A 57671-nucleotide genomic window follows, 5' to 3' on the forward strand; every position below is an offset into this window, starting at 1 on the left:
ACAATTCTTTTTTCAAGAATGGCTGGCATAGGCGCTTGGCAAAAACGCGAGCAAAATGCGCTTGAAGCACTACTTATGGGCGCTAAGAATATACCAAATTACTCATCTTTAAAGAAGTGTGCAAGTGGTAGAATTTCAAAAGAAAAGCTAAATGTTTGCATAAGCATTGCCGAAAAGAATGCTACAAGTGGGCTTACATGGCTTAGTGTAATAGCTTCTACTTCTCCATTTATCGGTCTTTTTGGAACAGTCGTATCTATCTTGGAGACATTTTCGCAGCTAGGAAATGGCACAGGTTCATCACTTGGTATTATCGCTCCAGCTATTTCAGAGGCACTTGTTGCAACTGGTTGCGGAATTTTTGTTGCCATCCCAGCATATACATTTAATTTACTCATAAAAAGAAAAGCTTATGAATTAATGAGTGTTATTGAGCGTCAGGCTGATGTTATGATAGCACTTAAAAAAGATGATGAGATACTATAAATGGCCGTTAAATTTACCGATGAGACACCAGAGCTAAATATAACTCCTCTTGTTGATATTATGCTTGTTTTACTAGCCATTTTAATGGTTACTATGCCAACTATAACATATCAAGAAGATATAACATTGCCAGATGGCTCAAAGGCAAAAACATCTACTTCTAAACAAAAAGATCTTATAGTGTCTATAAATGCACAAGGACAAGTTAGGATAGATCAAAGTACAATGAGCCTTGCTGAACTTCCAGATAACATTGCACTAATGAGTGCAAAATATGACAAAACCTCGCCTATATACATAAAGGCTGATAAAAATTTAAAATACGATGATGTTATGTTTGTATTAAAGACTTTAAAAGGTGCTGGTTTTAATAAAGTAGCTTTAGAGACAAACGGTTAAGATGCCTAATAAAGTTAAATTTCCAACGCTTAGTTCGTTTTTTGTAGCGTTTTGCATTTACATTATCATTGTGCTTGCTTTGTTTATAAAGCTTACTTTTTTTAGCGAACCTCCTAAAAAATATACTGATGATAAAGATGCTATTATGGATGTGGTTATGGTTGATAGAGAAGTTGATCAAACCATTAAAGCTCCAAAACAAGCAGATGAAGTAGTTAAAGAGACAAAGCCTGAACCTAAAAAGGAATCTGAAGAAGATAAGCAAGAGACTACAAATAAACCTGTTGTGCCAGATGAGCCATTACCAACTCCAAGCTTGCCAACTCCTCCAAAAGAAGAGCCAAAATCTGAGCCTAAAAAACCAGAACCAAAACCTGAAATCCCAAAACCTAGCGAAGAGCCTAAAGAGGATGTCAAGCCAGAGCCAAAACCTGAGCCTAAACCTACGCCAAAGCCAGTTGAAAAGCCAAAACCAAAAGAGCCAAACATAAAAGATCTCTTTAGTGATATAGACTCGACTAAACTTAAAAAAGATGATGGCATAAAAAAGGCTGAAAATAAAGTACAAAGCCGTAAAAAAAGCGAGGCTTCTAGCTCAAAAGCTGCAAAAGAGGCTAGCGACATCATCAAGAGCTTAAAGATAGATCAAAACCCAACAGCTCCAAAGTCACAAATGACCGGCACTTATGATCCGTTGATGGGAGCGATAACAAAACAAATCCAAAGAAGATGGCAAAGCTATAAAGCTGACTCTGCAAATATAGCTAAGGTAAAAGTTATGATAGATCAGAGTGGAAATTTTAGCTATGAAATTTTAGAGCTATCATATAATGAAGAGTTTAATGCAAAGGTTAGAGAGTGTCTGGAAAAGCTTACTGCAGAGAAATTTCCATTTAATCCAGACAAAAGTACTACTTTTAATTTAAATTTAGAAGATAAAATAAACTAAAATTTATAAATTTACGGAGTAGAGATGAAGAAAATTTTTCTTTTTTTGTGCGTTGCTCTAGGGCTTTATGCTGCTGATGCGACGATATCTGTTATAAACCAAGGTGTTGCTTTGCCAAAGATAGCTTTGCAAGATGCAACTACAGCTGTTAGTGATGCTGGCTTTAAAGATAAATTCTTTAAGATCATGCTAGGTGACTTGAAAGTTAGCTCTGACTTTGAGGTTATCGAAGATCACGTGCCTTCAACCTATGAGGGAACAGCAGCTACAAATACAATGAGCGACAAAGGTGTTGAGCTTATCTTTAGATATGCTCTTGAAGGTTCTATGGGTTCACCTCTTACTTTAAGAGTAAAACTCATCGATGCAAAGACTGCAACTACAAGGTATGAGAGAGTTTATAACATGCCTGATGGTGCAAAGTATCCGTTTTTGGCACACAAAAGTATAGTTGAGCTAACAAATGAGCTAAATTTACCACCAGTTGGCTGGATGGAGAAATTTATCATCTTAGCAAAATACACTTCAGCTCGCCAAAGCTCTATTATAGTAGCTGATTACACACTTACATATCAAAAGACAATAGTAAGTGGCGGTCTAAATATCTTCCCTAAATGGGCAGGCGCTGATCAGAGTAAATTTTACTATACATCTTATGTAAATAACAGACCAACTTTGTTTAGATATGATCTAAATTCTGGCACAAAAACAAAGATAATAGACAGCATGGGTATGCTTATAGCATCTGATGTTAGCAAAGATGGAAGTAAAATTCTATTAACCATGGCTCCAAAAGATCAACCAGATATTTTCATCTATAATACAGGTAGCAAAAAATTAACTCAGATAACAAACTATCCAGGCATTGATGTAAATGGAAATTTCGTAGATAATGACAGCAGAATAGTTTTTGTTTCAGATAGACTTGGATATCCAAATATCTTCGCAACACCTGCAACTTCAGGCGGAAGTGTTGAGCAAATGGTATTTCATGGCAAAAACAATAACTCAGTAAGCACTTTTGAAAACTATGTAGTTTATTCAAGTAGAGAGGCTAGTGGTGGCTTTAATATCTATCTAATCTCAACTCAAACAGATTTTATCCGTCAGCTTACAGCAAATGGTAAAAACAACTATCCAAGATTTTCAAGTGATGGTCAAAGTGTCGTATTTATCAAAGAACTTGGCGGTCAAAGCTCGCTTGGCGTTGTTAGATTAAATGAGAACAGAAGTTTCCAATTTCCACTAAAAGTAGGTAAAATTCAATCTATTGATTGGTAATATTCTGGTAATATTTAAAAAAAATATGTTATAATTCGACCAAATTTTTCAAAAAGGATATGGAATGAAAAAAGTAGTTCTAGCAAGTGTTGCAGTTGCAACTTTATTGTTGAGCGGTTGTAGCTCTAAAAACCCTGAAGTTGATATGAATGCAAATTCAAATCAATCTGCAGATAACTCAGGTAGCATGAGTGATGCTGATAGATTAGCAGCTCTTATCGCTAACATCGAGAGCCAAGTTAAAAGTGTATACTTTGACTTTGATAAATTTAATATCAAAGCTGACCAACAAGGTGTTGTTAGCTCAAATGCATCAGTATTTAACCAAGCTGACGCTCAAGCTCTTTCTATAAAAGTAGAAGGTAACTGCGACGAGTGGGGTACAGATGAGTATAACTATGCTCTTGGTCTAAAACGTGCTAAAAGTGCTAAAGACGCTCTTGTAAGAAATGGCGTTAGCGCTGATAGAATCGCTGTAGTAAGCTTTGGCGAAAGCAACCCAGTTTGTACAGACAAAACAAAAGCTTGCGACGCTCAAAACAGACGTGCAGATTTCAAAGTACTTCCTTAATCTGTAAGTAATAATGAATAAAAAAATAATCATTGCGGCTCTTCTTGGAGCCGCTTTCTCTATAAGTTCAGCTCAAGAAGTTTCAGCATTTGACGCAGGCAATATGGATAGCGCAAATCCATATGGACTAACAGATGATGAAAAGGCAACTCTAAGCAACAAAAGAAGCGTTCAAAATATCGAAGAAAACATGGATAATGTTTCAGAACAACTTCAAGGTTTGCAAAGCTTGATCGAGAGCATGAGTGCTAGGATGAACAAGCTTGAGCAAAGAATGAACGATATCGAAACCAAAGTCAATGGCGGTATAAGCGATTCTGGTGTAAGTTTGACATCATTAAAAGCTTATGTTGATGAGACTAGGGATATACAAGATAAAAACTATAAAAATATTACTGCTGCCTTAAATAAATTAGGCGCGATAATGGATAAAAATGCTGCTCAACCAAAGCAAAGTGCAAATCCAAAACAACAAAATAAGCCAACTTCAAATTTTAGTGGCAAAAGCGACAAGGATATTTTAGCTGATGGCATTAAGCTTTTAAATTCTGGCAATAGCACAGAAGCAGCTGAATATTTTGAATACTTAAATAAAAAAGGCTACAAAACTGGTGCTTCAAATTATTATCTAGGTGAAGTTGCTTATAGTCAAAAATCATACAGTACGGCCATACAATACTATAAAAAAAGTATACAAAGTGAAGATAAGGCTGATTACACTCCAAAACTTTTGTATCACACAGCTATAAGCTTTGATAAGATCGGTGATACTCAAAGTGCCAACAGGTTTTATAAGGCTTTAAAAGTAGGCTATCCAGATAGCAAAGAAGCCAAAGCCGCTCCCAACAGAAACTAAAATTTACTCTTTTTTAGATATAATCTCACATTAATCAAAACTAAATTCCAAGGAGATTATTGTGAGTAAAGATCAAGTTATAACAATGTTTTATGAGCTAAAAGACGCTAATACTGGCGAAATTTTAGAGTCAAATATGCAAGAAGGTGGTCAAATTTCTTTTATTACAGGGCATGGCCATATTATAGAAAAGCTTGAAGAAGAAGTAAGCAAATTAAAATCAGGCGAAAGAGCAACTATAAGTGTAAAGGCAGCAGAGGGTTGTGGTGAATATAATAAAGAAGCCATTCAGTCGTTACCAAAAGAACAATTTGCTGGTATAGATTTGCATGAAGGAATGGAACTTTTTGGTCAAAATGAGGATGGCTCAAGCGTTCGTGTTATTGTTAAAGAGATCAAAGATGACGAAGTAACAGTTGATTTTAATCACCCATATGCTGGTAAAGATTTGCTATTTAATGTTGAAGTTTTAGAAGTTAGAGATGCGACAGAAGATGAAAAAGCAACAGGCATGGTAGCTGGGGCTCATACTTGCGGTTGCGGTGGTCACGATCATGAGCATGAACATGAGTGCTGCGGTGGTCATGGACACGGTCATGGACACGGACACGAGGATGGCGGTTGCGGTTGCGGTGGACACGGACATCACCATCACTAAGAAGCTAAAATGAAAAAATTTGCTTTTGTTTTTGCGGGCCAAGGCTCGCAAAGTATTGGTATGGGAAAAGACTTTTACGAAAATTTTTCTACTGCTAAATTACTTTTAAATGATGCTTGTAATGATACTGGCATTGATTACAAAGAGCTTTTATTTACACAAAACGATAAGTTGGATAAAACAGAATTTACTCAGCCAGCTATCGTTTTAAACTCACTAATGACTTATTTGGCTTTTTCAAATTTTATTAAAGAAAAACCAGAATTTAGTCTCGGGCACTCACTTGGAGAATTTACTGCTCTTGCAGTTAGTGGAGCATTTAATTTTATTGATGCGATTAGGCTTGTAAACTTACGTGGTAAATTTATGCAAGAAGCCTGCGTTGGTAAAGATGCCGGCATGATGGTAGTTCTTGGACTTAGCGATGAAGTGGTTGAAGAAATTTGTAAAAAAGCAAGAGAAGAAGGTTTGCAAATTTATGCTGCAAACTACAACTGCGATGGACAAATTGTTGTCGCTGGTGTAAGAGCTGATCTTGCTAGCTATGAATCAAAATTTAAAGAAGCTGGCGCAAAAAGAGCAATGCTTTTAAATATGTCAGTAGCAAGCCATTGTCCGATACTTGAGCCAGCTAGTGTTAGGCTGGCAAGTGAGCTTGAGAGTACTTTGGCTACTAAATTTTCTCCAGTTGTCTCAAATGTAAATGCTAAAATTTATACTGATAAAAGCGAAGCACTAGTCCTGCTAAAAGAGCAGCTAATAAAACCAGTTTGCTATAAACAAAGCATTAAAAACTATGAAAATAATGTTGATTGTTTTATCGAGCTTGGCGCTGCGACGTTAAAGGGCATCAATAAAAAAATTACTGAAAAGCCAACTTATAGTATTACTGATATGGCAAGTCTTGAAGAAGTTGTGAAAATTTTGGAGGAGAGATGATAGCGATACTTGGAGCTATGCAAGAGGAGATAACACCGATCCTTGAAATGGTTGGTGAATATAAAACTGTTCAATATGCAAATAATAAATTTTACTTAGCAAACTATAAAGGAAAAGAGCTAGTCATTGCCTATTCAAAGATAGGCAAAGTAAATGCAGCTATAACAGCAACTTTGATAATAGAAAAATTTAAGGCCTCAAAATTGCTCTTTACTGGCGTAGCTGGCTCACTTGATGAGAGTCTAAAAATAGGCGATATGCTTTATGCTACTAGCTTAGTGCAACATGATCTTGATATCACGGCCTTTGGCCATCCTTATGGCTATGTGCCAGGCACAAGTATCTTTGTCAAAAGTGATGAAGGACTAAATGAACTGGCAAAAAAGGTAGCTGATAAAAAAGATATGAGCTTAAGTGCTGGTATTATTGCGACTGGAGATCAGTTTATCTGCGATAATGAAAAGAAAAATTGGATAAAAAAGATATTTAATGCGAGCGCTACCGAGATGGAAGGTGCTAGCGTTGCGCTAGTTTGCGAAACACTTGATGTGCCATTTTTTATACTAAGAGCTATCAGCGATGGAGCTGGTGATGCAGCAGAGTTTGACTTTGATAAATTCTTACAAGATTCAGCAAATGTTAGTGCAAAATTTATACTTGAAATGGTAGAAAATTTATGATAGAGCTTAGTAAAAGGCTTCTTAGGCAAGTTGGTCAGACAAATGCCAGATACAAGATGATAGAGGGCGGAGATAAGATCTTGCTTGGTCTTAGCGGTGGTAAGGATAGCCTCGCACTAGCTCACGTACTAAAGCATATCCAAAACGTTACACCTGAGAAATTTGAGTTTAAAGCAGTAACGTTAAGCTACGGCATGGGTGAGGACTACGCTTATCTTACGAAGCATTGCAATGAGCACGGAATAGAGCACGAAGTAATAGATAGCTCAATCTTTGAAATTTCAAAAGAGAAAATCCGTAAAAATTCTAGCTTTTGTAGTTTCTTTTCTCGTATGAGAAGAGGTTATCTTTATACTTACGCCTTAAAGCATGGTTTTAATAAACTCGCGATTGCTCATCATTTAGACGATGCAGCGGAGAGCTTTTTTATGAACTTTACATATAATGGTGCACTAAGGACGCTTGCTCCAAAATATACTGCAAAAAATGGAATCACGGTTATTAGACCGTTTATCTTCATTCGCGAGAGACAGCTTCGCGAAAATGCTATCAAAAATGAATTAAGAGTCATTGGCGATGAAGCATGCCCTGCAATGAGATTTGACGTAAAGATGCCGCATGCTAGATATGAAACCAAACAGCTTCTAGCAACATTAGAAAAAGAAAATCCAAAACTTTTTACTTCGCTAAAAGCAGCATTTGAAAATATCCATACTGATACTTTTTTTGCTCTCAATAGCAGTAGTGAAGAGTAAAATTTTACTTACTTTTTGGGACTAATCCCAAGAAGCAAGCTATAAATATTTCTATTTTAATTGGCTTTTGTCAAAATAAATACAAAATGTATGAATTGATAAAATTTTTGCACTTGTATATAAATCAAAACTGTCATATACAACAAATACAAAAGCATTTAGTGCAAAAAGCTACTGGTTAGAATTTTTATAACTTAGAAAATTGAAGCTTAAAAAATAGCCATGTGCTTTAAGCATTAAGAAATAGCTATTTAAAATAGCAAGCTATAGCCTAAAGCCCGTCAAGTAAAATTTTATAAAGTCGGTTTATCTCATCGTCATTTAGCTCGATCGTGCTTTTTGTATCAAACAAATTTTTGATCTTGCTAGCGTCAAATTCGCTCCTATCAAGGCAGTGCTTGTGAGAGGGTAAAAAACCACGAGTTAAGCAAAGCTCGCTCTCTATCTCCTCGTCGCAGATGAAGCACTCAAGCTCGCTGTGAAGCCTACCTTCATACTCTAAAATTTTAACGTAGCTTTCGATGATAAGGCGTTTTGGATTTTGTAGCTGCATCTGTTTGGCGCAGCGATCAAGCTCATTAAAATAAATTTCATCGAGCTGCTCGACCTCTTTTAGATGATCATAAAGTAGGCGCATGAACTGCTGCCAAATGATGAGCTTATCGCGCTCTAGCAGCCATTTAAAGCCAAGATGAAGTATGCTTCTAAGCTTTGGTAGAAATTTTGCCTCTTGCTCTAGCTCAAAGTCGATCTTGTAGCCAGTCATGATGTTTGAGTGGCGAGCGCCAAAAAATCTATACGACTTTACGAGCAAATTTGGCGTTAGCACAAAGACTAAAAGGTCCTCGTCTCTGACCTTTTGCACGCGCAGGATGTAGCCTTGCATCTAGGCAAAAAACTCCCTTATACACTCTCTCATCACATGGGCGTCTTTGATGAAATTTATATCGTTTCTAAAGGTTGTTGCACCGTCGATGCCTTTGCTGTATTGGTGCAAGTGTTTTCTAAATATGCAAAGTCCGTGCTCACCGTAGTGCTCGATCATCGCATCAAAGTGAGCTAGGATGATCTTTTGTTTTAGCGCCTTATCTACACTAGTTTTAGTCTTTATCTCGTGAAATATCCAAGGATTACCGATGCTTGCCCTGCCGATCATTAGGGCGTCGCATTTTGTAAGGTTTAAAATTTCATCTGCATTTTGTGCGTTGATATCACCATTTGCAACGACTGGGATTTTTACGCTCGCCTTTACTCTAGCGATCGCTTCGTAATCAACTTTTGCACTATAACCGCCAGCTCTTGTGCGACCATGCACTGCGATGTAGTTTGCGCCGGCTTCTTCGCATGCTTTTGCTATTTTTTCTTCATTTTTGTCGTTAAAACCAAGTCTAAATTTAACACTCAGGCTCTCTTTGTTTGAGACGCTTTTTATAGCTGAGATTATGCTTTGAAGTTTGTCAAGATCGTTTAACAAAGCCGATCCCGCACCTTGTCTAACGACCTTTGGCACAGGGCAGCCGCAGTTTAGATCGAGCCCATAAATCCCATCAAATTTATTGATGATTTGCACAGCTTTTTTTATATTTTCTGTGTCATTGCCAGCTATTTGAACGACATAAGGCTCTTCGTTTGGGGATTTTTTAATCATTTCAAGCGTTTTGTCACTGCTCTCATAGACCAAGGCATTTGCGCTGATCATTTCGCTAACAGTGACATCACAGCCAAATTTCTTAACTACGCTTCTTAGTGGCAAGTCAGAAAAGCCAGCAAGTGGTGCTAAGAAAAGTGGCTTTTTGCTAAAGTCTATCATTTAAAAAATAACGAGCTAGGCACCATTTTGCCGTTATCTCGTAAAAACAGCAAGACCTTTATCTCTTTAAACTCATCTGGGTCGCTACCTTCGATAGCCTCTCTTACTTTATCAAGCATCTGAAGCTCAAATAGCGCATATACGTAAGCCTCATCAGCATCAGCATGGATGCTTTTTAGCTTCTCAAAGATACCGATAAATGCATCTGGTTTTAGCTTATTTTTAAGCATTATGGCTACTTTGTCGTATTGTGCTTTTGTCACTTTTGCGTTGTTTAAAAGATCAAAAATTTCATCACTGCTTAGATCGATCTCATCATTTACAAATCGGGTAATAATAAGCATTATATCTTCACTCGCTAGTTCAAAATTTAATCTTTTGATCTCGCTAAAAGAAGCTACTTTTATGAGTTTATCAAATGCAGCTTTTTTAAGGCTCTCATTTTGATCCTGATTTTTAAGTATGTCAAGATAGTAAGTAGGTAGTTGCTCGATTTTGTTTATCTCATTTAGGATATTTAACTTGCTATCTTTTGCTAATCTAAATTTTTTTAGATCGACGATCTCTTTATTTTTTATACTTTTTATGGTTTGTAAGATATTGTTTATCTCGGCATCATCTACACCGACATCTTTAAGCTCGCCTACTGGTGAGATAGAGCGAGTGAGCTGCGAGGCGATCTTGTAAGTATCGGTTTTGAAGTCTTTATTGCTCTCAAAGCCAAGAAGTGTCTCTTTGGCTAAGTCTTTATAAAGTTGGCTATCTTTTTTGATCCATTTTTTATATCTATAAAAAGCATATCCATGATAAGCGATATGAAGTAGAGCTAGAAGTGCTAAAACAGCTACTGGAAGAGCGACCCAAATAGCAATTGGCAAAGTTATAGTTTGGCCTAAAAGCTCAAATGTGTAATCAGAACTATTAAGAGAATAAGCAAGTCCTGCAACAACTACTATGTAGATTATGCAATAGACGAGAAATTTTCTAGTTTTCATGTTTTCTCCTTAGTTTTTTGCTGTTTTTTCGATTATTTCACGGCAAGTTATGCAGTATTTTGCATGTGGTTTTACTTTTAGTCGCGGTATGCTGATCTCCTCTTCACACATATCACAAATTCCATAAGTTTTATTTGCTATCTTCTCTAGTGCTTCATCTATCTCTGATAGCTCCGCTCTTTGTTGTGTCGAGATCGAATGCTCGATTAGCTGGTCTGTATTTACTGAGGCTATATCAAACTCATCGCTTACACCACTATCTCTTAAGCCATTTACTTCAACAGATGAATCATAGATATTTTTTTTGATCTGTAATTTTCTTTCTTCAAGTAATTTTTTAAAAAAATTTAGCTCAGTTTGTGTCATTTATATTCCTTTATTTGTGGTATGGGTGGTTTGCATTTATGCAAAGCGCTCTAAAAATTTGCTCAAAAAGTACAAGCTTGGCAACCTTATGAGCCATCGTCATCTTGCTTAAGCTTACAATTTTTTGTGCTTTATTCTTTAAATTTTGGCTAAGGCCATAAGCTCCACCTATGAAAAAATTAATTTGTGAATTTGAGTTTAAAATTTGTGCAAATTCTTGACTGTCAAGTTGTAAGCCATTTTCATCAAGCATTACGCAAAAGCCTTTTAAATTTGGCTCATAAATTTCATCATAAGCTCTTAAAGCTTCGCTTTTTCCGGCACTTTGAGCTTTTGCTATTTTTTCATTGAAAAAGACTTTATCGTTTATCTTGGCAAATTTTGCACTCATTTTTATATATTCTTGTATTTCGTTTTCAAAGTTGTCACGTGATGATTTTTGAATACTAAAAACTGAAATTTCCAAATTTAGCCTTTGGTTTTTAGCTTTAGTTCAAAGTTATTTCCGCTCTCATCTTGGTAATCTTTTTGATGCATTGTCTTATTGTTTGTGAGAAATTTAACCATATCGCTTATATATTTTTTATGTTCGCTTCTTGGCACAATAGCATCGATTAAGCCATGTTCTAATAAAAACTCGGCTCTTTGAAATCCCTCTGGAAGGTCAGCACCAATGGTTTGTTTGATGACCCTTTGACCGGCAAAGCCTATTAAAGCGCCAGGTTCAGCGATTATTAGATCTCCAAGCCAAGCAAAAGAGGCGCTAACACCACCCATTGTCGGATCAGTAAGTATTGAGATATAAGGTAGTTTCGCTTCATCAAGTAGTTTTAAAGCAGCTGATGTCTTTGACATTTGCATCAAAGAAAATGTACTCTCTTGCATTCTAGCTCCACCTGAAGCGCTCACTATGACTAAAGCTTGGCGTTTTTCTATTGCCCGTTTTATCGCCCTTACGATCTTTTCACCCTCAACTGAAGCTAGCGAACCACCCATGAAGCCAAAGTCAAAAACAACTAGCTGGATCTCTTGTCCGTCGCATTTACCTTCGCCACATATCACTGAGCTTGTGCGTCCTGTTTTTTCTTTATTTTCTGTGATTCTTTTTTTGTATGATTTTTTATCAACAAAATTTAATGGATCTACCGGTTTTAAATTTGCATCAAATTCAATAAAGCTACCTTCGTCGCAGATCAAATTTATGCGGTCATCAGCTTTTAACCTCATGTGATAGCCACATTTTGGGCATACATTAAAACAAGCTTCAACTTCTTTGTAGTACATCAGTGAGTGACAATTATCGCATTTCACCCAGTGTGTAGGTGCTTCTTCTGGACGAGGTTGAGCTTTTCTTATCTTTGAAAAAATATCTGAGAAATTCATATTTTTACCCACTTATATTAAAAATTGTGGGATTATATCTAATGTTTGCCTTGCTTTTTCTTATATGACTTAAAGTTTGTTTATTTGTAGAGGTTAAAGGGGCAAGTTGGCCCCTTAAAAGTATCTTATTAGAAGCGTCTTCCGATAGTAAATTCAAATGTATTTGTATCATCGCCCTCTTTAGGTTTAAGAGCTTTTGCAAAGATTAGTTGAAGTGGTCCAATAGGAGTTATCCACTCGATGCCAGTACCAACTGATGATCTTTTTATCTCATTTAGACTATTTTCGCCGATCATACCGTAGTCATAAAATACAACACCACGCATTTTGACACGATCTATTATAGGGAAGCTTATTTCAGCTGAATTATTAAACGAAGTTTCGCCGCCATATTCGTAGTAGTCGCCATTATATTTTACCTTTGGAGATACAGTTCTGCTTTCGTAACCACGTAAGCTTCTTATACCGCCAAGGTAAAGTCTTTCGTTGATCGGGGTATATCCTCTTTCCCAAATTTTGCCAAAGCTTGCTTTGTATCTTAAGATAAGATCGTAGTCGATGTACTCTCTAAGGCCTAGGTAGTAGTTAAAATTTGTACGATTTTTGATAAAGTCTATATCGCCACCAAGCCCAGCTATCTCAAATGATGTGCTAGCTATGATGCCACGTCTTGGCAAGTAATAATCGTCGGTGCTATTATATGTTAAAGCTGGAGTTATAGCGCTTTTTATGGCTTTACCTTCTCTATAAATTTCTTTTTTGGTTTTTGTGTTGATATCTCTTAGTTCATCATCTTTTAAAGTAATTTTGCTTTGCTCAATGTTGTAAGTAAGTGATGCACTTAAATTTCTAGTTAGTTTTCTACCTAGTGTTGTGCTAAAACCATAGCTTCTCTCTTTATATGTTCTCCAGTCATAGTCATTTGCGTAAAGTGTTCCGCCAAGGCTATACTCTGAGTCAAAAATTCTTGGGTTTGTAAGACTTATCTGACCTGAAAGCTCTCTGTCACTTTTATCTACGCTTATTTGTCCTTGAAGACCAGAGCCAAAGATATTTGTGTCAGAAAGTGCAGCGTTTAGTAGTAGTCCGTCGCTGCTGCCGTATCCGATACCGCCGCTTATTGAGCCAGTTGAAGCCTCTTTTACTTTTACTTTTAAATCAACTGTATTTTTATCAACCGGATCTTCTTCTATCTCAACGTCATCAAAGTAGCTTGTTCTTTTTAGTGCATCTTTTGAGTCTTGAAGGTCGGTTCTGCTATATAAATTTCCTTCAGTTAGATAAAGTTCACGTCTTACAACGCGGTCAACAGTTCTATCATTGCCTGAAATTTGAACATTTCTTATATATACTTTTTCGCCAGGATCTACTTCATAATCAATATCGACAGTTTTATTTTCATCAAATTTATCAGTCTTTGGATAGACTTTTACAAATGCATAACCTTTGTCAGCAACCATATCATCGAGCTTTTTCATATCTTGGCGAAGTCTTGCTGAGTTCATCGTATCGCCAGCCTCAAGCCTAAAGTCATCTATAATCTTTTTGGTATCAAGCTCTAGCTCTTCAGGTGCTGTAATACTTACATTTGAAACCTTATAAGGCTCACCCTCATGAACATAATAAGTAAGATCAGCTGTGTAGTTATCAAACGATGAATTTAAATAAGGTGACGAAATAGTCGCGTCTAAATAGCCTTTTTGGAAATATTTGTCTTGTATTCTTGCTGGGTCATTTTCAAGCTCAAAAAGTTTAACTTTACCATCATTTCTGCCCCAAAGCCAGCCCATAAATTCTCTACTTTTGTTTGCAACTACTGGCTCAATGTCGTCATAATCAAACTCTTTTGCACCGACTAAATTTACATTTTTGATTATCATATTTTCGCCGCGGTTTATGTTGAGCGTTATAAAAAGTGAGCTGTCGTTGTCTGCAACTGGTTGTTTTTCTACGTCTACAACGGTATCAAAATAACCCTTTGACTCATAATATTGGCGAATTCTCTCTTTAGTTTTTTCTATTGTAAGCTCATCGTACATATTACCTGGTTTGATGTTGATTAGCGACTCGATCGCAGTTTTATCATTTGTTACAACACCTTTTAGATCGACCCTAGCAACACTTGGCTTCTCTTTTACGGCTACTAAAAGATTGCCATTACCTGTATCTTCTATGTAGATATCGTCGAAATAGTTTTGTTTGTATAAATTTGTGATCGCCTTATCGCTAAGCTTTGGAGTCAGATCCTGACCGACTTTTAAGCCCATTATTTGGCTTGCTACTTCAGGCGAAAGGTGAATTAGGCCTTTAAAATTTATTGACTGGATTGTTTGTGCGCTTAGGCCACTGAAAGCTAATGCTAATAAAAATAATTTCTTTTTCATTAAATTTAACCTAGAGTTTTAGTATAAGTGCGTATAATATCATATTTTATTTTTAATAAATTTAAATTTTATAATTTTGAAGGTTTTTTATGAAAATAGGTATCATCGGACTTGGTCTTATGGGTGGCTCACTTGGGCTAGCATTAAAAGATGAAAAATTAATTTCTTGTGTTAGCGGATATGATAAAGATGAAAATCACAGCAAAAAAGCGCTTGAACTTGGCTTGGTGCATGAAATTTTAAGCATTGACGAGATGAAAAAGAAGTGTGACATCATCTTTTTAGCTGTGCCAGTAGAAGCTATCGTAAGCATCGTGCAAAATTTAACCGATATTAGCGAAGATACGACGATCATCGACTTTGGCTCGACTAAACAAAAGATAATAGAAGCCGTGCCAGAAAAAATTCGTAAAAATTTCATCCCAGCTCACCCGATGGCAGGTACTGAGTACTCTGGCCCAGAAGCTGCATTTAAGTCACTTTACACTGGCGCAACTGTTATCGTTTGCGACTTTGCTGAGAGTGCAGAAAAACATGTAAAAAGAAGCGTGGAGTTATTTTCTTGCCTTGGCATGAAGATTATTTTTATGAGTGCGAAAGAACATGATCATCACGTGGGTCTTATTTCGCATTTGCCTCATGCGATTGCATTTTCGCTTGCTAGCGGGATATTAAAAGAAGAGGATAAAAGGCACATCGTAGCACTTGGAGGACCGACATTTAAAGGCATGATACGTGTCGCAAAGAGTTCGCCTTTTATGTGGAGCGATATCTTTAAGCAAAATAAAAATAATGTTGTTGAAGCTATAAATATGTTTGAAAAAGAGCTAAATTTGTGCAAAGATCTCATAAAAGATGAACGCTGGGATGAACTTTTTGCTTGGATGAGCGACGCTAGAGCCGTAAGAGAAATTTTGTAATTAACTAAAAATTTATTGATTTACGTGTAAAATTTTGCAAATTAAATTTAAGGTAAAAATATATGTATAGACGTGGAGTTGGCGGATTTGGTATTGTTGTGCTTTTGCTAATTTTAATTTTAGCCGGTGGTTTTGGCTATGCTTTGATGTCAAAAGATTTTGAGCGAAATGAGCCGATAATCGGTGTTGCTGATAAGGTTTATTGGAATCTTAAAACCCCAATGAATATCAAATTTAAAGATGATAGTGGTATAAAATTTGTACGAATTAGTATGAATGATGGGAAAAATGATCTAAATTTATTAAATCAAATCATACAAAATCCAAGTACCGAGCTTGATGTAAATTTAACCTTTCCAAAGACTGGCTTTTTTGCTCAAAAAGATACCTATGAGATGAATATCGAAGCTGTAGATACTAGCAAATGGAGTTTTTTTACTGGCAATAAAGCTAGTAAAAAGGTTGAAGTAGTGCTTGATACTTCAAAACCTGACCTTTCCATATACTCGCAGTCTTATTCTATCTCAAAAGGTGGTAGCGCGGTTGTGGTCTTTAGGGCGACTGATAATCAACTAAAAGAGGTTTATGTCCAGACAAATTTTGGTAAGAAATTTAAAGCAGTACCATTTTATAGAGATGGCTTTTATGCAGCACTCGTTGCTTGGCCAGTTCAGGTTGAAAATTTTAGTGCAGAAGTTATTGCTAGGGACTTTGCAGGCAACGAGAGCAAATCTCACGTGAGATATTTTTATGAAAATGTAAAGTATAAAACTTCAACTATTGCATTAAATGATAGATTTTTAGATGGTAAGATAGTTGATCTAACTGATCAATATGCAAAAGATCCAAGCGCACTTTCAAGACTTGAGAAAATGAGATTTGTCAATGAAACGCTTAGAAATTCAAACGAAGAAAAAATAACAGCACTTACTACAAATCCTGGTGATGAGATGTTAACTGGCTTTAGTGTGACACCATTTTACCCACTAAGAAATGGTAAAAAAGTGGCTGACTTCGCCGATCACCGATACTATACATATAATAACGAGCAAGTAAGCGAATCTTGGCATATGGGAATAGACTTTGCAAGTGTGGCAGCGGCTCCTATAATAGCTAGTAATGCCGGCCGTGTCGTACTTGCATCTGAAAATGGAATTTATGGATTAAATATTGTGATAGATCATGGATTTGGGCTTTATTCGCTTTATGGACACTGCTCAAGCACTAGAGTAAAAGAGGGCGATATGGTGGCAGCTGGCGATCAGATAGGTACTACTGGAACTAGTGGTCTTGCGCTTGGAGATCACCTTCACTTTGGAATTTTAGTCCAAGGTGAAGAGGTAAGACCTCAACAATGGATGGATAAAAAGTGGATAAAAGACAATATCACAAGTGTCTTAGATGCTGCAAAAGCAATGATAGACAAGAACTAAAAATTTGCAAAATTGATTTTTTAGTGCTATCATAAGCGGATTAAAAATATAAGGAAAATTCTTGAAACAAACTACTATCGCAAGACGCGTTGAGACCGTTGGTATAGGGCTTCATAAAGGTGAGCCGATAAGACTTATACTAGAACCTCTTGATGCAAATTCTGGTATTATTTTGCACCGCGAAGATCTTGGTATTAGTTTTAAAGCTGAACCTAAAAATGTTATAAATACGCAGATGGCAACCGTTGTTGGCAACGAAAAGGGCTTTATTAGTACGATCGAACACCTGATGTCAGCCATAAATGGTTATGGTATTGATAATATTAGAATTTCTGTTGATGCAAATGAAATTCCTGTCATGGATGGCAGTGCGATAAGCTTTTGTATGCTACTTGATGAAGCTGGCATAAGATATCTTGATGCTGGCAAAAAAGTAATTCTTGTTAGGCGCGAAGTTGAAGTCGTTGAGGGTTCTAAATTTGTACGAACTTCACCTTCAAGAAGTCCAAAATTTGACTATACGATAAAATTTGATCATCCAGTTATTGGTGAACAAAGATATGTTTTTGATTTTAGTAAAAGTTCGTTTATAAAAAATATAGCTCGTGCTAGAACTTTTGGCTTTTTGAAAGATTTACAACGTTTACAAGCTCAAAATTTAGCTCTTGGTGCATCGCTTGATAATGCCGTGGCAATCGATGATACGCATATCCTAAATCCAGAAGGTTTGAGATTTGAAAATGAGTTTGTAAGGCACAAAATTTTAGATGCGATTGGCGATTTAAGCTTGCTTGGGGCGCCTTTGTTGGGCGATTATACAGCATTTGCTGGAAGTCACGATCTAAATCACAAATTAACTCTTGCTTTGATGGCCGATGAGAAAAACTACGAGATCTCAACTCTAAATGGTGAACTTCTAAAAGAGTATCAAAAGGTATTTGCATAGAAAATATTGAAATTTTAGTTGTCTCTTTATCGACTCCGCTCTTGGTTGGAGTCTATAAAGACGGCGTAAAATTTGATGAAATTACAACTGATGAACATGTCAGTGAAGCTTTGATAAAAATCTTAGAAAATTTATCCTCTAAATTTAATATCACAAAAATTATCTATGCAAATACGCCAGGCAGTTTTATGGGGCTAAAGGTGGCCTATGTCATCTTAAAGACTTTCTCTTTAGCAAAGGGTTGCGAATTTTATGCGGTTAGCGGCTTTAGCTTAAATGGCAGCCAAGCTATAAGGGCAAATAAAAATTTGAGCTTCGTTTTAAAGGATGGCGAAATTTCACTTGAAAAAGTGGAGCCAGTAGGATTTAGGTTGCCTTTAAATTTAGATGAATTAAAACTAAATTCAGATACACTTCCAGATTATATCATCCAAGCAGTTTAGGAGAAATTTTGAATATCTTAGTCCCTGCAACAAGTGCGAATTTGGGCCCTGGTTTTGATGCTTTGGGGCTTAGTTTGAAGCTTTTTAATAGCGTAAAAATCGAGCCAGCAAAATTTAGCTCAGTGTCGATAAACGGCGAAGGCAGTGGAAGTGTAAATTTAAAGAGAAATAATATATTCTTAAGTATTTTTAATGAAATTTTTTTTGAGCTAACTGGTAAAAATGAAAATTTTAGAGTCGTTTTTGAAAATAATATCCCATTTTCAAGGGGACTTGGTAGTAGCTCCGCTGTGATCGTTGGAGCCATTGCTTCAGCGTACGAAATGGCTGGCTTTAAGGCAAGCAAAGAGACAGTTTTAAATAAAGCTATCATCTATGAAACCCATCCTGATAATATCTCGCCAGCAGTTCACGGTGGATTTGTCAGCGCGATCGTAAAAAATGGCAATGTTTACGCAAATAAAATAAATTTAAGCGATGAGATAAAGGCAGTAGTTGTTATCCCAAATAAACCAATGAGTACATCCTCGTCAAGACAAATTTTACCAAATAACTATACGATGAAAGAGTGTGTGAATAACTTATCTCATGCCGCTTTTTTAACGTCTTGTTTTTATGAAAAAAAGTATGATCTCTTAAAAATAGCAAGCAAAGATTTGATGCACGAAGAGCGTAGAATGCACGCTTTAGAAGAGCTTTTTGAAGTTAGAAAAGTAGCTTATAAAAATGGCGCTTTAATGAGCACGCTTTCAGGCTCAGGCTCAAGCTTTTTAAATATCGCTTACAAAGATGACGCTAAAAATTTACAAGATATTTTAAAGAGTAAATTTAGTGATTTTAGGGTTGAGGTTTTTTCATTTGATAACGATGGATACGAAATTACGCAAAGCTAAAAACAAGTTTAAAAAGATATAATGAACAAAAATAATCCTGTAAGGACATGTGTCGCTTGTAAAATTAAAATTTCTCAGAGCTTGCTAAAAAGATACCGCTTGGTAGGTAAAAATTTAGAGCATGGCAAAGGAAATGGTCGTAGCTTTTATCTGTGCGACAAATGTATACAAAAAGATATAAAAATTTTAAAAAAAATAATTGATAAACAAACTAAAGGTGCTTTTATTTGTGATGCACCGAAGTTAAAGGAGATACTCTTAAATGAGCAATGTTAGGATTTCAGAGATCGCAAACGAGCTTGGCTATCCAAGTAAAGAGATAGTAGAAAAAGCTCAAGAGCTAGGATTAAAAGTCAAAACTCACTCAAATGCAGTTAGCCTTGAAGAGGCCGAAGCTATATATGAATATGTTCAAACTGGCGTGATACCAGATAAATTTAAAAAGAAAAAGAGTGAACCTAAACCAAAAAAAGAGTCTAAAAAAGAAGTAGAAAAAGAGTCAGTAAAAAAAGAAGAAAAGCAAAAGAGTGAACCTAAAAAAGCTACTACTAAAACTGAGTCAAAGTCGGTAAAAGCTGAGCCTAAGAAAGAGGCACAAATTTTAGAAGAAAAACAAAAAATTGAGCCTAAAAAAGAAGAAATCAAAGTAGAGCAAAAACAAGTCGAAGCTCCAAGACCAAAAGAGAGCTTGGCCGATGTGACTCAAAAAAGACGTGGCCTTGTGATAGTAAAAAAGAAAAAAGACTATGAAGCGCCAATTGCTACAAAAGAAGAGAAAAAGCCTGAACCAAGCATAGCTAATATAAGCGATTTTAAAAGTATGTTTTCAGCAAATGATGAAAATTTAGCTAAGAAAAAGAAAAAAGATAAAAAAGTAGTTGTTGCAAGTAAAAAGGATAGCGCTCAGAAGATGGATCTGCTTGGCGGAAGTGATTTTGGTGACATTGTACTAGAAGATGAAGATGTAGTCGTTCTTCCTGATTTTAGTTTTAAAACCCCAGCACCAGCACCTGCTCAAAAGACAAAACAGCCAAATGTTATGAGAACTACGGTCAACAATACGATAAATTCATTTGGCGAAGGCGGCATTCAAAGAAGAGCTAGAAAAAAACACAAAAAGCCTGAAAATAAACAAAACAGTGAAGCTGTGACATCTATAAATATTCCAAAAGAAATTCGTGTTTATGAATTTGCTGAAAAGCTAAACAAACAGCCAAGCGAGATCATAGGTAAGTTATTTATGCTTGGTATGATGACAACTAAAAATGACTTTTTGGATGAAGATGCGATAGAAATTTTAGCCGATGAGTTTAATGTAGAGGTTAATATCATCGACGATCAAAAAGAATTTGACTACGTAGCAGCCTATGAAGAAGAGATAAAAGACGATGAAAATCTCCAGCCAAGAGCACCAGTCATAACCATCATGGGTCACGTTGATCATGGTAAAACTTCATTGCTTGATTACATAAGAAAATCACGTGTAGCAGCAGGAGAGGCCGGTGGTATCACTCAGCATGTTGGTGCTTATATGGTAAATAAAAACGGCAAAAACATCACATTTATCGACACTCCAGGTCACGAAGCGTTTACTGCTATGCGTGCAAGGGGTGCTGGTGTAACTGATATAGTTATCATCGTTGTTGCAGCAGATGACGGCGTAAAACCACAAACAAAAGAGGCAGTTAGTCACGCAAAAGCTGCTGGTGTACCAATAATCATCGCGATAAACAAAATGGATAAAGAGTCAGCAAATCCTGACCTGGTAAAGACTGGTCTTGCTGAGCTTGATATCATGCCAACAGAGTGGGGCGGAAAGTATGAATTTGTGCCAATCTCTGCAAAAACAGGCATGGGTATAGATGATCTACTTGAGATCGTACTTTTACAAGCTGACCTTTTGGAGCTAAAAGCAAATCCAAAGGCAAACGCAAAAGCAACTGTCATCGAGAGCTCACTTCAAAAAGGCCGTGGCCCAGTAGCTACTATTATCGTTGAAAATGGCACGCTTCATGTTGGAGATACTGTCGTAGCTGGAGTTGCGTATGGAAAGATAAGAAGCTTACTTGATGACCAAGGTAAGCCTTTGCAAGATATAAAACCAGGCGAATGCGGTGTGATAGTAGGTCTTAGCGAGATAGCAGAGGCAGGCGAGACATTAATAGGCGTAAAAACTGATAAAGAGGCTCGTGAATACGCGCAGAAAAAGGCTGAATATATCCGCCAAAAAGAGCTTAGTAAGAGTACAAAAGTTAGTATTGACGAGCTTAGCGCTAAGATTGCTGAGGGTGAGTTAAAGACGCTTCCAGTCATCATCAAAGCTGACGTTGGTGGTTCACTTGAGGCACTAAAAGCAAGCCTAGAAAAACTAGCAAATGATGAGATCAGAGTAAATGTCATCCACTCAGGTGTTGGCGGCATCACGCAAAGCGATGTAGCACTTGCTAGTGCGAGCGAAGACTGTATAATCCTTGGTTTTAACATAAGACCAACTGGCGAGATAAAAGAAAAGGCAAAAGAGAGCGGCGTTGAGATTAAAACTTACAACGTTATTTATAATCTAATCGACGACGTGAAGGCGATTTTAGGCGGACTAATGTCACCTATCATCAGAGAAGAGCAGCTTGGTCAAGCTCAGGTTCGCCAAGTTATCCATGTGCCAAAAGTCGGTACTATCGCTGGATGTATCGTCACTGAAGGCACGATAAACAGAGGCGCAAAAATTCGCCTTATTAGAGAAGGTGTGGTCGTTTATGAGGGCTTGGTAAGCTCATTAAAACGCTTCAAAGATGACGTCAAAGAGGTTGCTAGAGGTTATGAATGTGGCGTTGGTATCGAAAATTTCAATGACATCAGAGAAAATGACTATATCGAAAGCTTCAAAGAAGTCAAGGAGAAAGCTACTCTATGAACGCTAACGAGATAAAGCGTATGAGAACAGAGAGTGTGCTAAAAGAGCTCATCCCAGAGGCTTTAGCTACTCTTGAAGATAGCATTTTAAAGGGGCTTTGTGTCACTGATGTCGAGTGTAAAAAGGGCAGATACGACGCCTTTGTTTATCTTGATAAGATGGCTTTTGATGAGCGTGAACAAGAGTATATTTTGGGACATTTAAAGCGAGTTTGCAGACACTTGCAAAACCACTGCATGGCAGCTGAGGGCTGGTACAGATGCCCAAATTTTCACTTTAAATTTGATGATAGGTTAGAGTATCAAAACCATATGGATAAGTTGTTTGATAAAATTTCAAAGGATTTAAACAAAAATGGATAATTTAGACAAACTAGTACGCGAATGCGGTGTCGAGCTTTACGATAGCGAGATCGCAAATGAAAATGGTAGGGCTATTTTTAGAGTTTATATTACAAAAAATGGCGGAGTGAGCCTTGACGACTGTGAAAAAGTAAGCCGTCTACTCTCGCCTATCTTTGATGTGACACCGCCAGTTAGTGGGGATTATAACCTCGAAGTTAGCTCGCCTGGCCTTGAGAGAAAGCTTAGTAAGCCATCTCATTTTAAAGCGAGTGTTGGTGAGCTTGTAAAAGTTCAAACCGAGGCTGAGAAATTTGCAGGAAGGCTCGTAAAAGCGAATGAAGAGAGCATCGCAGTAGAAAACGAAGAGGGAATTTTTGAGATCAATATCAGTGAGATAAAAAAAGCAAAAACATATTTGGAGTGGTAAATGCTAAGCGACATCGAGATAACTCACCAAACGAAACTAGAACACATCAGTAAAGTTGCTGCAAGACTAGGCTTAAACGAAGACGAGCTTGAGCTTTACGGTAAATTTAAGGCCAAAATTTCCCCTAGACTTGAGCCATCAAACTCAAAGCTCATCTTAGTCACCGCGACTAATCCAACCCCATACGGCGAGGGCAAAACGACTATGTCGATCGGTCTAGCTGACGCACTAAATTCACTTAATAAAAAGGTCTGCCTAGCACTTCGCGAGCCATCTTTGGGACCGGTTTTTGGCATAAAGGGTGGAGCAGCAGGTGGTGGCTACTCGCAGCTTGCGCCGATGGAGGATCTAAATTTACACTTCACTGGCGATTTTCATGCTATAACATCAGCAAATAACCTTATTTCAGCGATGATAGATAATAGCCTCTATCAAGAAAACCCACTAAAAATAGAGAAAATTTTATGGAAGCGCTGTATGGATATGAACGACCGCGCGCTTAGATTTATCACTGTGGGTCAAGGTGGCAGAACGGATGGCGTGCCAAGAGAAGATGGCTTTAACATCACTGCAGCAAGCGAGATCATGGCTGTACTTTGTCTAGCCACAAGCTTATCAGATCTAAAAGAACGCGTGGCAAATATTATGGTCGCCTATGATAGCGACAAAAAGCCTATCTATGTACGCGATCTTGGCTGCCAGGACGCTGTTTGTATACTTTTAAAAGATGCGATCAAGCCAAATTTATTTCAAACGCTTGAACACACACCTACGCTCGTGCATGGTGGCCCATTTGCAAATATCGCGCATGGCTGCAACTCCGTTATCGCAACAAAAACAGCTCTAAATTTAGCTGACTACGTCATCACTGAAGCTGGCTTTGGCTCTGAACTTGGTGCGGAGAAATTTTTAGATATAAAATGCAGGGTTGCTGATATCAGGCCAAGCGCTGTGGTGCTTGTAAGTACGATCAGATCACTAAAATATAACGGCGAAGCAAATAAAGATGAGATCACAAAACCTGATATGAACGCCCTTAAAAAAGGCATCGAAAACCTTGGCGGACACATCGAAAATTTAAAAGGTAAATTTGGTCAAAACGTAGTTGTGGCGCTTAATAAATTTGGCTTTGACACAGATGAAGAGATAAATTTTGTAAAAGGGTATTGCCGTGAGCTTGGTGTAGAAGTGGCAGTTTGTGAGAATTTCTTAAAAGGTGGTAAAGGTGCGCTTGAGCTTGCTGAGCTAGTTTTAAAAGAGTGTGATAAGCCAAGCAAGATAAATTTCACCTACGAGATGAGCGACGATACGAGAACTAAAATAGAAAAGGTCGCTAAGGAAATTTATGGAGCAGGTGAGGTAGTCTTTGAAGAGGCTGCTCTTAAAAAGCTTGAGATGATAAAAGAGCTAAATTTGAGCCACTTACCGGTTTGTATCGCAAAAACACAGTACTCATTTAGCGACGATGCGAAGCTTTTGGGTAGAGCAAAAGGCTTTACATTTAGTGTAAAAGACCTTGATATTAGAACCGGGGCTGGCTTTATCGTCGCAGTCTGCGGTAAGATCATGCTAATGCCAGGACTTCCAAAAGTACCAGCCGCTGTCAATATGAGGATAGACGCAGACGGCAAGATCGACGGCTTGTCTTAAATTTGGAGAAATATGAAATTTGTAAAAATACTCTTTTTAATATTTTTAAGTGTTTTCTTCGTTGGATGCTCGGGAAGATATAAATATAATGTTGAGCCAACGCCGATACAAAAAGGCGTGGCTAAATATATTGTTAGTGATTTTAACCTAACATTGACGAATCAACCAACTAGATACGAGCACAACACTAACTATAAAAATGAAAGCGAGCTTCGTGATGAGTTTGTGGAATTTATAAACAAACATCTAAAAGAGCAGGGTATTTTAGGGGACGAAAATAGTTTCAAGATAAAAATACAAATGGACTATGAAAGATGGTTTAACTGGGGTGGCAAGGCGTTAAACAAACCACACTTTCGCTATAGCGTGAAAATTTATGATAACGATGATAGGCTTTTGGTCTCTTACTCTATACCAGTTTCTACAACGAAATATAGCTATTTTAAAGAGATCGCGGTTTTGGCAGAGATCGCTGCTTTTAGGTGGGACGCAGAGGATGAGCCGACCGATATCGACTTGATCTCAAAAACTCTTGTTGATGAAATAAAAGATATAGGAAAATAAAAATAGTCTGTTAAGATGAACGACGAATTTTACATGGATCTTGCTTTAAGCGAGGCTTGGAAATTTCAAATATTAACCTATCCAAATCCAGCCGTTGGATGCCTTATCCTTGATGAAAATGGGCAAATTTTATCTTGCAAGGCTCATGAAAAGGCTGGATATTTACACGCTGAACCGACAGCGATATTCTTTGCGCTTTGCAAAAAAAGTGAAAAATTTAAAGATGATTTTATAAAAGCGTATAACGATAAATTTAGCTCTAATATAAAAGAGGGCGAATTTGGCCTTTTGGAGCCAAAATTTACCTATGAATTTATACTAAAAAATCACTCAAATTTACTAAAAAATGCAAAAGCTTACGTCACTCTTGAGCCTTGCTTACATCATGGTAAAACGCCACCTTGTGCAATTTTGCTAAAAGAGCTTGGTTTTAGAGAGGTGATAATAGGTAGCCACGATGAAAATAAAATAGCAAGTGGTGGTGGAAATTTACTTCAAAGCGCTGGCATAAAAGTTAAATTTGGCGTTTTAAAAGAGAGCTGTGATAAGCTACTTGAGCCATTTTTGGCCTATCAAAATGGTGGCTTTAGCTTTTTAAAAATCGCAATTAGTAAAAATGGAGTAGCAAGTGGTGGTATCATCACAAATGAGCTTAGCCGCACGCATGTGCATAAACTTAGAAGCGTCATAGATACGCTAGTGATCGGTGGCAATACTGTGCGAGTTGATCGCCCAAAGCTTGATAGCAGGCTAGTAAGTGGCGGCAAAAATCCAGATGTCTTAATCTACTCAAGAAGTGATAAATTTGATAAGACGATACCGCTTTTTAGCGTGCCAGATAGAAAAGTAAGCATTCAAAAAAAGCTTAGCTTAAAAGGGCTTAGCATGTTTGAAGGTGCTGGTGAGTTTTTAAAACTTACAAAAGATGGCAAGCTAGCAAACGTAAAATGGCTACTTATCTATCAAAGCTCAAATTTTAGGGATGGTAAAAACTTGAGCCTCGATCTAAATTTAAAGCCACTATTTAGTGGGAATTTTGGAGATGATAGCTACACTTGGTATGAAATTTTGGATTAAATATCTAGGCCAAAATAGTGCTTAACTAAAAAGCCAATGCCAAATGAAATGATTGCAACACCAAAAGTTATTGCACACATCTCAATCACTCTTGGTAAAAATTTAAGCTCTTTTGCCACGCTTATGTAAAAGTTGTAAGTGATAATGGCAACAAAGGCAAAGAAAAACATCGACAAGACAGCGTAAAGACCACTTGAAAAGATGAAAAATGGAAGTATCAAAAACGCCGTTGTTATGATGTACGAACCACCTGTGTAGAGCGAATAGGTAAGCGGTTTGATCTCGTCGCTTGGATTTTCTTTTGACTCAAGATAGGCTGATCCTGCCATAGAAAGAGCAGCTGCAATGCCCATGATAAGGCCTGTTGCACCAACTGATTTTGTATTTGAAAATGCAAGTGCGATACCACTTAGTGTGCCTGTTAGCTCAACTAATGCGTCATTCATACCAAGAACAATGCCGCCGGCATTTATGAGCTTTGTGTCTTTTAGCATAGAGATTAAATTGTTTTCATGATTTACTTCTTCTTCATAAATATCTCTAGCTTCAGGATACTCATCAACAATACCAAGATAAAATTGCTCTGCGTCTTCTTCACGTGACTCCATAAATTTTAAAGTAAAAGATGTACCAAAAATTTTAACAAGTATCGTATAGAAGATGACTTTGAATAAATTTGCAGTTCTACTCTCACCTGTTATCTTTTGGCAAAAAGCATAGTGTCGTTTTTCTTCAGTGATTAATTTACGAAGTATTTTTTTATTTTCTTCGTTTTTTTCACTAGCTTCGAGTAATGTATAGATAGCGGTATCATCTGCTTCATTTTGTAGCTGTTTTAAAGCACGCTTTTTATCTAGCATAAATTCCCCTTTTTTTAATTTTGTAAGATTTTGGATTTTGAAGTGTAAGATTGGATGGTGCGATCAGCGAGACTCGAACTCGCACACCTAGCGGCACTACCCCCTCAAGATAGCGTGTCTACCAATTCCACCATGATCGCAAAAAGAGTAAAAGCCCCAAAGGGGCTAAATTTAAGCTTTACGCTTAGCCAAGCATTGGGTTTGCGTAAAGAACGATAAGTGTAATAACAAGTGCGTAGATAACTTGTGCTTCGATCATCGCAAGAGCGATAAACATTGTAGTCATAAGTTTACTACCAACGCCTGGGTTTCTAGCTGTTCCACTAATTGTTGCAGCAGCCGTATTGCCCATACCAATAGCGCCACCAAGAGCTGCAAGGCCAAGGCCAATACCACCAGCGATAACTGAATATGATCTAATCATCTCGCCGTCAGCACCAAATGCAAATGCAGCAAGACCAAGAATTAAAAACACGATCTTTTTCATCGTTGCTCCTTTAAAATTTTAAAGCTCTTTCGGATCTGTCCCCTACTTAAACTTTATGAGCCGTAATATTACAAAAACAAAACTTTGTTTCAAATAAAAACACTAAAAATTTAAATTGCCCATAAAAAATTCCTGGCTTAGAAAAATAAAAGTTTTTTTATGTTATCTTTGAAAAAATTAATTTATTCTTAATCTCAGGTAATCAATGATAAATGAAAAATTTTCGAAAATAGGCTTTGTTCTTGCGATGGCAGGATCGGCTGTTGGACTTGGTAATGCATGGAAATTTCCAACAATGGTAGGAAACAATGGCGGTTCAGCGTTTATAGTTTTATATTTACTTCTCACGTTTGCTATCGCTTTTGTAGCGTTTTTAGCGGAGCTTAGCATTGGTAAGCTTGGTGAGAGTGACGTTGTAAGCTCCATTTATAAACTTGCTCCAAAACACAAAAAAATATGGTCTTTCTCAGGCTTTTTTATGATAGGAGCGATACTTATTGCTTCATTTTATATGGTTGTCATTGGCTGGATATTAAAGTATATTTATCTTAGTTTTTCGCCACTTTTGGCTGATACTAAAGAAGCAGCAGCGCAGTTTAATACACTTTTGGCAAATGATCTAACCAGTGCCGTGCTTTGCTTTAGTCTAGTCTTTTTGATGGTATTTTTTGCTGTTTCAAAAGGTGTGAAAAGTGGCATTGAAAAGCTAAATATCTGGATGATGCCGGGTCTTTTTATACTGCTTGTTTGTATACTTTTTTATGCAATTAGCATGGGTGATGGCTTTGTTAAGGCGGCTAAATTTTTATTTGTACCAAATTTTAGCGCGATCACGCCAGATGTTGTTTTGCAAGCTCTTGGACTTGCGTTTTTCTCGCTATCTATGGGTGTTGGCGTCATACCGACATACGCTGCAAATTTACCAGAGCAGACAAATCTTATAAAATCAACGCTTTCTATCATCTTTATAAATATATTAATAGGCGTTATGATGGGGCTTGTGGTCTTTACATTTATATTTGCTTATGGAGCTGATAGCACGGCAAGTGGCCCAGGGCTTATTTTTATCTCACTTGTTACACTTTTTGCAAAGCTTGGGATAGTTGGCAATGTCATGGCCATCGCATTTTTTGTTTCACTTTTATTTGCTGGTGTTACAAGTGCTGTTTCGATGATTGAACCATTTGCTTATTATTTGGTTAGAAAATTTGAAATTTCACGCAAGATGGCTCTTGTTTATATTGGAATTTTTGTCTATATTTTAGGCCTTTTTTGTATTTTTTCATATTATGCACAGACGGCTAATATCTTTAGTATTTTTGGTAAGCCAGTCTTTGATGCGCTTGATTTTCTTACTTCAAATATAATGATGCCAATAGGCGCCATAATTTTTAGTTTTTTTGTTGGCTATAAACTTAAAAAAGAGAGCCTATATCTACTCTTTGGCGAATTTATGGGAAAAGTATTTTTTGAAATTTGGTATTTTGCTTTAAGATACATCGTACCAATCGCAATTTGCGCCATCATGATCTATCAAATAGCAGGTAGATGATGGATAGATTTAGTAAAGTTGGTTTTGTTCTTTCTATCATTGGAGCGGCTATTGGCCTTGGTAATGCATGGAAATTTCCATATATGGTCGGTAGTAACGGTGGTTCAGCATTTATTCTTATATATCTATTTTTTGCTTTTGTAGTTGGGCTTAGCATATTTTTTGCTGAGATGGCAATGGGTAAAATTTCACGCCTTGACACGGTTGGAGCATTTAAGAGTCTAGCTACAAAGGGGGCAAATTCTTGGAAATTTGCTGGTGTTGTGATGGTGACAGGGTTATTTATCGCATCTTTTTACACGCTTATTATTGGCTGGGTTTTAAAATACGTTATCTTAAGTCTCGGTGAGCTTCCAAAAGATATGGCAAGCTCAGAAGCGCTTTTTGTAAATTTTACTTCAAAGGGCATAGAGGAGCAAATTTTGTATTTTAGTATCGCTTTTTTTGCCTACTTTTTTATACTTACAAAAGGTATAAAAAGTGGAATAGAACGTATAAATGTATATCTCATTCCAGCACTTTTTATTTTACTTTTGCTTATGCTTGGCTACTCTTTTGGTATGAATGGATTTGATGAGGCGGCTAAATTTTTACTAGTGCCAGACTTTTCAAAGATAGATCAAAGCGCTATCTTAAATGCTCTTGGGTTAGCTTTTTTTACGATGTGTATTGGCATTGGCTGCATTTTAACTTACTCATCAAGCCTAGGCAATGATACAAATTTATTCACTTCATCACTTTATGTAGTCTTTGCAAATATAATTATTAGCGTAATTATAGGGCTTATAGTTTTTACATTCACCTATGAATTTGGCTCAGAGCCATCAAAGGGTGCAGGGTTAGCATTTATCTCGCTTCCAACGCTTTTTGCAAAGCTTGGTTTGCTTGGAAATTTCTTAGCTTTTGCATTTTTTACATCTCTATTTTTTGCTGGTATAACATCGGTTATTTCACTAGTTGAACCATTTATATTTTTCTTAAATAAAAGCTTGGGATTTAGTAGAAATAGATCAATTATTATTGTTGGTGCCGTAGTTTATGTTTTAGGAATTTTATGTGCGTTAAGCGGCATCAGCGATTTTAAGGAGCCACTTACATTTTTTGGTAAGAGCTTTTTTGATTTGCTTGATTATCTTAGCTCAAACATTATGCTCCCACTTGGTGGCATTATATTTGCCATTTTTGTTGGATACTTTATGAAATTTGAGCTTTTAAAAGAGCTATTCTTGCCTTATATGGGTAAGGTTGTTTTTAAAATTTGGTATTTTTTAGTAAGGTTTGTAGCACCAGTTCTAGTTTTTGTGGTGTTAGTAAGGGAGATTGCATAATGGCAAAAGAACAGTTTTCTAAAATAGGTTATGTTTTAGCAGTTGCAGGATCAGCGGTTGGACTTGGAAATGCATGGAAATTTCCATATATGGTCGGTGAAAATGGTGGATCGGCATTTGTTATTTTATATCTTTTGATAACGTTTTTAGTTGGCATACCTATCTTTATGGCAGAGCTAAGTATTGGCAAACTTAGTGAGAGCGATAGTGTAAATGCCTTTAGAAAGTTAGCGAATAAAAATAAAAATTTATGGCAACTAGTTGGAATTTTAGCTATGGTAACCGCAGCTATAATCTCATCTTATTATATTGTTATCATCGGCTGGGTCTTTAAGTATTTCACACTATCTTTTACCGGTCTTCCAAACGATATAGAAAGTTCAAAAGTAATATTTAACGAGCTTCTTACACATGGTCTTGGCGAGCAGACACTTTATTTTGTTATAGCATTTGTAGCTTGCTTTTTTATCCTTTCAAAAGGAGTGAAAAGTGGCATTGAAAAGCTAAATGTTTGGATGATGCCAAGCCTATTTATCATGGTTTTAATCATGCTTATTTTTTCTATGACGATGAATGGCTTTACAAAATCTGCTGAGTTTTTACTTGTTCCTGACTTTAGTAAAATTTCATTTAACTCGCTCTTGCTTGCTCTTGGGCTTGCTTTTTGGACACTATCTCTTGGTATGGCAGCGATCATTACATATTCGGCTAGCCTAAGTGACGATACAAATTTAGCTACTTCTACGCTAAGTATCGTTTTTATAAACATCGTCCTAGCCATTATGATGGGTCTTGTTATCTTTACATTTATATTTGAATTTGGCGCAGAGCCGTCTCAAGGACCAGGGCTTGTCTTTATCTCGCTTCCAACGCTCTTTGCTAAGCTTGGTATGATAGGTCAAATTTTAGCTGTGGCATTTTTTGCTGCACTTATCTTTGCTGGCATTACTTCGGCTATCTCTATCGTAGAGCCGTTCGTATTTTTCTTGATCAGAGAGTATGGCATTAGCAGGATAAAAGCTCTTAGCATAGTTGGAGCTGGTGTTTTTGTGTTAGGATTTTTATGTCTTTTATCAAATATAGAAAATGTTGGCGACAAATTTATGCTCTTTGGTAAAAATTTCTTTGATTTTCTTGACTTTACCGCTTCAAATGTTTTGCTTCCAATTAGTGGTATTGGTGGAGCGATATTTGTTGGATATTTTATGAAAAGAGAAGCACTTTATGTGCTATTTAGTCCATATATGAGCGACTTTGTATTTAGCGCGTGGTATTTTTTATTAAGATATGTGGCACCAGTTTGCGTATTTATCATCATGATAAATAAATTGTTTTTTTAAGGGTTGGTTATGCAAAAAGTTGAGAAATTTTTTGATAAGGTCGGCGACATAGTCGGCTATATTTGCATGTTTATTATGGCTTTGATGATAATAGACGTCTTTTTTAACGTTGTGGCAAGATATTTTTTCTCTTATGGAAATGTTGCATTTCAGGAGCTTGAGTGGCATTTTTTTGCTGTAATATTTTTGCTTGGCATGAGCTATGCATTAAAAGAGGATGCGCACGTTAGAGTTGATATCTTTTATGCTAAATTTTCACCAAAAAATAAAGCTCTTGTAAATATGATAGGAACTGTTATTTTTGTAATTCCATTTGCACTTTTAGTTTCAAATTTATCATTTGAATTCGTGAGTGATGCTTATACTTCAGCTGAAGCTAGTGCGGATCCAGGCGGTCTTACTCACAGATGGATCATAAAAGCACTTATTCCTTTTTCTTTTTATCTACTTGTATTTTTTGCGATTGGCTTTTTTATAAGAAATTTTAATCTTTACAAAAAAGCTAAAAAGGGGGAATAATGGCTGGCTTGATAATGTTTATAGCTGCACTTTTGATGCTAGGTATTGGCTTTCCAGTAGCCTTTACCTTTGGTGCGGTTTCGATGATATTTGGCATGATTGGCAGTATTGTTGAGAGCATTGGAGACGGAGACGGACTACTTGGAAGTATTGAAGTTTTCAAAGATATGTTTAACTTCATGCCTTATAGAATTTTTTCTATCATGGAGAGTAGAATTTTTATAGCAGTTCCACTTTTTGTCTTTATGGGCGTTGTGCTTCAAAAGTCAAAACTAGCTGAGAGGCTGCTTGAGAGTATGGGTATGCTTTTTGGAGAAATTCGCGGAGGCATTGCTATTAGCACTATCTTGGTTGGAGCACTTCTTGCAGCTTCAACTGGTGTTGTTGGTGCAAGTGTCGTTGCAATGGGCGTTATAAGCTTGCCTGTTATGTTAAAGTATAAATACGACCAAGCGCTAGGTTGTGGTACTATATGTGCTGCTGGTACGCTTGGACAGATCATTCCACCTTCTATCGTGTTGATTATTTTGGGTGATATATTTTCAGTGCCAGTTGGTGAGCTTTTTCATCAAGCCATCATCCCAGGACTCACACTAGTAGCAGTTTATATCATTTATATTTTGATTGTTGCTTATTTGAAACCAGATACTGCACCGGTAGTAAAAGATGAGAGCGGTGTTAGTAAATTTAAGCAGATTATGAGAGCACTAATCGCTATCTTTCCACCGCTTTTACTGGTTATTTGCGTGTTGGGTTCTATATTTGCAGGTATCGCTACACCAACTGAAAGTTCAGCTTTTGGCTGCGTCGGAGCCATTATTTTAGCTATTTTTTATAGGACATTTTCATTTTCTATGATAAAAGAGGCATTGGCTGAAAGCGTAAAAACTACAGCACTTGTCTTTGCTATACTTGTTGGCGCGACAGCCTTTTCTATGGTATTTAGTTATACTGGTGGAGATGAGATTGTTGAAAAATTTATGACAAATTTGCCAGGTGAGAAGTGGGGCTTTATCATTTTTAGCATGGTTGTTATCTTTGTGCTTGGCTTTTTTATCGACTTTGTTGAAATTTCATATATTGTGCTTCCTATTTTGGTACCAATAGCCGCAAAGCTTGGTATAAATCCAATTTATCTAGCAATCTTAGTTGCTATGAATTTACAAACTTCATTTTTGACGCCGCCATTTGGTTTTAGCTTATTTTTCCTAAGGTCAGTCGCACCAGCTGAGATAAAAACGACTGCTATTTATAAAGGCGTTGTGCCTTATATTTTTATTCAGCTTGCTGTACTTGTATTTTTCTGCGTCTTTCTAATGGAATTAAAGCCAATGCTTGATGCGAGCCACGGCGGATTATTAAACTTCTTGCTCTCACTTTTTAAATGATATAAAAGTTTTTGGTTGTAAAATACCAAGAAACAAGCAAAATGGCTAATTTGAGTTTCTAACCAGATTAGCCATTTTCTATGAATTCTTTAAATAAATTTATAAAATTAATGAGGTGGGTAATGGCGAAGAAATTTATCGATGTTATGGATACGACTTTTAGAGATGGCTTTCAGTCAGTTTATGGCGCTAGAGTGCTTATGAACGACTTTTTGCCCGCGCTTGAAGCGGCCAAAGAGGCTGGCATAGAGCATTTTGAATTTGGTGGCGGAGCGAGATTTCAAAGCCTTTATTTTTACCTAAATGAAGATGCTTTTGCGATGATGGATAAATTTAGAAGCATCGTAGGACCAAAAGCAAATCTTCAAACCCTAAGCAGGGGCGTAAATACCGTAACACTTGATACTGGTAGCCGCGAGCTAATCGACCTTCACGCAAAGCTTTTCAAAAAACACGGAACCACCACCATTAGAAATTTTGACGCACTAAATGACGTTGAAAATTTAAAATATTCAGGCGAGAGGATCGCTCATCACGGACTAAAACATGAAGTTGTTGTTACAATGATGGATCTGCCTAGTGGCTGTGTGGGAGCACATGATGTTAAATTTTATGAGAAAATTTTAAGAGAAATTTTAGACGCAAATATCCCTTATCACAGCGTTTGCTTTAAAGATGCAAGTGGCACAAGTAGCCCACAAAAGGTCTATGAAACCATAAAAATGGCTAGAAAATTATTGCCAGAAAAAACTCACATCAGACTTCACACTCATGAAACCGCAGGCGTAAGTGTGGCTTGCTATCTTGCAGCGCTTGAGGCCGGCGTTGATGGCATAGATCTAGCTGCAAGCCCAGTAAGTGGTGGCACAAGTCAGCCAGATATCCTAACCATGCTTCACGCAGTCAAAGGCAAAAACTACGATCTTGGCGGACTTGACGTGGAGAAAATTTTAAAATATGAAAGCGTTTTGAATGACTGCTTAAAAGAGTACTTCTTGCCGCCTGAGGCCGTTCAAGTAAGCCCACTCATACCATTTTCACCGATGCCTGGTGGCGCGCTTACTGCAAATACTCAGATGATGAGAGATAACAACATCTTAGATAAATTCCCAGAGGTCATCCTTGCTATGCGTGAAGTAGTGCAAAAGGGTGGATACGGCACTTCAGTGACCCCGGTTAGTCAGTTTTACTTCCAACAAGCATTTAATAACGTAATGTTTGGCAAGTGGAAGAAGATCGCCGAGGGATACGGCAAAATGGTGCTTGGCTACTTTGGCAAGACACCAGTTACGCCTGATAAAGAGATTATGAAGCTTGCTAGCGAGCAACTAGGCTTAAAACCAACTACAAAACACGCAGTTGATATAGCTGATAAAGATGAGAGCAAGTCACTTGCACACGTGAAAGAAATTTTAAAACAAAATAAGATCAAAGTCACCGAAGAAAACGTCTTTATAGCAGCAGCTTGTAAAGAAAAAGGTATCGCGTTTTTAAAAGGCGAAGCCAAAGTAAATGTAAGAAAAATCGATCCAAACGCTAAGGCAAATGAATGCAGACAAACTCAAAGTGGCAGATATAGTGTCGTTGTAAATGGTAGTCGCTACAATGTCGAAGTGAGCGAAGGCTTTAACGATAGTATCCAAGTAAAATCAATCACCGAAGTTGAAGGCAAGAGCGTAAAAAATGCTAAAAGTGCAGCAGCAGGCGCAACAGCAAATGATATCGTTGCTAGCTTGCCGGGCGCTGTGCATAAAATTTTAGTAAGCGCAGGAGACCATGTCAAAAAAGGGCAAGCTGTAGTCGTGCTTGAAGCGATGAAGATGGAGATAGAGGTCAAAGCCCCAAAAGATGGTGTGATAGGCTCTATTGAAGTTAGCAAAGGTCAAAGCGTCGCGAACAATCAAGTGGTGGCTAAATTTAAATAAATTTGCCACTTTTAAAAAGATAGTGTTAAGCGAAATTTGATTAACATTTTGATGACTTTTAGGTCAGAAGTTATAAAGAAATGAAAATTTTAAAGGAAACAACATGATAAATAAATTAGACGAGCTAGGTCTAAAAGAGATCAAAAAGATAAATCACAATCTAAGCTACGACGAGCTTTTTGAGCTTGAAAAGGCAAATAACGAGGGCAGGGTTTCAAGCAACGGCACGTTTATGGTAGATACGGGAATTTTTACTGGAAGAAGCCCAAAAGATAAGTACTTTGTCAAGCAAGATCCAAGCCAAAAATATATCGCTTGGGGCAAGATAAATCAGCCTATCACAAAAGAGCTTTTTGATAAGCTTCTTAAAAAAGCAAAAGAGCAGCTAAGCGGTAAAGAAATTTTTATCCAAGATGCATTTTGTGGAGCTAGCAAAAAGAGCCAAAAATCAGTCCGTTTTGTCACCGAAGTAGCGTGGCAAGCGCACTTTGTAAAAAATATGTTCATTCGTCCAAGTGAAGCGGAGCTAGCTAAATTTGAGCCTGATTTTGTAGTATATAACGCTTGTAAGACAAAAAATGAGGACTACAAGGCTGATGGGCTACACTCAGATGTCTTTGTTATCTTTAATGTCGAGGAAAATGTTGCAGTGATCGGTGGCACATGGTACGGCGGCGAGATGAAAAAGGGCATTTTTTCTATGATGAACTACTGGTTGCCACTTGAAGGAAAGCTAAGTATGCACTGCTCTGCAAACGTAGGCGAGAAGGGCGATACAGCACTATTTTTTGGTCTATCTGGCACTGGTAAAACGACACTTTCAACTGATCCAAAACGCAAGTTAATAGGTGATGATGAGCACGGCTGGGACGATGATGGCGTGTTTAATTTTGAGGGCGGCTGCTACGCAAAATGTATCAACCTTGATCCAAGCAGCGAGCCAGAAATTTACGCAGCGATTAGGCGTGATGCGCTACTTGAAAACGTCGTGGCTGACGAAAAGGGCGTGGTTGATTACAAAGATGGCTCAAAGACTGAAAACACACGCGTGAGCTATCCGATCTATCACATCGACAACTACGAGCCAAGCTCAAGCGCTGGCCATCCAAAAAACATCATCTTTTTAAGTGCTGACGCTTTTGGCGTGCTTCCTCCAGTTGCAAAGCTGACAAAAGAGCAGGCGATGTATTATTTCTTAAGTGGCTACACAGCAAAAGTTGCTGGCACAGAGCGCGGTATAACTGAGCCTGTTGCTACTTTTAGCGCTTGCTTTGGCGAGCCATTTATGCCGCTTCACCCAACTGTCTATGCAAAACTACTAGGCGAGAAGATCGATAAACACGGCGTTAATGTCTATCTTGTAAATACAGGCTGGAGTGGCGGTGCTTACGGCGTTGGCAAGCGTATGAGCATAAAAGCAACTCGTGCTTGCATAAATGCGATCCTTGATGGCAGCATCACAAAATGCGAATTTGAAAATTTTGATAAATTTAACTTCGCTATCCCAAAAGAGCTTGATGGCGTCGAGACAAAACTGCTAAACCCTATAAACACATGGACAAATCCGGCTGAGTATAACGCTTCACGTGATAAGCTAGCTAAAATGTTTGTTGAAAATTTCAAGCGTTATGAAGATGTAAAAGAGGGCGTTGAATACGCTAAAGCTGGTCCAAAAGCTTAATTTATATAGAGCCTTGCAAAGAGCTTGCAAGGCTAGTCTTTTTAGTTGATATTTTTGATATGACTAAATTTAAAGTATCTATTTCCTAAATTCCAATCTCAAGTGTTACATTTGTAAATTTATTCTAGTAAGTAACAAAATATTGGGTATTGCCAAATATATGAGTTACTAATAAAATTTTCCTATTACAATTAGCCCTTAGTTTTTCTTTTTGTGCTTGAACCAGTTATCAAATATTGTTTATTGTGTTGTTTTCTAAAAATTTTTATAGGTTTGAGAAGGAGATAGATCGCATAAATTTAGGGTAAAATAAAAAATAAGGGCAAAGTTGCCCTTATGGTTATAAAGTTATATTATGAGTGAAAGTGAAATTCCTCTGGATGATCTAGCGCATATCTAAATTTATCCATATCGACTTTTTTATCCCAGATAGAAACTATCATGCAGCCAACGGCATTACCGCAGAGATTACCAACAGCACGCATTTCTGACATAAATTTATCAACGCCAAGTAGCACGGCTACGGTGACGACTGGTATTCCAGTGCTTGGAAGTGCGCTTAGTGTTCCAGCAAGGACGACAAAGCCTGATCCTGTCACGCCAACAGCGCCTTTGCTTGTGATCATTAGTACGATTAGTATACTTATTAGATGCTCAAAACTTAGCGGTATATTAAATGCTTGAGCTAAGAAAATGACGCTTAGACTTAGATAGATGTTTGTGCAGTCAAGGTTAAATGAGTAGCCAGTTGGAATGATAAGTCCAACAGCGCCTCTATTTATACCAGCTGATTCTAGCTTTTGCATAAGTGGCGCAAGAGCTGTTTCGCTCGAGCTTGTCGCAAAGACTACCAATACCTCTTTTGAGATAAAACGCATAAATTTAAAGACATTGATTTTTGCAAAATAGCAGATAACGCCAAGCACGACAAATATGAAAAAGCAGCTTGCAAGTGCCATAACAACCAAAAGTTCCATCATGCCAAGAAGCGTTCCGATACCAAATTTGCCGATTAGATAAGCCATAGCCGAAAATGCAGCCACTGGGCTAAAGAGCATAAGCCAGCTAAGAAGTTTTAAGACATAGTGCTGAATAAATTCAAGTGGCTTTAGGCAAGCTTGTTTTTTATCATGAGCTAGCAGCGAAAGTACGATGGCAACGATAATAGCCATGAAAAGTACTTGAAGTGTGTTTGATTTTATAAATGGATCAAGTATATGCACGTAAGGAAAAATGTCATCTACTGGCACAGCACCTCTTAAAAGATGAAGTGTATGTGCTACAAATCCGCTATTTGCGTCCATATTTGCAGCCTGAGATGTAAATTTAGCTACGCTTGAGGCATCAAGCTGAGTGTAGTCAAGATTCATGCCATGTCCTGGACGAAGTGTCTCGCCAAATATGATACCAACAGCAAGCGCAAGTGTGCTAACTATCTCAAAATAGATAAATGCCTTTAATCCAATAGACCCAAGATCTTTTAGACTCTCAAGTCCAACGATGCCTGAAACGATCGTTAAAAAGATAATAGGGCCGATTAAAATTTTAAGTGCTTTTATAAAATAATCAATGCCTGGCTTGCTTGCTATACCAAGCTCAGGTGCGACCATGCCAACGATAACGCCACCAACAATACCGATCACAACCCAAAAGGCAAGATTGGTAAATAATCTTACAGCAAGATTTCCTTGCTTTTTAGTATTATTCATAAATTTCCCCTTTATAGGCTTTCTCTGATCTTAGCAGAGATGATCTTATCGCCTTGTCTTATAGCGTCAAGCACCTTTAGGCTCTCTTCATCAACGCATTTTCCAAAGACTGTATGCACGCCATCAAGATGAGGCTGTTTGCTATGACAGATGAAAAACTGCGATCCGCCAGTATCGCGTCCTGCATGAGCCATGCTAAGGCTACCGCGCTCATGTTTTACCTTTTGCTTATCGCATTCGCATTTTATTCTCCAGCCAGGACCGCCTGTACCTGTGCCATTTGGGCAACCGCCTTGGATGACAAAATTTGGTATAACTCTGTGAAAACTTAGACCATTATAAAAGCCTGATTTTATCAAATGGACAAAATTTGCGACAGCTTGTGGAGCTTCTTCCGCAAAAAGTTCAAGTCTGATCTCGCCTTTGTCTGTCTCTAAAACTGCAAATTTATCTTTTTTAAGCTCGTCTAAATTTATGTCATAAACTTTTAATTCATCAAAACGCATGTATTTCCTTTTTATTCGATATTTGTATAAACTGCTTGAACGTCATCATCGTCTTCTAGCTTATCAAGAAGCCTCTCAACCTCAAGCATTTGCTCTTCGCTTAGATTCACAGTTTGATTTGGTAAGTATTGAAGTGAAGCTTTTTTAACTACTAAATTTAGCTTTTCGATACCTTCATGAAGTGTACCAAAATTTGCATAATCACCATAAACAAATAGCGTCTCATCGTCAGCCTCGATATCGCTTAGACCATAGTCTATCAGCTCAAGCTCGATCTCTTCAATGTCTGCGCTTGGCTTTTCAAGCTCAAAAACGCTCTTTCTTGTAAACATAAAGCTAAGGCTACCACTTGGCAAAATTTCTCCACCATTTTTGCTAAATATCGCTTTAACATTGGCAACCGTTCTTGTTGGATTGTCAGTCGCACACTCAACGATGATTTGCACGCCGTGAGCTGCTTTGCCGTCATAAAAAATAGTCTTAATATCGGCGCTATCTTTGCCATTTGCTCTTTTTATAGCTGCATCGATGTTGTCTTTTGGCATATTTTCAGCTTTTGCTGCTGCGATAGCTGCACGAAGTTTAGGGTTCATATCTGGATCACAACCACCATCTTTTGCGGCTACTGTTATAGCTTTTGCAAGTTTTGGAAATACCTTGCTCATCTTATCCCATCTAGCTTCTTTTGCCGCTCTTCGGTACTCAAATGCTCGTCCCATAAATATCCTTAAATAAATTTTTTACGGATTATAACTAAAAAAATTTTATACTTTTTTAAAACATTTTTACTTTGCCTATTGGGGATTATTGGTTTGTAAATCGTAGGTTGATATTTGGTAAAAATTTAAGCTAAAGGCATATAATCATGCCATGATAAAAAATGCTCAAAAACAAGATGCAAAAAGCTGCATAAAGCTACTAAATCTAGCAATGGAGGATATCGCCTACAAGCTAAGTGGCTACGATGATCCTATTAAAAGTGATGAAATTTTAGAAATTTTTTTCAAAAGTGAGACAAATAGACTAAGCTATAAAAATGTCTTTGTTTATAAAAATAACGAGGAAATTATCGCTGCTATGTGTGTATATTTTGGTGGCGACGCGGCAATGCTTGATAGAGAAATTTCACAACATTTAAAGGCTCTTGGCAAAGATGACAAGGTAGAAAAAGAGTGTTTTGACGATGAGTTTTATATAGATAGTATCGCTGTTGATGAAAACTTTAGAGGCCAAGGGCTTGCAAAAGAGCTCATAAGGCATTCATTTGTCAAGGCAAAAGAGCTAGGGCATAAAAAGGTTTCATTAATAGTAGATACAAATAAGCCAAAAGTTCGTAAATTTTACGAGAGTTTGGGTTTTAAATTTAATGTCAAGAAAATTGTAAATTTACATGAATACGACCATATGATAAAGGAGATAATATGAAAACATTTGAAGCAAACAATATCCACTGCCAAAACTGCGCAAACACTATAAAAAACGCACTCGAAGATGACTTTGGCAAGATAGAAGTTGATCTTAGCAAAGAGCCAAGGCAAGTTAGTCTTGATATAAAAGATAGCGATGTTGAGAAATTTAAGTCTGAAATGGCTGATTTGGGATTTGACATAATAAAAGAGCTCTGATATGTCTTTAAAAGTCAAACTAAATATAGCGGGAATGAGCTGCGTAAACTGCTCAAATGCTATCGAGAAGGTTTCTAAAAAGATAGATGGAGTACTTGAAGCAAATGTAAATTTTGCAAACGCAAGCGGCGAGTTTATCCTAAAAGATGCTAGTGTGCGTGAAATTTTAGAGCAAAAGATAAAGAAGCTTGGCTACTTTGTAGCAACTGATATTGATGAGTTTGAAGCAAAAAGAAAAGCTCACATTAGAAATATTAGAAATAAATTTATATTTGCATTTATTGCAAGTATCGTAATAATGGCACTTGAGATGTTCGCGCCTCACAGCATGCTAGTAAATTTAGCTATGCTAGCTTTGGCATTTTTAGTTCTTATTTTTAGTGGCAAAGGCTTTTTTACTCATGCCTACGAAGCGGTAAAAAATAGAAATTACGATATGAATGTGCTTGTCGCTCTTGGAAGTGGTAGCGCGTTTTTATACTCGCTTTTTGTAGTGCTTTTTGAAAAATTTCTACCAAATGATCTAAAAAATATCTATGTTTCAGGTGTGGCGATGATAATAGCTTTTGTGCTTCTTGGCAAGTATCTTGAAGAGCGTTCGAAGGCAAAAGCAGGTGATTATCTAAAGAGACTACTTAAAATTTCTCCAAAAACCGCATTTTTACTTATGCCAGATGGAAGAAGTAAAGAAGTGCCAGTAAATGAGCTAAAAATAGGAGATATCGTCGTTGTAAAGAATGGCTACAATGTTCCATGTGACGGTGTGATAGTCCAAGGCGGAGCTGAAATCGATGCTTCGATGCTAACAGGCGAGAGTTTGCCAGTTTATAAAGAGGTAGGCGACAATGTATTTGCAGGTACATTAAATACAAATGGCTACATAAGTGTCAAGATGACAAAAAGCTCGTTTGAAAGCTTGTTGTCTCAAATTTTAAGCTTACTAAATGACGCTAGTACGAAAAAGATGCCAATAGGCAGGCTCGCTGATAAGATAGCAAATATCTTTGTGCCAAGCGTTGTAGCGATATCAGTGCTTACGTTTTTAGCTTGGATCATTTTTGGTGGAAATTTTGCTTATGCGATCTCTTGTGCGATCTGCGTTTTAATAATCTCATGCCCATGTGCTCTTGGACTTGCTACACCAATAGCAATAGTAAGCTCGCTTGCACGTGGTGCAAAAGCTGGAATTTTAGTAAAAAATCCAGAAGTTTTAGAGCTAATAAAAGATGCTAAATTTGTAGCATTTGACAAAACTGGTACGCTTAGCAAAGGGCAAATCAGCGTCAAAAGCTCAAATTTAAGTGAGCAAGATTTAGCTCTTATCGCTTCTGCTGAAAATTTAAGTGAGCATCTCATCTCAAAAGCTATCGTTAGATATGCAAAGCAAAAATGTATAGATTTACAAAAGCTAAATGGAAAATTTCAAAATGTTGTCGGGCAAGGCATCTTCTATGAAGATGAGAATAATCAGATAATAATCGGAAACGAAAAGCTGCTTTTGGCAAATGAAGTGAGTTTAAATTCGGATGAAAGTAAAGCTATAAAAGAGGCTACAAATGATGGAAGTGGCATCATACTTTGTGCTATAAATAAAAAATTTGTTGGTTTTTTAACGCTTAGTGATGAGCTAAAAGATGAAGCGAGCGATGTTATAAACGAGCTTACAAGTCTAAATTTACAAAGTGTGATCCTCTCAGGCGATGATGAGAAAGTAGTTGCAAGCATCGCTAAGAAGCTAAATGTAAGCAAATATCACGCAAATATGTTGCCTGAAGATAAATTTAATGAGATAAAAGAGCTTGCAAGCCACGGTGGCGTTATCTTTGTTGGAGATGGCGTAAACGACTCACCATCGCTTAAAGAAGCAAGTGTTGGCATCGCTATGAACTCAGGCTCAGATATAGCAAAAGGTGCCGGAGATATCGTGCTTGTTAAAAATGATTTGCGTGGCGTGAGTGGGCTAGTTAGACTGGCAAATGCTACTATGGCAAACATAAAAGAAAATTTATTTTGGGCGTTTATGTATAACGCGATTTGTATCCCAGTAGCTGCTGGTGTGCTTTACCCGGTCTTTGGACTACTTTTAAGCCCAGTTTATGGCTCAATGGCGATGTGTCTTAGCTCTGTTACTGTCGTTTTAAATGCACTTAGACTTAGATATCTACGACTTAAGGATTAAAATTTGAAACTTGGAGAACTTTATAGTGTTGTAGCGGCTGCGCTTGCTACAAATTTTAGTGGCATTTTAGATGTTTCATCTTTTATGCGTATCAAAAAGACAAATGCGTGGATAACGCAGACAAATAGCGAAGCAAATAAAAAAGGCAATGAGCTTTATACAAAATTTATCAAAGATGAAAGTAGTGCTGTTTTATGTGACGATCTTGTCATTTTAAAGTCAAAATTTGAGGCAAGTTACTATTTTTCTTCTGCAAAAGATGATCTAGCTCAATTTTATAAGGCTATAAATTTTCAGCCAAAAATGGGCGAGGTTGATAGCATCTCAAATCAGCTAATTTTAATAGCAAATATTTTAAAAAGCAAAGCATCTAAGGAGTCTATGAGACTTCTTGCAGCTTTTAGTGTCTCATTTTTCTTGCCTTATGCTAAACAGCTTTCAAGAGATATCCAAAAAGACGCAACTAGCAATTTTTATAAATCAATGGGATATTTTTTAGAGGATTTTTGCCTAGTTTTAGAAACTATTATTGGTAAGGCTTAGTTTTAAGCCTGTGCCATTTCTATCATTTGAGTTTTAATGCTTAAAATGTTATTTTGAATGGCTGACTGCTCTAAATTTAAGTAATGAAGCATTTGCATAGAATTGCGATCTTTTAGGCTTTGGATGCTTGAAATTTTATGTGAAATATCTAGTTTTTGATCTTGTAATTTTTCTAAGTCCTTTTGTAACTGTATAGCACTCGCTTTATTAATAATTATAGGAGAAATTTTAGCATCTTCTCTTTGTTCTGCATGTACTTCATTGCTTCTAACAATATCTTTCTTGTCATAGCCAGAAGATACTAGCATGCTTGTTTTTGAGCTATTTGAAGAGATAGATGTATAGCCATCATGATAGAAAATATTTGAGTTCATATTCGCGTCTATTTGCATACCATCCTTCCTCTTATAGATTATTTTTATTTTAAACTATCTCAATAGAAAATTAAAATAGTTTTTAAAAAGTTATATTTTGAATTATATTTCCATATCCTTAAAGATAAATTATATTTATAACTTTTTTTGCAACTTTATAGTTAAAATACCCAGTTAAGTGCTATTTTGTTAAAATCACGCAAAACTAATTAAAGGCAAAGCTATGAAAGAAGAGAAAAACGCACACAAAAAGATGTGGGAGGGTAGATTTAGCGAGGCTAGCTCGAAGCTACTTGAGGAATTTAATGCTTCTATAAATTTTGATAAAAATCTTTTTGAAGAGGATATCGCTGGCAGTAAAGCGCACGCTAAAATGCTAGGAATTTGCGGAATTTTGAAAAAAGATGAGTCAGAGGCGATCATAAAAGGGCTTGATGAGGTTTTGGCTGAGATGAGAGCTGGTAAATTTGCTTTTAAGATAGAAGATGAAGATATACATATGGCAGTTGAGAAGCGCCTTAGCCAGATCATCGGCGCCGAGCTTGGAGGTAGACTGCACACAGCTAGAAGTAGAAATGACCAAGTTGCGCTTGATTTTAAATTTTACGTATTGAAGAAAAATTTAGAAATTTCTTCATGTATAAAAGAGCTCATCGCCACGCTTACAAATTTGGCAAAAAACCACAAAGATACGCTAATGCCAGGCTACACACATCTTCAACACGCTCAGCCAGTAAGCCTTAGCTATCACTTGCTAGCATATGCATTTATGTTTAAAAGAGATTTCGAGCGTTTTGTTAGCTCATATGAACGAAACAACCTAAGTCCGCTTGGTTCAGCAGCCCTTGCAGGCACTCCTCATAAGATAGATAGAACTATCGTTGCAAGTGAGCTTGGCTTCGCAGGTTGCACGCGAAATGCGATGGATAGCGTGAGCGACCGTGATTTTGCGCTTGAGATTTTATTTAACATTAGCGTTTTTATGACGCACGCTTCTAGGCTTTGCGAGGAGCTTATACTTTGGAGCTCACAAGAATTTGGCTTTGTAAGCATCAGTGACGCTTATAGCACGGGCAGCTCTATCATGCCTCAAAAGAAAAATCCAGATGTCGCTGAGCTCATACGCGGCAAAACTGGGCGTGTAAATGGAAATTTAGTAGCGCTACTAACTACGATGAAAGGCTTGCCACTTGCTTACAACAAAGATATGCAAGAAGATAAAGAGGGCGTTTTTGATAGTGTTTCGACCATTTTAAGCTCGGCTACCATCCTAAATGAGATGATAAAAACGGCTAAATTTAATGAAAAAAATATGCTAAAAGCGACAAAAACAGGTCATCTAAGCGCCACTGATCTAGCGGACTACCTAGTGCGTGAGAAAAATATCCCATTTAGAACGGCGCATTTTATCACCGGCAAGGCTGTGGCAAAGGCTGAAAGCTTGGGACTTGATCTAAGCGAGCTAAACAAAGAGCAGCTAAAAAGTGTCGATGAAAATTTAGATGAAAATGCCATCAAATTTCTAGATCTGCACGCTTCAAAAGAGACCCGCACTTCAAAAGGTGGCACGGCAAATAAAAGCGTTGAAGAGCAAATTCAAATTTTAGACGACTGGCTTAAGTAAAAAGAGTTATAATTACGCAAAATCTACAAATTTTAAAGGATGAAAAATGTTTTTTGACAGCAAAAGCAAAGAGCTTGGTAGTAAAAATGAAGCTTTAGAAAGAGAAAATGAAGCTTTAAAGACTGAAATTTTAGCACTTAAAAATGAGCTAAAAAACGTTAAAACTTGTGAGCCAAAAGAGCAAGCTAAGGATAAGCAAGAGGCTGTAAATTTATTGCTTTCAAGTTATCAAGATGGTATAAATTTCTTGCAATTAATAATGGAAGAAAATCTAAAAATGCTTGAAAGTATAAATGGACTAAATGAAAAAACTTTCAAAGAGACAGGCGAACTCAAGTCGCAAACGGCTGAAATTTTAAACTCGATTGAGCAAGTAAGCCAGATGAGTAATGACCTTTCAAATGACGCATCTTCACTTGATGGAAGCGTAAATTCGATTGTTGAGATTATAAATCTAATTAAAGACATCTCAGATCAGACAAATTTGCTAGCTCTAAATGCTGCTATCGAGGCGGCCCGTGCTGGTGAGCATGGACGAGGTTTTGCTGTCGTGGCAGATGAGGTTAGAAAGCTTGCTGAGCGCACGCAAAAGGCGACACTTGAGGTTGAAGTAAATATAAATGGACTTAAGCAAAGTGCGAATACAATGATCGAAATGAGCGAGAATTTCTCAAAAATTTCTGTAAATGCTATGAAAATTTTAGGTGGATTTGAAGGAAATATCTCAAGTGTAAATGCAAATACGCAAAATATCCTAAATCAAGCCCTAAACGTAACAAACGAGGTCAATGTAAGTAACGGCAAGATAGATCACATCAACATGAAGCTAAATGGATATAGAGGCGTGCTTTTAAATGAGTTTAATAAGATTCAAGATGTTCACGAGTGTAGATTTAGCAAATGGTATGAAAAAGATGTGAAAAATACTCTTGTAAAAGATGCCAAAATTCTCTCAAGTATCGCAGCTCATCATGAAAATGTTCATCATGGCTTAGAAAAAGCGATGGTTATTTTTGCTGATAAAGACAAAGGAAATCTACCTGGCGTTGAAATATTAAAAGATGTCGAAAACTCAAGTAAAGTAGGTTTTGAAGAGTTGCTTGAAGTTATAAAGGCTGCCAGAAAATAGAATAAAATTTTAGACTCAAGATTTGAGTCTAAAATTTATAAGTTATTAAAATGTGCTTTGTGGATCAGCTACGCCTTCGCTCCAGCCAAGCTTAGCTCCGCCAAGTAGGTGAAAATGCAGATGCATAACTTCTTGACCGCCGTTTTCACCGCAGTTTGTTATAAGGCGGTATCCGCTCTTATCAACGCCCATTAAGGTCGCCACTTCTTGGATAAATTTTGTCATCTCTCCCATTAAAACCGGATCCATCTCTTGGAAATTTTTATAGTGTTTTTTTGGGATGATTAGGATGTGGATCGGTGCTTTTGGATTTATATCGTTAAAAGCTAGAAATTTCTCGCTTTCAAGCACTTTGTTGCAAGGGATTTCACCAGCTACGATCTTTTCAAATATGGTCATTTTAGCTCCTTTGAAATTTTGCAAAATTATATCAAAGTGTGCTTAAATTTCGTGCTCTTTATCTTGATTTTAACTCTTTTTCTATAAAATCGACTCAAAAATTTATAAAGGCAAAAAATTGCAAGATTTCGTTAATAAAATCAAAAATGAAATTTCAACGCTTGACGATTTGGAAAAAGTCAGGGTAGAAATTTTTGGCAAAAAGGGCATCTTGGCGCAAGGTTTTGCAAAGCTAAAAGAGCTTGGCGAAGATGAGAAAAAGGAATTTGCAGCAAATTTAAACAAGCAAAGAGATGAACTTGGCGCGCTAATAGAAGCTAAAAAAGCTGAGCTTAGCGAACAAGAGATAGATAACAAGATGAAAAAAGAAGCCGCTGATATCACGCTATTTAATGAGCCTGTTGCTAGTGGGGCACTTCATCCTGTGATGGCTACGATGGATAAGATAATTGAATACTTTTTGGCTCTAAATTTTTCGCTCGAGACTGGACCATTGATAGAAGATGATTTTCACAACTTTGAAGCGCTAAATTTACCAAAATACCACCCAGCAAGGGATATGCAAGATACATTTTACCTAGATGATTTTAGACTTTTAAGGACGCATACGAGTCCAGTTCAGGTGCGAACTATGCTAAATCAAAAGCCGCCTATTCGCATGATAGCGCCTGGTACGGTCTTTAGACGTGATATGGATTTAACACATACACCGATGTTTCACCAGGTTGAGGGCCTCGTGGTAGAGGATGCTGAGAAAGTTAGCTTTGCAAATTTAAAATCAATGCTTGAGGGCTTTTTAAAGCACATGTTTGGCGACGTTGAAGTACGTTTTCGCCCTAGTTTCTTTCCATTCACGGAGCCTAGCGCAGAGGTTGATATTAGTTGTATATTCTGCCATGGCAAGGGCTGCAGGGTTTGCAAGCAGACTACTTGGCTTGAAGTGCTTGGATGCGGCGTTGTTGATCCAAATGTATTTAAGGCAGTTGGCTATAAAAATGTAAGTGGATACGCCTTTGGTCTTGGCGTTGAGAGATTTGCGATGTTGCTTCATAGAGTGCCTGATCTAAGGTCGCTTTTTGAGGGAGATTTAAGATTGTTGGAGCAGTTTAAATGATAATTTCAAAGCATTGGTTAAACGAGTGGATTGACCTTAGCGACGTTAGTGGCGAGACACTTTCAAAGACATTAAATTCTATCGGGCTAGAGGTTGATAGCTATAAAGAGATAAATTTACCAAAGAGTATCGTAGTTGGCTACGTAAAAAGTAGAGAAAAGCACCCAGATGCTGATAAACTAAGCGTTTGTCAAGTCGATGTTGGCGGAGAGACACTTCAGATCGTGTGTGGGGCTAAAAACGTTGAAGCTGGCCAGTTTGTGCCAGTTGCGCTCATTGGCACGACGATGCCAAATGGTCTTGAGATCAAAAAGGCAAAGTTAAGAGGCATCGAGTCATGCGGTATGATCTGCTCTTCAACTGAGCTAGGACTACCTAAGATAAATGACGGTATCTTGCCACTTGATGAGAGTATCGGCAAGCTAAAACTTGGCAGAAGTCTTGGCGAATTTGAAGCGTTTAAAGATGTGATCATCGAGGTTGATGTCACAGCAAATAGGGGCGACTGCCAAAATTTGCACGGCATCGCAAGAGAAATTTGCACCGCGCTTGATCTAAGTATGAAAGATAGCCACGAAAATGAAGATAGCGAAAATTTACTAGGCATCGGTAGGATCGCGTCTGTGCGAACTGAAGATAAGGTAAATGGCTCGTTTTTGTATAAGGCATTTGAGCTAAAAAATGCATTAAGTGAAAATTTATTAACTAGGATGAGGTTAGCTTTAATTGATTGTCAAAAGACAAATTTAGTAGAAAGACTGCTTGAATACGCGACATTTTGCACGGGCGTCTTGTTTAGAGCTTATGATCACGCTAAGCTTGTGGGCGAGGGCGAAAAAGCAGTTTTTGACATCAAAAATGGCGAAAATGGCGAGTGCGTGGTCTTTTGTGAGGATAAAAATTTAGGCGTTGCTGGAATTTACCAAAGCGATGAAGCCAGGGTCGATGAAGGCTCAAAGGTGATCTTGGTAGAGGCTAGCTACGTAAAACCAGATGTTGTCTCAAAGGCCATTTTTGAAAATAAAAATTTACCAAAGGGTGATCAAGTTTATCGCTCAAGCCGTGGTAGCGAGCCAAATTTAGCTTACGGGGCGGACTATCTTTTTAAAAGGCTAGCTGGCTTTAAAGATAGCCTAAGTCTTTTTGCAGGCTCACAGCAATTACTTCTAAACACCGAGCCTATCACGCTTAGCATCTCACTTGGTGAGCTTAAAAATATGATCGGTCAAGATATTGCTAGAAATGATGTCGTTAAAATTTTAAAGAAACTTGGCTTTGAGATCGCGGTAAATGTCGAGCAAGAGAGCTTTAATGTAAAAGTGCCGTTATTTCGCCACGATATTGTAAATTCGCATGATATCTGCGAGGAGATCGTAAGGATAATAGGCATCGACAATATCGCCTCAACGCCGCTAAATTTCTATGAGAAAAATAGGCTAAATAAGACATATTTTGACTATAAAAATGCTTTAAATTTAAGACACCGCGCAGCCGATAATGGCTTTTTTGAAAGTGTGCACTACGTATTTGACAGCCTTGATGAGCTAAGTGAGCTAAATTTCAAGCCTTGCAAGATCAAGATACTAAATCCTATAAACAACGAGCTAAATACGCTTAGACCAGCACTTGTTAATCACCTTCTAAGCTCAAGCGAGAAAAATATCAAAAACTCAAAGCGCTCAGTTAGACTTTTTGAGCTTGGCGAAGTTTTTGACGAAAATGCAAACCAATGCTTAAATTTAGGCTTTGTCGTATCTGGACTTTTAAAAGAGCCAACACTTATAAACGGCGCAAAGGGTGAAGAGGCAAATTTCTACGCATTTGCAGCGATGGTGCAAAATGTCATAGGCAAATTCGAGCTAAAACCTTGCCGAGAGATCTCGTATCTTAGCCCATACGAGCAAGCACATATCTATCAAAATGGCGAAATGATCGGCTATATCGGCAGAGTCGATGCAAGAGTAGAGGCAAAAAGAGATCTGCCTAAAACTTATGTTTGTGAGATTGATTTTGCAAAGCTTAAATTTGAGCCGATCTTAGCAGTGCCTTACTCAAAATTCCAAAGCACTACAAGGGATCTTAGCCTCATCGTGCCTGAAAATTTCGAGGCTGGACGAATTTATGAGTGCATAAGAGGGCTAAATTTAAAAGAGCTAAAAGAGTTCTTGCCGGTTGATATCTATAAAGATGCGAAACTAAACGGCGCGATTAGCCTTAGCCTTAAATTTACATTCCAAGATATGGAAAAAACGCTTGAAGATGACGATATAAACGCGCTTATGGATAAAATTTTAAGCGAGCTAAAAGAGAAACTAAATATCGGAATAAGATGAGAATTTATCCACTAGAAAAAAGTCTAAATTTAACCATCGATGACATCGCAGCTGACAAGTCTATCTCGCATAGATGTGCGATCTTTTCGCTTTTAAGCGACAAGCCATCTCGCGTTAGAAACTACCTAAGAGCAGGCGATACGCTAAATACTCTAAAAATAGTCAAGCTCCTTGGCGCAAAAGTAGAGGATAACGGCGCTGAGATAATAATCACTCCGCCACAAAAGATAAAAGAGCCAAATGAAATTTTGGAGTGTGGCAACTCAGGCACGGCGATGAGGCTTTTTATGGGGCTATTAGCCGCACAGGATGGCTTTTTCGTGCTAAGTGGTGATAGATATTTAAACTCACGTCCAATGGCTAGAATAGCAAAACCTCTAAGCGATATGGGTGCAAAGATAGACGGTGCAAACAACGCAAACAACGCTCCACTTTGTATAAGGGGGATAAAATTTGAAAGATTTAGTTTTAAAAGCAAGATCGCCTCAGCTCAGGTAAAAAGTGCGCTTTTGCTGGTGGCTCTTTACTCAAATGGCTGCAAATTTAGTGAGCCAGAGCTAAGCAGAGATCATACTGAGCGAATGCTTGCTGGCATGGGAGCTGATATAAGGCGTGACGACCTAGAAATCACGCTAGAGCCGATGAAAGCCCCACTTGCGCCACTTGATATAGACGTGCCAAATGATCCAAGTTCTGCATTTTTCTTTGCGGTCGCAGCACTTATCATTCCGGGCTCACACATTATTTTAAAAAATATCTTGCTAAATAAAACTCGCATCGAAGCTTATAAAATTCTAGAAAAAATGGGAGCTGAGATAAAATTTCACAAAACTTTAAGCAAATATGAAGATATCGGTGATATCGAGGTCAAATACTCACCAAATTTAAAAGGCGTGGAAGTTAGTGAAAATATCTCATGGCTCATCGACGAAGCTCCAGCTTTAGCCATCGCATTTGCCTGCGCCAAAGGTCAAAGCAAGCTAACAAATGCAAAAGAGCTTCGCGTAAAAGAGAGCGACAGGATAGCTGTCACGATAAATGCGTTAAAGCAGTGTGGTGTAGATGCTAGCGAGCTTGAAGATGGCTTTATCATAAATGGTTCAGAGGCTAAATTTGCCACGATCAATAGCCATGGAGATCACAGGATCGCGATGAGCTTTGCTGTGCTTGGACTAAAGTGCGGCATGCAGATAGAAAAGAGCGAATTTATCGCCACTTCATTTCCAAATTTTGCTGAAATTTTAAAGAAAATGGGAGCTAGAGTTGAAGATTGAGCTTGCTAGTAGTTATGGATTTTGCTTTGGTGTAAAAAGGGCGATAAAGATTGCTGAAAATGCAGGAGATGCTGCGACCATTGGGCCACTCATCCATAATAACGAAGAGATAAACAGGCTTGAGAAAAACTACAATGTAAAAACACTTGAGGGTATAGACGAGCTAAAAGATGAGAAAAAGGCGATCATCCGCACTCATGGCATCACTAAAAGCGACCTTGCAGAGCTAAAAAAGACAGATATAAAAGTGATCGACGCAACTTGTCCGTTTGTGACAAAGCCACAGCAAATTTGTGAAAAAATGAGCGAAGAGGGCTATGATGTGGTGATCTATGGCGACATGCACCACCCCGAGGTAAAAGGTGTGAAGTCATACGCTAAAGGCAATGTTTACGTCGTGCTTGAAGAGAGCGAACTAGAGGGTATTAAATTCAAGCAAAAGGTCGCTCTTGTTAGCCAAACAACTAGAAAAGTTGAGAAATTTATGCAGATCGCAAACTATCTCATGCTCCATGTAAAAGAGGTGCGCGTTTTTAACACTATCTGCAACGCGACATTTGAAAACCAAGAGGCTGCTAAAAATTTGGCAAAAAGAGCCGATGTGATGATAATAATTGGTGGAAAAAATAGCTCAAATACAAAACAACTCTATCTAATATCTAAAAATTTCTGCGAAGATAGCTACCTGATAGAAAGCGAAGAAGAGCTTGAAAAATCATGGTTTGATGGCAAAAATTTGTGTGGCATAAGTGCGGGTGCTAGCACGCCTGACTGGATCATACAAAAAGTCGTTGACAGAATCAAAAAAGTATAAAATTTATCCTAGCTAAAGCCACAATTAACTATAATAAGCCAATTTGCCTCTACCGGCATAATAAAATTTAAAGGATCAAGATGGCTGTGAACAAAAGTGTTCAATTAGGAAAAGCAAAAGACGAAGATATCGAAGATATCGATTTTGCTGCGATGTTAGAGGAGTCTTTTAAAAAGACTGAAGAAGATAGTGACGCAAAGATCGTCAGTATCAATGGCGATGAGGTTTTAATCGACGTTGGCAAGAAGTCAGAAGGCATTTTAAATGTTTCTGAAATCACTGATACAAATGGCAACCTGACGCATAAAGTTGGCGATACGATCAAAGTTGTAATAACTGGATCAAGAAATGGAAGACCTATAGTGTCGCACAAAAAAGCACTTAGAAAAGAGAAAGTTAAAGCTTTCATCGAAGCTTACGATCCTGAAAATTCTGGCGAAATCGACATAAAAGTAGTTGGAAAAAATAAAGGTGGCTTTATAACTCAAGATGCAAATGGGGTGGAATTTTTCTTACCAAAAACTCACAGTGGTTTTAAAAACGCTGAAGGCGTAATTGGTAAAACATATAAAGTAAGAGTTATAAAAATTGATAAAGAAGAAAATAGCATAGTTGTCTCTAGAAAGAAAATTTTAGATGACGACCGCAAAAAGCGTAAAGAAGCTCTATCAAGCATAGTAGAAAACGATAGCGTTATAGAGGGTACAGTTAAAAAAATCACAACTTATGGTATGTTTGTTGATGTTGGTGGAGTCGATGGGCTTGTGCATTACAGTGAGATAAGTTATAAAGGCCCAGTAAATCCTAGCTCACTATATAAAGAAGGCGATAAAGTTTTAGTTAAAGTTATCAGCTATGACAACGAAAAACGCCACCTATCTCTATCTATCAAGGCAGCTACTCCAGATCCTTGGGAAGAGATCATAAATGATGGACTAGAGGTTGGTGACACTATCAAAGTTACAGTTAGCAATATCGAGCCTTATGGCGCATTTGTCGATCTTGGAAACGATATTGAAGGATTTTTACATATATCTGAAATTTCATGGGATAAAAATATCAAAAATCCAAAAGATCACATCAGCGAAGGTCAAGAGATCGATGTTGAAGTTATCGAAATAGACGCAAAAGGACACCGCTTAAGAGTGAGCCTTAAAAATTTACTTCCAAAGCCATTTGACGAATTTAAAGCTAAATTCAAAGAGGGCGACGTAGTAAAAGGCGTTGTGACAACTATCACAAATTTTGGTGCATTTGTTAGAGTGGGTTGCGTTGAAGGCTTATTGCACAATGAAGACGCATCTTGGGATAGAAACGATAAATGCAAAGATATGTTTAAAGCTGGCGATGAACTTGAAGTAAAAATCATCAAAATCGATAGTGCTGAACAAAAAGTTTCACTCAGCCTAAAAGACCTAAAACAAAGTCCAGTTCAAGCATTTGCTGATAAATTTAATGTAGGCGATATCGTAAAAGGAACAATTCGCGACATTAAAGACTTTGGCGTGTTTGTAGAGCTTGGTAATAACGTTGATGCGCTGATCCGTAAAGAAGATCTAGGTAGTGTAGATGTTAGCACACTTAAGATCGGTGATGAGATCGAAGCAGCTATCGCATTTATCGATGAGAAGAAAAATAGAATTCGCCTGAGCATACGCCGTTTAGCAAAACAAAAAGAGCGTGAAGTGTTAAATGAGATCAATGATAACGACGATAAAGTAACACTTGGCGATATCATAAAAGAACAATTACTTTAGTTTAAATGGGCAGACGCGTACTTTTATTAGTAGTTGTCCTGCTATTTGTTATATTGAGTTTGGTTGGAATTTCTCTTGTTAAATTTGCAAGTATAAATTTCAGCCAAATATCTGAAGAAAATATCACAAATGAGCAAAATTTAACCAAAAGCACGACCAGCAATATTAACTGGATGAGTGAGCTAGCAACTATTAGAAAAAGAGATTATGTGCTGCCTGTAAATGAAATTTTTATAGAATACAACCGACCCAAAATAGAAAAACCAAAGATTACTGCATATGAGCTTTTGATAGATAAAAATGATATCTATTCAATGTTTTGTTTGATGCAGACTTTAAGAAAAAGCGAGGTCGATTTTACTGTTGTAAAAGATGGTGCAAAAAGCCAGATATTTTTAAATACTCAAGACTCTAAACTTCTACAAAATATCATTTTAGAACTAAGAGTTTATGATATCCACTCAAGTGTGAGAGAGGTAAAATTATGAAAACTATCATTGTTTGCGATGCGATACATCCAGTAGGTTTTGAACTTTTAAAAAAAGAGCAAGATATAAATGTAATAGACGCAGTTAATACTCCCAAAGACGAACTTTTAAAAATTTTAGGCGAGGCCGATGTTGCTATAACAAGAAGCTCAACTGAAGTAAACGAGGCCTTTTTAAACGCTGGCAAAAAACTAAAAGCTATTGTTAGAGCTGGTGTTGGTGTAGATAATGTCGATATAGAAGGATGCTCAAGACGTGGCATAATAGCTATGAACGTTCCAACTGCAAATACTATTGCCGCGGTCGAGCTGACAATGGCGCATATGCTAGCTTCAGCTAGATCTCTTGAATACGCTCATAATGATCTAAAGCTAGATAGAATTTGGAAGCGTGAGAAATGGTATGGGGTTGAACTTTTTAAGAAAAAGCTTGGCGTGATCGGCTTTGGAAATATTGGCTCAAGGGTAGCTGTTCGTGCAAAAGCTTTTGGTATGGAGATCATCGCTTATGATCCATATATTGACCCATCTAAAGTTATCGATATGGGCGGTACTTATACTAAAAATTTTGATGATATTTTAGCATGTGATTTTATCACGATACATACGCCAAAAACTAAAGAGACGACCAATATGATAGGTGCTAAAGAGATCGCAAAAATGAAAGATGGCGTAAGACTTATAAACTGCGCTAGAGGTGGTCTTTATAACGAAGAAGCACTTTATGAAGGACTAAAAAGTGGCAAAATAGCATTCGCTGGTATTGATGTTTTTACAAGAGAGCCAGCAACTGATCATCCACTTCTTGATCTAAACAATGTAAGTGTCACCCCACACCTTGGAGCAAATACACTTGAATCACAGCGAAATATCGCAGTTGAGGCAGTCGAGCAAGCTATTTTAGCAGCTCGCGGTATAAGCTATCCAAATGCGTTAAATTTACCTATAAAAACAGAAGATCTACCGCCATTTGTTGAGCCTTATATCGATCTTACAAGCAAGATGGCATTTCTTGCTGCACAGATAAATAAAAGCGCTATCAAGGCTATCCGTATAGAAACTCACGGTCAAATCAGCGAATATGCAAATTCAATGCTAACATTTGCCATAGTTGGTGCATTAAAAGAGAGTCTTGGTGATGCGATAAATTACGTAAATGCTAAATTTTTATGCGATGAAAAAGGTATAGTGACTGAAACTAGTCTTGGTGGAGATAGCATTTTTAAAAATAAAATTACCGTTCGCTTAACTACCGAAAATGGTATTGTAACCGTTGGTGGAACGGTATTTGGTGAAAATCAGCAACGTATCGTAACGATAAATGGTTTTAAGACTGACTTTAAACCAAAAGGCAAGATGATCATCTTTAAAAATCATGACGTGCCAGGTGTTATTGCTCAGATTAGTAAAATTTTAGCTGATGAAAAGATTAATATTGCAGACTTCCGCCTTGGTAGAGATGATCACAATATGGCACTTGCTGTCATTTTGGTTGATGAACATATAAAAGCAGAAACGTTAGAGAGACTAAACGCACTTGAAGCTTGCGTTTGGGCTCAATACGCAGTTATATAAAATTTTGAAAGGATAAAAAATGGCTTCATATTCAATGGGCGATCTAAAAAAGGGACTAAAGATCGAGATCGATGGCGTTCCTTATAAAATCGTAGAATATCAACACGTTAAACCGGGCAAAGGTGCAGCTTTTGTTCGTGCGAAAATCAAATCTTTTATCGACGGAAAAGTGCTTGAAAAGACTTTTCACGCAGGCGATAAATGCGAGCAACCACATCTTGAAGAAAAAGAGATGCAGTATCTTTATGATGATGGTGAGTATTGTCAATTTATGGATACGGTTACTTATGAACAAGTTGCTATTAGCGATGAGGATGTGGGTGATGTAAAAAAATGGATGATCGATGGCATGATGGTTGAAATTTTATTTCACAATGGCAATGCAATCGGCGTTGAAGTACCGCAAGTAGTTGAGCTAAAGATAGTTGAGACTCCACCAAATTTCAAGGGTGATACGCAAGGCGGTAAAAAGCCAGCTACTCTTGAGAGTGGCGCGGTAGTTCAGATACCATTTCACGTACTTGAAGGCGAAGTTATCCGTGTGGATACTGTTCGCGGCGAGTATATCGAGCGTGCGAATAAATAAAACAGTTTAATTTTTCTTACTAAATTTACGTTTAGTAAATCTAATGCTTAGCTAAAGTCACTATTTAAAAAGTATTGGCTTTAGCAAAAAACTTCATTTCTACATTGTAAAATTTCAAACGGCACTAGCATAGAATGCACAAAATTTTTATACTCTATAAAAATCAAATATAGCCAAATATCAGCTCATAAAATATTTAAAAATCAAAAAATATATAAAGAAATGAAAATTCTTAGCGAGATAAGTAAATGTTTTAACTATAAAATTTTTATATTAGGATAGTAGAACCGTAAGTCAAAAACAGGGGAAAAACGAGACGGTTTCCCGTCTCGGTAGCTAGCATTAAGCCGACTTTTCTTTGAGATATTTGTTTATAAGAGTTGTGACCTCTTCACCGTGAGGAAATCTCGCTTCATCATTTCCAATGCGATCTTTCTTAGAAA

58 protein-coding genes, 1 tRNA gene and 1 pseudogene (2 of these 60 cut by a window edge) are annotated in these 57671 nt (G+C 37.4%); 44 read left to right on the plus strand and 16 right to left on the minus strand.

The window, feature by feature from the left end:
* From CVT13_RS04220 to CVT13_RS04265, 10 genes are all read left to right on the plus strand, one after another.
* On the plus strand, nucleotides 1–486 hold the 3' portion of the coding sequence (locus tag CVT13_RS04220; protein ID WP_107811729.1) for a MotA/TolQ/ExbB proton channel family protein. It extends 99 nt beyond the left edge of the window; only the last 486 of its 585 coding nucleotides appear in the window; the start codon falls outside the window, past its left edge; the stop codon is at nucleotides 484–486.
* Nucleotides 487–885, plus strand: coding sequence for a biopolymer transporter ExbD (locus CVT13_RS04225; RefSeq protein WP_107811730.1), 399 nt, complete (start codon nucleotides 487–489; stop codon nucleotides 883–885). It begins immediately after the preceding gene.
* 1 nt (nucleotide 886) lies between these two features.
* Entirely contained in the window at nucleotides 887–1834 is a 948-nt protein-coding gene (locus CVT13_RS04230) for a TonB C-terminal domain-containing protein (RefSeq protein WP_107811731.1), read from the plus strand.
* Between the two features lie 24 nt (nucleotides 1835–1858).
* Nucleotides 1859–3115, plus strand: a complete 1257-nt coding sequence (gene tolB, locus CVT13_RS04235; protein WP_009294339.1) for a Tol-Pal system protein TolB — start codon at nucleotides 1859–1861, stop codon at nucleotides 3113–3115.
* A 64-nt stretch (nucleotides 3116–3179) separates the two neighbouring features.
* Entirely contained in the window at nucleotides 3180–3686 is a 507-nt protein-coding gene (locus CVT13_RS04240) for an OmpA family protein (RefSeq protein ID WP_002939415.1), read from the plus strand.
* A gap of 13 nt (nucleotides 3687–3699) precedes the next feature.
* A complete protein-coding gene (locus CVT13_RS04245; RefSeq protein WP_107811732.1) occupies nucleotides 3700–4542 on the plus strand; it encodes a tetratricopeptide repeat protein in 843 nt (280 codons plus the stop codon).
* A gap of 55 nt (nucleotides 4543–4597) precedes the next feature.
* Nucleotides 4598–5200, plus strand: coding sequence for an FKBP-type peptidyl-prolyl cis-trans isomerase (locus tag CVT13_RS04250; protein WP_234411979.1), 603 nt, complete (start codon nucleotides 4598–4600; stop codon nucleotides 5198–5200).
* 9 nt (nucleotides 5201–5209) lie between these two features.
* On the plus strand, nucleotides 5210–6139 hold the full coding sequence (gene fabD / locus CVT13_RS04255) for an ACP S-malonyltransferase (RefSeq protein ID WP_107811734.1): 930 nt from the start codon (nucleotides 5210–5212) through the stop codon (nucleotides 6137–6139).
* Nucleotides 6136–6819, plus strand: coding sequence for a 5'-methylthioadenosine/adenosylhomocysteine nucleosidase (locus CVT13_RS04260; protein ID WP_107811735.1), 684 nt, complete (start codon nucleotides 6136–6138; stop codon nucleotides 6817–6819). Before fabD ends, CVT13_RS04260 begins: the two co-directional genes overlap by 4 nt.
* Nucleotides 6816–7574: a tRNA 2-thiocytidine biosynthesis TtcA family protein gene (locus CVT13_RS04265; RefSeq protein WP_087579673.1), complete on the plus strand. Its 759-nt coding sequence runs from the start codon at nucleotides 6816–6818 to the stop codon at nucleotides 7572–7574. Before CVT13_RS04260 ends, CVT13_RS04265 begins: the two co-directional genes overlap by 4 nt.
* Nucleotides 7575–7845: 271 nt before the next feature.
* Here CVT13_RS04265 and recO read toward each other — a convergent pair whose 3' ends face one another.
* From recO to bamA, 7 genes are all read right to left on the minus strand, one after another.
* The gene (gene recO / locus CVT13_RS04270; protein ID WP_021087592.1) at nucleotides 7846–8460 is read right to left on the minus strand and encodes a recombination protein RecO; all 615 of its coding nucleotides are present in this window, start codon (nucleotides 8458–8460) and stop codon (nucleotides 7846–7848) included.
* Nucleotides 8461–9384, minus strand: a complete 924-nt coding sequence (locus CVT13_RS04275) for a tRNA dihydrouridine synthase (RefSeq protein WP_107811736.1) — start codon at nucleotides 9382–9384, stop codon at nucleotides 8461–8463. It abuts the gene before it with no gap.
* Nucleotides 9381–10379, minus strand: coding sequence for a uroporphyrinogen III synthase HEM4 (locus tag CVT13_RS04280; protein ID WP_107811737.1), 999 nt, complete (start codon nucleotides 10377–10379; stop codon nucleotides 9381–9383). Before CVT13_RS04280 ends, CVT13_RS04275 begins: the two co-directional genes overlap by 4 nt.
* A 9-nt stretch (nucleotides 10380–10388) precedes the next feature.
* Nucleotides 10389–10745 (minus strand): RNA polymerase-binding protein DksA, encoded by a 357-nt coding sequence (gene dksA / locus CVT13_RS04285; protein ID WP_035167251.1) that lies wholly within the window; start codon nucleotides 10743–10745, stop codon nucleotides 10389–10391.
* Between the two features lie 10 nt (nucleotides 10746–10755).
* Nucleotides 10756–11211 (minus strand): 23S rRNA (pseudouridine(1915)-N(3))-methyltransferase RlmH, encoded by a 456-nt coding sequence (locus tag CVT13_RS04290; protein ID WP_107785142.1) that lies wholly within the window; start codon nucleotides 11209–11211, stop codon nucleotides 10756–10758.
* A 2-nt stretch (nucleotides 11212–11213) separates the two neighbouring features.
* Nucleotides 11214–12128 (minus strand): acetyl-CoA carboxylase, carboxyltransferase subunit beta, encoded by a 915-nt coding sequence (gene accD / locus CVT13_RS04295; RefSeq protein ID WP_107811853.1) that lies wholly within the window; start codon nucleotides 12126–12128, stop codon nucleotides 11214–11216.
* 128 nt (nucleotides 12129–12256) lie between these two features.
* Complete coding sequence (gene bamA / locus CVT13_RS04300; protein ID WP_103559653.1) at nucleotides 12257–14512, minus strand: outer membrane protein assembly factor BamA; 2256 nt, start codon at nucleotides 14510–14512, stop codon at nucleotides 12257–12259.
* Nucleotides 14513–14601: 89 nt separating this feature from the next.
* Between bamA and CVT13_RS04305 the strand changes: the two genes are divergently transcribed.
* The 12 genes from CVT13_RS04305 to ribD all read left to right on the plus strand — a co-directional run bounded on the left by CVT13_RS04305 (nucleotide 14602) and on the right by ribD (nucleotide 26120).
* Nucleotides 14602–15432, plus strand: a complete 831-nt coding sequence (locus CVT13_RS04305) for a prephenate dehydrogenase (protein ID WP_084108777.1) — start codon at nucleotides 14602–14604, stop codon at nucleotides 15430–15432.
* Between the two features lie 62 nt (nucleotides 15433–15494).
* A complete protein-coding gene (locus tag CVT13_RS04310; protein WP_107811738.1) occupies nucleotides 15495–16865 on the plus strand; it encodes a M23 family metallopeptidase in 1371 nt (456 codons plus the stop codon).
* Nucleotides 16866–16926: 61 nt separating this feature from the next.
* Nucleotides 16927–17811 (plus strand): UDP-3-O-acyl-N-acetylglucosamine deacetylase, encoded by an 885-nt coding sequence (gene lpxC / locus CVT13_RS04315; protein ID WP_107698138.1) that lies wholly within the window; start codon nucleotides 16927–16929, stop codon nucleotides 17809–17811.
* A gap of 41 nt (nucleotides 17812–17852) precedes the next feature.
* Nucleotides 17853–18254, plus strand: coding sequence for a glycoprotease (locus tag CVT13_RS04320; RefSeq protein WP_107698137.1), 402 nt, complete (start codon nucleotides 17853–17855; stop codon nucleotides 18252–18254).
* Nucleotides 18255–18262: 8 nt separating this feature from the next.
* Complete coding sequence (thrB, locus tag CVT13_RS04325) at nucleotides 18263–19147, plus strand: homoserine kinase (protein ID WP_107811739.1); 885 nt, start codon at nucleotides 18263–18265, stop codon at nucleotides 19145–19147.
* A gap of 21 nt (nucleotides 19148–19168) precedes the next feature.
* Complete coding sequence (locus CVT13_RS04330) at nucleotides 19169–19423, plus strand: hypothetical protein (protein WP_084108762.1); 255 nt, start codon at nucleotides 19169–19171, stop codon at nucleotides 19421–19423.
* Nucleotides 19410–22058 (plus strand): translation initiation factor IF-2, encoded by a 2649-nt coding sequence (infB, locus tag CVT13_RS04335; protein ID WP_107811740.1) that lies wholly within the window; start codon nucleotides 19410–19412, stop codon nucleotides 22056–22058. Before CVT13_RS04330 ends, infB begins: the two co-directional genes overlap by 14 nt.
* Nucleotides 22055–22420, plus strand: coding sequence for a 30S ribosome-binding factor RbfA (rbfA, locus tag CVT13_RS04340; RefSeq protein ID WP_021090755.1), 366 nt, complete (start codon nucleotides 22055–22057; stop codon nucleotides 22418–22420). The genes infB and rbfA overlap by 4 nt, the downstream gene beginning before the upstream one ends.
* On the plus strand, nucleotides 22413–22829 hold the full coding sequence (rimP, locus tag CVT13_RS04345) for a ribosome maturation factor RimP (protein ID WP_009294319.1): 417 nt from the start codon (nucleotides 22413–22415) through the stop codon (nucleotides 22827–22829). Before rbfA ends, rimP begins: the two co-directional genes overlap by 8 nt.
* On the plus strand, nucleotides 22830–24479 hold the full coding sequence (locus tag CVT13_RS04350) for a formate--tetrahydrofolate ligase (protein WP_107811741.1): 1650 nt from the start codon (nucleotides 22830–22832) through the stop codon (nucleotides 24477–24479).
* A 12-nt stretch (nucleotides 24480–24491) separates the two neighbouring features.
* On the plus strand, nucleotides 24492–25043 hold the full coding sequence (locus CVT13_RS04355; RefSeq protein ID WP_107811742.1) for a hypothetical protein: 552 nt from the start codon (nucleotides 24492–24494) through the stop codon (nucleotides 25041–25043).
* 15 nt (nucleotides 25044–25058) lie between these two features.
* Nucleotides 25059–26120 carry a bifunctional diaminohydroxyphosphoribosylaminopyrimidine deaminase/5-amino-6-(5-phosphoribosylamino)uracil reductase RibD gene (gene ribD, locus CVT13_RS04360; protein WP_107811743.1) on the plus strand — a complete coding sequence of 354 codons (1062 nt, stop codon included), beginning with the start codon at nucleotides 25059–25061 and terminating at the stop codon, nucleotides 26118–26120.
* On the opposite strand, the gene CVT13_RS04365 is transcribed toward ribD, so the two are convergent.
* The 3 genes from CVT13_RS04365 to CVT13_RS04375 form a co-directional block, all read right to left on the minus strand.
* Nucleotides 26117–26980: a VIT1/CCC1 transporter family protein gene (locus CVT13_RS04365; RefSeq protein WP_107811744.1), complete on the minus strand. Its 864-nt coding sequence runs from the start codon at nucleotides 26978–26980 to the stop codon at nucleotides 26117–26119. The two genes, ribD and CVT13_RS04365, sit on opposite strands and share 4 nt — an antisense overlap.
* Nucleotides 26981–27035: 55 nt before the next feature.
* Nucleotides 27036–27120 (minus strand) — tRNA-Leu (locus CVT13_RS04370).
* A gap of 44 nt (nucleotides 27121–27164) precedes the next feature.
* Nucleotides 27165–27467, minus strand: coding sequence for a F0F1 ATP synthase subunit C (locus CVT13_RS04375; protein WP_004317263.1), 303 nt, complete (start codon nucleotides 27465–27467; stop codon nucleotides 27165–27167).
* Between the two features lie 205 nt (nucleotides 27468–27672).
* Between CVT13_RS04375 and CVT13_RS04380 the strand changes: the two genes are divergently transcribed.
* From CVT13_RS04380 to pckA, 7 genes are all read left to right on the plus strand, one after another.
* Nucleotides 27673–29019, plus strand: coding sequence for a sodium-dependent transporter (locus CVT13_RS04380; RefSeq protein ID WP_107811745.1), 1347 nt, complete (start codon nucleotides 27673–27675; stop codon nucleotides 29017–29019).
* Nucleotides 29016–30347 (plus strand): sodium-dependent transporter, encoded by a 1332-nt coding sequence (locus CVT13_RS04385; RefSeq protein WP_107811746.1) that lies wholly within the window; start codon nucleotides 29016–29018, stop codon nucleotides 30345–30347. The genes CVT13_RS04380 and CVT13_RS04385 overlap by 4 nt, the downstream gene beginning before the upstream one ends.
* On the plus strand, nucleotides 30347–31687 hold the full coding sequence (locus CVT13_RS04390; RefSeq protein ID WP_107811747.1) for a sodium-dependent transporter: 1341 nt from the start codon (nucleotides 30347–30349) through the stop codon (nucleotides 31685–31687). The genes CVT13_RS04385 and CVT13_RS04390 overlap by 1 nt, the downstream gene beginning before the upstream one ends.
* 9 nt (nucleotides 31688–31696) lie before the next feature.
* A complete protein-coding gene (locus CVT13_RS04395; protein WP_021090735.1) occupies nucleotides 31697–32206 on the plus strand; it encodes a TRAP transporter small permease subunit in 510 nt (169 codons plus the stop codon).
* A complete protein-coding gene (locus CVT13_RS04400; RefSeq protein ID WP_054196248.1) occupies nucleotides 32206–33594 on the plus strand; it encodes a TRAP transporter large permease in 1389 nt (462 codons plus the stop codon). The genes CVT13_RS04395 and CVT13_RS04400 overlap by 1 nt, the downstream gene beginning before the upstream one ends.
* A gap of 122 nt (nucleotides 33595–33716) precedes the next feature.
* Nucleotides 33717–35519 carry a biotin/lipoyl-containing protein gene (locus CVT13_RS04405; RefSeq protein ID WP_107811748.1) on the plus strand — a complete coding sequence of 601 codons (1803 nt, stop codon included), beginning with the start codon at nucleotides 33717–33719 and terminating at the stop codon, nucleotides 35517–35519.
* A gap of 106 nt (nucleotides 35520–35625) precedes the next feature.
* Entirely contained in the window at nucleotides 35626–37200 is a 1575-nt protein-coding gene (pckA, locus tag CVT13_RS04410) for a phosphoenolpyruvate carboxykinase (ATP) (protein WP_199907277.1), read from the plus strand.
* Between the two features lie 353 nt (nucleotides 37201–37553).
* On the opposite strand, the gene CVT13_RS04415 is transcribed toward pckA, so the two are convergent.
* The 3 genes from CVT13_RS04415 to CVT13_RS04425 are packed head-to-tail and all read right to left on the minus strand — an operon-like array spanning nucleotide 37554 to nucleotide 40134.
* Entirely contained in the window at nucleotides 37554–38909 is a 1356-nt protein-coding gene (locus tag CVT13_RS04415) for a cation:dicarboxylate symporter family transporter (protein WP_021090779.1), read from the minus strand.
* 11 nt (nucleotides 38910–38920) lie between these two features.
* Nucleotides 38921–39415: a peptidylprolyl isomerase gene (locus CVT13_RS04420; protein WP_107811750.1), complete on the minus strand. Its 495-nt coding sequence runs from the start codon at nucleotides 39413–39415 to the stop codon at nucleotides 38921–38923.
* Between the two features lie 11 nt (nucleotides 39416–39426).
* Entirely contained in the window at nucleotides 39427–40134 is a 708-nt protein-coding gene (locus tag CVT13_RS04425; RefSeq protein WP_021090734.1) for a YebC/PmpR family DNA-binding transcriptional regulator, read from the minus strand.
* A 151-nt stretch (nucleotides 40135–40285) separates the two neighbouring features.
* On the opposite strand from CVT13_RS04425, the gene CVT13_RS04430 reads away from it, so the two are divergent.
* Genes CVT13_RS04430 through CVT13_RS04445 form a run of 4 tightly spaced genes read left to right on the plus strand, consistent with a single transcriptional unit; the run spans nucleotide 40286 to nucleotide 43762 of the window.
* A complete protein-coding gene (locus CVT13_RS04430) occupies nucleotides 40286–40840 on the plus strand; it encodes a GNAT family N-acetyltransferase (RefSeq protein ID WP_107811751.1) in 555 nt (184 codons plus the stop codon).
* Nucleotides 40837–41040 (plus strand): heavy-metal-associated domain-containing protein, encoded by a 204-nt coding sequence (locus CVT13_RS04435; RefSeq protein ID WP_084108716.1) that lies wholly within the window; start codon nucleotides 40837–40839, stop codon nucleotides 41038–41040. Before CVT13_RS04430 ends, CVT13_RS04435 begins: the two co-directional genes overlap by 4 nt.
* 1 nt (nucleotide 41041) lies before the next feature.
* Nucleotides 41042–43219, plus strand: coding sequence for a heavy metal translocating P-type ATPase (locus CVT13_RS04440; protein ID WP_107811752.1), 2178 nt, complete (start codon nucleotides 41042–41044; stop codon nucleotides 43217–43219).
* A gap of 3 nt (nucleotides 43220–43222) precedes the next feature.
* Nucleotides 43223–43762 carry an oxidoreductase gene (locus CVT13_RS04445; protein ID WP_107811753.1) on the plus strand — a complete coding sequence of 180 codons (540 nt, stop codon included), beginning with the start codon at nucleotides 43223–43225 and terminating at the stop codon, nucleotides 43760–43762.
* A gap of 2 nt (nucleotides 43763–43764) precedes the next feature.
* On the opposite strand, the gene CVT13_RS04450 is transcribed toward CVT13_RS04445, so the two are convergent.
* Complete coding sequence (locus CVT13_RS04450; RefSeq protein WP_107811754.1) at nucleotides 43765–44154, minus strand: hypothetical protein; 390 nt, start codon at nucleotides 44152–44154, stop codon at nucleotides 43765–43767.
* Nucleotides 44155–44359: 205 nt separating this feature from the next.
* Between CVT13_RS04450 and argH the strand changes: the two genes are divergently transcribed.
* The 3 genes and pseudogenes from argH to CVT13_RS10645 all read left to right on the plus strand — a co-directional run bounded on the left by argH (nucleotide 44360) and on the right by CVT13_RS10645 (nucleotide 46889).
* On the plus strand, nucleotides 44360–45760 hold the full coding sequence (gene argH / locus CVT13_RS04455) for an argininosuccinate lyase (protein ID WP_107811755.1): 1401 nt from the start codon (nucleotides 44360–44362) through the stop codon (nucleotides 45758–45760).
* Between the two features lie 457 nt (nucleotides 45761–46217).
* A pseudogene (locus CVT13_RS10640) lies at nucleotides 46218–46523 on the plus strand (methyl-accepting chemotaxis protein); the annotation flags it as partial.
* A gap of 57 nt (nucleotides 46524–46580) precedes the next feature.
* The gene (locus CVT13_RS10645) at nucleotides 46581–46889 is read left to right on the plus strand and encodes a CZB domain-containing protein (protein ID WP_413784299.1); all 309 of its coding nucleotides are present in this window, start codon (nucleotides 46581–46583) and stop codon (nucleotides 46887–46889) included.
* A 45-nt stretch (nucleotides 46890–46934) separates the two neighbouring features.
* Here the strand turns inward: CVT13_RS10645 and CVT13_RS04465 are convergent, their stop codons facing one another.
* Nucleotides 46935–47288, minus strand: coding sequence for a histidine triad nucleotide-binding protein (locus tag CVT13_RS04465; protein ID WP_021091047.1), 354 nt, complete (start codon nucleotides 47286–47288; stop codon nucleotides 46935–46937).
* A gap of 118 nt (nucleotides 47289–47406) precedes the next feature.
* Here CVT13_RS04465 and pheS point away from each other — a divergent pair, with 118 nt between their 5' ends.
* The 8 genes from pheS (at nucleotide 47407) to efp (ending at nucleotide 57228) form a co-directional block, all read left to right on the plus strand.
* Nucleotides 47407–48402: a phenylalanine--tRNA ligase subunit alpha gene (gene pheS, locus CVT13_RS04470; RefSeq protein ID WP_085657680.1), complete on the plus strand. Its 996-nt coding sequence runs from the start codon at nucleotides 47407–47409 to the stop codon at nucleotides 48400–48402.
* A complete protein-coding gene (gene pheT / locus CVT13_RS04475; protein ID WP_107811757.1) occupies nucleotides 48399–50735 on the plus strand; it encodes a phenylalanine--tRNA ligase subunit beta in 2337 nt (778 codons plus the stop codon). The genes pheS and pheT overlap by 4 nt, the downstream gene beginning before the upstream one ends.
* Nucleotides 50732–52009 (plus strand): 3-phosphoshikimate 1-carboxyvinyltransferase, encoded by a 1278-nt coding sequence (gene aroA / locus CVT13_RS04480; RefSeq protein WP_107811758.1) that lies wholly within the window; start codon nucleotides 50732–50734, stop codon nucleotides 52007–52009. Before pheT ends, aroA begins: the two co-directional genes overlap by 4 nt.
* Nucleotides 51999–52823: a 4-hydroxy-3-methylbut-2-enyl diphosphate reductase gene (locus CVT13_RS04485; protein ID WP_107811759.1), complete on the plus strand. Its 825-nt coding sequence runs from the start codon at nucleotides 51999–52001 to the stop codon at nucleotides 52821–52823. The genes aroA and CVT13_RS04485 overlap by 11 nt, the downstream gene beginning before the upstream one ends.
* 80 nt (nucleotides 52824–52903) lie before the next feature.
* Nucleotides 52904–54580, plus strand: coding sequence for a 30S ribosomal protein S1 (locus CVT13_RS04490; RefSeq protein ID WP_107811760.1), 1677 nt, complete (start codon nucleotides 52904–52906; stop codon nucleotides 54578–54580).
* Nucleotides 54581–54585: 5 nt separating this feature from the next.
* Nucleotides 54586–55068: a hypothetical protein gene (locus CVT13_RS04495; RefSeq protein ID WP_107792682.1), complete on the plus strand. Its 483-nt coding sequence runs from the start codon at nucleotides 54586–54588 to the stop codon at nucleotides 55066–55068.
* Complete coding sequence (gene serA / locus CVT13_RS04500; RefSeq protein ID WP_230853983.1) at nucleotides 55062–56642, plus strand: phosphoglycerate dehydrogenase; 1581 nt, start codon at nucleotides 55062–55064, stop codon at nucleotides 56640–56642. The genes CVT13_RS04495 and serA overlap by 7 nt, the downstream gene beginning before the upstream one ends.
* A 19-nt stretch (nucleotides 56643–56661) precedes the next feature.
* Nucleotides 56662–57228: an elongation factor P gene (gene efp / locus CVT13_RS04505; protein WP_021090997.1), complete on the plus strand. Its 567-nt coding sequence runs from the start codon at nucleotides 56662–56664 to the stop codon at nucleotides 57226–57228.
* A gap of 342 nt (nucleotides 57229–57570) precedes the next feature.
* On the opposite strand, the gene CVT13_RS10535 is transcribed toward efp, so the two are convergent.
* On the minus strand, nucleotides 57571–57671 hold the end of the coding sequence (locus CVT13_RS10535; RefSeq protein WP_265094420.1) for a SelT/SelW/SelH family (seleno)protein. 157 nt of this gene lie beyond the right edge of the window; 101 of the gene's 258 nt are visible here — the last part of the coding sequence; its start codon lies beyond the right edge, outside the window; the stop codon is at nucleotides 57571–57573.

The organism is Campylobacter concisus, from assembly GCF_003049085.1.
GTDB lineage: Bacteria > Campylobacterota > Campylobacteria > Campylobacterales > Campylobacteraceae > Campylobacter_A > Campylobacter_A concisus_H.

What these genes read in the sequence shown, in the direction of transcription:
- CVT13_RS04225 (WP_107811730.1), top strand. Translation starts at nt 487, where the DNA reads ATGGCCGTTAAATTTACCGATGAGACACCAGAGCTAAATATAACTCCT.
- CVT13_RS04230 (WP_107811731.1), top strand. Translation starts at nt 887, where the DNA reads ATGCCTAATAAAGTTAAATTTCCAACGCTTAGTTCGTTTTTTGTAGCG.
- tolB (WP_009294339.1), top strand. Translation starts at nt 1,859, where the DNA reads ATGAAGAAAATTTTTCTTTTTTTGTGCGTTGCTCTAGGGCTTTATGCT.
- CVT13_RS04240 (WP_002939415.1), top strand. Translation starts at nt 3,180, where the DNA reads ATGAAAAAAGTAGTTCTAGCAAGTGTTGCAGTTGCAACTTTATTGTTG.
- CVT13_RS04245 (WP_107811732.1), top strand. Translation starts at nt 3,700, where the DNA reads ATGAATAAAAAAATAATCATTGCGGCTCTTCTTGGAGCCGCTTTCTCT.
- fabD (WP_107811734.1), top strand. Translation starts at nt 5,210, where the DNA reads ATGAAAAAATTTGCTTTTGTTTTTGCGGGCCAAGGCTCGCAAAGTATT.
- CVT13_RS04260 (WP_107811735.1), top strand. Translation starts at nt 6,136, where the DNA reads ATGATAGCGATACTTGGAGCTATGCAAGAGGAGATAACACCGATCCTT.
- CVT13_RS04265 (WP_087579673.1), top strand. Translation starts at nt 6,816, where the DNA reads ATGATAGAGCTTAGTAAAAGGCTTCTTAGGCAAGTTGGTCAGACAAAT.
- recO (WP_021087592.1), bottom strand. Translation starts at nt 8,460, where the DNA reads ATGCAAGGCTACATCCTGCGCGTGCAAAAGGTCAGAGACGAGGACCTT.
- CVT13_RS04275 (WP_107811736.1), bottom strand. Translation starts at nt 9,384, where the DNA reads ATGATAGACTTTAGCAAAAAGCCACTTTTCTTAGCACCACTTGCTGGC.
- CVT13_RS04280 (WP_107811737.1), bottom strand. Translation starts at nt 10,379, where the DNA reads ATGAAAACTAGAAAATTTCTCGTCTATTGCATAATCTACATAGTAGTT.
- dksA (WP_035167251.1), bottom strand. Translation starts at nt 10,745, where the DNA reads ATGACACAAACTGAGCTAAATTTTTTTAAAAAATTACTTGAAGAAAGA.
- accD (WP_107811853.1), bottom strand. Translation starts at nt 12,128, where the DNA reads ATGAATTTCTCAGATATTTTTTCAAAGATAAGAAAAGCTCAACCTCGT.
- bamA (WP_103559653.1), bottom strand. Translation starts at nt 14,512, where the DNA reads ATGAAAAAGAAATTATTTTTATTAGCATTAGCTTTCAGTGGCCTAAGC.
- CVT13_RS04305 (WP_084108777.1), top strand. Translation starts at nt 14,602, where the DNA reads ATGAAAATAGGTATCATCGGACTTGGTCTTATGGGTGGCTCACTTGGG.
- CVT13_RS04310 (WP_107811738.1), top strand. Translation starts at nt 15,495, where the DNA reads ATGTATAGACGTGGAGTTGGCGGATTTGGTATTGTTGTGCTTTTGCTA.
- CVT13_RS04330 (WP_084108762.1), top strand. Translation starts at nt 19,169, where the DNA reads ATGAACAAAAATAATCCTGTAAGGACATGTGTCGCTTGTAAAATTAAA.
- infB (WP_107811740.1), top strand. Translation starts at nt 19,410, where the DNA reads ATGAGCAATGTTAGGATTTCAGAGATCGCAAACGAGCTTGGCTATCCA.
- rbfA (WP_021090755.1), top strand. Translation starts at nt 22,055, where the DNA reads ATGAACGCTAACGAGATAAAGCGTATGAGAACAGAGAGTGTGCTAAAA.
- rimP (WP_009294319.1), top strand. Translation starts at nt 22,413, where the DNA reads ATGGATAATTTAGACAAACTAGTACGCGAATGCGGTGTCGAGCTTTAC.
- CVT13_RS04350 (WP_107811741.1), top strand. Translation starts at nt 22,830, where the DNA reads ATGCTAAGCGACATCGAGATAACTCACCAAACGAAACTAGAACACATC.
- CVT13_RS04355 (WP_107811742.1), top strand. Translation starts at nt 24,492, where the DNA reads ATGAAATTTGTAAAAATACTCTTTTTAATATTTTTAAGTGTTTTCTTC.
- ribD (WP_107811743.1), top strand. Translation starts at nt 25,059, where the DNA reads ATGAACGACGAATTTTACATGGATCTTGCTTTAAGCGAGGCTTGGAAA.
- CVT13_RS04365 (WP_107811744.1), bottom strand. Translation starts at nt 26,980, where the DNA reads ATGCTAGATAAAAAGCGTGCTTTAAAACAGCTACAAAATGAAGCAGAT.
- CVT13_RS04375 (WP_004317263.1), bottom strand. Translation starts at nt 27,467, where the DNA reads ATGAAAAAGATCGTGTTTTTAATTCTTGGTCTTGCTGCATTTGCATTT.
- CVT13_RS04380 (WP_107811745.1), top strand. Translation starts at nt 27,673, where the DNA reads ATGATAAATGAAAAATTTTCGAAAATAGGCTTTGTTCTTGCGATGGCA.
- CVT13_RS04385 (WP_107811746.1), top strand. Translation starts at nt 29,016, where the DNA reads ATGATGGATAGATTTAGTAAAGTTGGTTTTGTTCTTTCTATCATTGGA.
- CVT13_RS04390 (WP_107811747.1), top strand. Translation starts at nt 30,347, where the DNA reads ATGGCAAAAGAACAGTTTTCTAAAATAGGTTATGTTTTAGCAGTTGCA.
- CVT13_RS04395 (WP_021090735.1), top strand. Translation starts at nt 31,697, where the DNA reads ATGCAAAAAGTTGAGAAATTTTTTGATAAGGTCGGCGACATAGTCGGC.
- CVT13_RS04400 (WP_054196248.1), top strand. Translation starts at nt 32,206, where the DNA reads ATGGCTGGCTTGATAATGTTTATAGCTGCACTTTTGATGCTAGGTATT.
- CVT13_RS04405 (WP_107811748.1), top strand. Translation starts at nt 33,717, where the DNA reads ATGGCGAAGAAATTTATCGATGTTATGGATACGACTTTTAGAGATGGC.
- CVT13_RS04415 (WP_021090779.1), bottom strand. Translation starts at nt 38,909, where the DNA reads ATGAATAATACTAAAAAGCAAGGAAATCTTGCTGTAAGATTATTTACC.
- CVT13_RS04420 (WP_107811750.1), bottom strand. Translation starts at nt 39,415, where the DNA reads ATGCGTTTTGATGAATTAAAAGTTTATGACATAAATTTAGACGAGCTT.
- CVT13_RS04425 (WP_021090734.1), bottom strand. Translation starts at nt 40,134, where the DNA reads ATGGGACGAGCATTTGAGTACCGAAGAGCGGCAAAAGAAGCTAGATGG.
- CVT13_RS04430 (WP_107811751.1), top strand. Translation starts at nt 40,286, where the DNA reads ATGATAAAAAATGCTCAAAAACAAGATGCAAAAAGCTGCATAAAGCTA.
- CVT13_RS04435 (WP_084108716.1), top strand. Translation starts at nt 40,837, where the DNA reads ATGAAAACATTTGAAGCAAACAATATCCACTGCCAAAACTGCGCAAAC.
- CVT13_RS04440 (WP_107811752.1), top strand. Translation starts at nt 41,042, where the DNA reads ATGTCTTTAAAAGTCAAACTAAATATAGCGGGAATGAGCTGCGTAAAC.
- CVT13_RS04450 (WP_107811754.1), bottom strand. Translation starts at nt 44,154, where the DNA reads ATGCAAATAGACGCGAATATGAACTCAAATATTTTCTATCATGATGGC.
- argH (WP_107811755.1), top strand. Translation starts at nt 44,360, where the DNA reads ATGAAAGAAGAGAAAAACGCACACAAAAAGATGTGGGAGGGTAGATTT.
- CVT13_RS10645 (WP_413784299.1), top strand. Translation starts at nt 46,581, where the DNA reads ATGAAGCTAAATGGATATAGAGGCGTGCTTTTAAATGAGTTTAATAAG.
- CVT13_RS04465 (WP_021091047.1), bottom strand. Translation starts at nt 47,288, where the DNA reads ATGACCATATTTGAAAAGATCGTAGCTGGTGAAATCCCTTGCAACAAA.
- pheT (WP_107811757.1), top strand. Translation starts at nt 48,399, where the DNA reads ATGATAATTTCAAAGCATTGGTTAAACGAGTGGATTGACCTTAGCGAC.
- aroA (WP_107811758.1), top strand. Translation starts at nt 50,732, where the DNA reads ATGAGAATTTATCCACTAGAAAAAAGTCTAAATTTAACCATCGATGAC.
- CVT13_RS04490 (WP_107811760.1), top strand. Translation starts at nt 52,904, where the DNA reads ATGGCTGTGAACAAAAGTGTTCAATTAGGAAAAGCAAAAGACGAAGAT.
- CVT13_RS04495 (WP_107792682.1), top strand. Translation starts at nt 54,586, where the DNA reads ATGGGCAGACGCGTACTTTTATTAGTAGTTGTCCTGCTATTTGTTATA.
- efp (WP_021090997.1), top strand. Translation starts at nt 56,662, where the DNA reads ATGGCTTCATATTCAATGGGCGATCTAAAAAAGGGACTAAAGATCGAG.